This is a genomic window from Aeromonas sp. 603607 (assembly GCF_049171595.1).
Lineage (GTDB): Bacteria > Pseudomonadota > Gammaproteobacteria > Enterobacterales > Aeromonadaceae > Aeromonas > Aeromonas veronii.
Map to the genome: position 1 here is coordinate 57672 of NZ_JAAKOV010000019.1, position 56230 is coordinate 113901.

55 protein-coding genes (2 of these 55 only partly in view) are annotated in these 56230 nt (G+C 60.1%); 26 read left to right on the forward strand and 29 right to left on the reverse strand.

Translation table 11 applies throughout. The features are described 5' to 3' along the window. The 3 genes from lpxK to G5315_RS17135 form a co-directional block, all read right to left on the reverse strand. Positions 1-459, reverse strand: the 5' end (the start) of a protein-coding gene (gene lpxK / locus G5315_RS17125; RefSeq protein ID WP_421206435.1) for a tetraacyldisaccharide 4'-kinase. It extends 537 nt beyond the left edge of the window; 459 of the gene's 996 nt are visible here — the first part of the coding sequence; it begins with the start codon at positions 457-459; the stop codon falls past the left edge of the window. Further along, positions 459-2222 carry a lipid A ABC transporter ATP-binding protein/permease MsbA gene (gene msbA, locus G5315_RS17130; RefSeq protein ID WP_216978473.1) on the reverse strand — a complete coding sequence of 588 codons (1764 nt, stop codon included), beginning with the start codon at positions 2220-2222 and terminating at the stop codon, positions 459-461. The genes lpxK and msbA overlap by 1 nt, the downstream gene beginning before the upstream one ends. Positions 2223-2326: 104 nt before the next feature. Continuing rightward, entirely contained in the window at positions 2327-4528 is a 2202-nt protein-coding gene (locus G5315_RS17135) for a DNA internalization-related competence protein ComEC/Rec2 (RefSeq protein ID WP_421333525.1), read from the reverse strand. A 27-nt stretch (positions 4529-4555) separates the two neighbouring features. Here G5315_RS17135 and G5315_RS17140 point away from each other — a divergent pair, with 27 nt between their 5' ends. Next, the gene (locus tag G5315_RS17140) at positions 4556-5074 is read left to right on the forward strand and encodes a DUF2062 domain-containing protein (RefSeq protein ID WP_005350890.1); all 519 of its coding nucleotides are present in this window, start codon (positions 4556-4558) and stop codon (positions 5072-5074) included. Beyond that, complete coding sequence (locus G5315_RS17145; RefSeq protein WP_042081972.1) at positions 5068-5571, forward strand: DUF2062 domain-containing protein; 504 nt, start codon at positions 5068-5070, stop codon at positions 5569-5571. Before G5315_RS17140 ends, G5315_RS17145 begins: the two co-directional genes overlap by 7 nt. A gap of 116 nt (positions 5572-5687) precedes the next feature. Here the strand turns inward: G5315_RS17145 and G5315_RS17150 are convergent, their stop codons facing one another. The 9 genes from G5315_RS17150 to glpT form a co-directional block, all read right to left on the reverse strand. Beyond that, complete coding sequence (locus G5315_RS17150) at positions 5688-6878, reverse strand: amino acid aminotransferase (RefSeq protein WP_421333527.1); 1191 nt, start codon at positions 6876-6878, stop codon at positions 5688-5690. A gap of 145 nt (positions 6879-7023) precedes the next feature. After that, the gene (locus G5315_RS17155) at positions 7024-7965 is read right to left on the reverse strand and encodes a hypothetical protein (protein WP_204383550.1); all 942 of its coding nucleotides are present in this window, start codon (positions 7963-7965) and stop codon (positions 7024-7026) included. Between the two features lie 171 nt (positions 7966-8136). Continuing rightward, positions 8137-9009, reverse strand: a complete 873-nt coding sequence (gene hdfR, locus G5315_RS17160; protein WP_040067774.1) for an HTH-type transcriptional regulator HdfR — start codon at positions 9007-9009, stop codon at positions 8137-8139. Then, the gene (locus tag G5315_RS17165) at positions 9009-9380 is read right to left on the reverse strand and encodes a DUF413 domain-containing protein (RefSeq protein WP_005350885.1); all 372 of its coding nucleotides are present in this window, start codon (positions 9378-9380) and stop codon (positions 9009-9011) included. Before G5315_RS17165 ends, hdfR begins: the two co-directional genes overlap by 1 nt. Positions 9381-9678: 298 nt before the next feature. Further along, positions 9679-10161: a serine protease inhibitor ecotin gene (eco, locus tag G5315_RS17170; RefSeq protein WP_005337529.1), complete on the reverse strand. Its 483-nt coding sequence runs from the start codon at positions 10159-10161 to the stop codon at positions 9679-9681. 218 nt (positions 10162-10379) lie between these two features. Further along, on the reverse strand, positions 10380-11468 hold the full coding sequence (gene glpQ, locus G5315_RS17175; protein WP_005337531.1) for a glycerophosphodiester phosphodiesterase: 1089 nt from the start codon (positions 11466-11468) through the stop codon (positions 10380-10382). Positions 11469-11574: 106 nt separating this feature from the next. After that, positions 11575-13062 (reverse strand): glycerol-3-phosphate dehydrogenase, encoded by a 1488-nt coding sequence (gene glpD, locus G5315_RS17180; RefSeq protein ID WP_103251020.1) that lies wholly within the window; start codon positions 13060-13062, stop codon positions 11575-11577. A 311-nt stretch (positions 13063-13373) separates the two neighbouring features. Next, entirely contained in the window at positions 13374-14132 is a 759-nt protein-coding gene (locus G5315_RS17185; protein WP_005347045.1) for a DeoR/GlpR family transcriptional regulator, read from the reverse strand. Positions 14133-14234: 102 nt separating this feature from the next. Beyond that, the gene (gene glpT / locus G5315_RS17190) at positions 14235-15593 is read right to left on the reverse strand and encodes a glycerol-3-phosphate transporter (protein WP_421333528.1); all 1359 of its coding nucleotides are present in this window, start codon (positions 15591-15593) and stop codon (positions 14235-14237) included. A 489-nt stretch (positions 15594-16082) separates the two neighbouring features. Here glpT and G5315_RS17195 point away from each other — a divergent pair, with 489 nt between their 5' ends. The 4 genes from G5315_RS17195 to G5315_RS17210 all read left to right on the forward strand — a co-directional run bounded on the left by G5315_RS17195 (position 16083) and on the right by G5315_RS17210 (position 21118). After that, complete coding sequence (locus G5315_RS17195; RefSeq protein WP_005350866.1) at positions 16083-16931, forward strand: MIP/aquaporin family protein; 849 nt, start codon at positions 16083-16085, stop codon at positions 16929-16931. Between the two features lie 54 nt (positions 16932-16985). After that, entirely contained in the window at positions 16986-18488 is a 1503-nt protein-coding gene (gene glpK / locus G5315_RS17200; protein WP_005337546.1) for a glycerol kinase GlpK, read from the forward strand. Positions 18489-18714: 226 nt separating this feature from the next. Next, positions 18715-20691, forward strand: a complete 1977-nt coding sequence (locus G5315_RS17205; RefSeq protein WP_421333530.1) for a methyl-accepting chemotaxis protein — start codon at positions 18715-18717, stop codon at positions 20689-20691. A 193-nt stretch (positions 20692-20884) separates the two neighbouring features. Further along, positions 20885-21118: a hypothetical protein gene (locus G5315_RS17210; protein ID WP_421333532.1), complete on the forward strand. Its 234-nt coding sequence runs from the start codon at positions 20885-20887 to the stop codon at positions 21116-21118. Between the two features lie 171 nt (positions 21119-21289). Here G5315_RS17210 and G5315_RS17215 read toward each other — a convergent pair whose 3' ends face one another. Next, positions 21290-22192 carry a LysR substrate-binding domain-containing protein gene (locus tag G5315_RS17215; protein ID WP_421333533.1) on the reverse strand — a complete coding sequence of 301 codons (903 nt, stop codon included), beginning with the start codon at positions 22190-22192 and terminating at the stop codon, positions 21290-21292. A gap of 195 nt (positions 22193-22387) precedes the next feature. On the opposite strand from G5315_RS17215, the gene G5315_RS17220 reads away from it, so the two are divergent. From G5315_RS17220 to dkgB, 5 genes are all read left to right on the forward strand, one after another. Next, on the forward strand, positions 22388-22780 hold the full coding sequence (locus G5315_RS17220) for a DUF6404 family protein (protein WP_421333535.1): 393 nt from the start codon (positions 22388-22390) through the stop codon (positions 22778-22780). 365 nt (positions 22781-23145) lie between these two features. Next, positions 23146-23508, forward strand: coding sequence for a VOC family protein (locus tag G5315_RS17225; protein WP_421333537.1), 363 nt, complete (start codon positions 23146-23148; stop codon positions 23506-23508). Between the two features lie 266 nt (positions 23509-23774). Then, entirely contained in the window at positions 23775-24365 is a 591-nt protein-coding gene (locus tag G5315_RS17230) for a HEPN domain-containing protein (RefSeq protein WP_082044030.1), read from the forward strand. Between the two features lie 200 nt (positions 24366-24565). Next, positions 24566-24862 (forward strand): putative quinol monooxygenase, encoded by a 297-nt coding sequence (locus tag G5315_RS17235; protein ID WP_042056337.1) that lies wholly within the window; start codon positions 24566-24568, stop codon positions 24860-24862. Between the two features lie 65 nt (positions 24863-24927). Further along, positions 24928-25731, forward strand: coding sequence for a 2,5-didehydrogluconate reductase DkgB (gene dkgB, locus G5315_RS17240; RefSeq protein WP_421333539.1), 804 nt, complete (start codon positions 24928-24930; stop codon positions 25729-25731). 162 nt (positions 25732-25893) lie between these two features. Here dkgB and G5315_RS17245 read toward each other — a convergent pair whose 3' ends face one another. Then, positions 25894-26904 carry an HAD family hydrolase gene (locus tag G5315_RS17245; RefSeq protein WP_421333540.1) on the reverse strand — a complete coding sequence of 337 codons (1011 nt, stop codon included), beginning with the start codon at positions 26902-26904 and terminating at the stop codon, positions 25894-25896. Positions 26905-27255: 351 nt separating this feature from the next. Between G5315_RS17245 and G5315_RS17250 the strand changes: the two genes are divergently transcribed. Both G5315_RS17250 and G5315_RS17255 read left to right on the forward strand, forming a co-directional pair. Further along, positions 27256-28434 carry an MFS transporter gene (locus tag G5315_RS17250; RefSeq protein WP_421333541.1) on the forward strand — a complete coding sequence of 393 codons (1179 nt, stop codon included), beginning with the start codon at positions 27256-27258 and terminating at the stop codon, positions 28432-28434. A 143-nt stretch (positions 28435-28577) separates the two neighbouring features. Beyond that, on the forward strand, positions 28578-29249 hold the full coding sequence (locus G5315_RS17255; RefSeq protein WP_421333543.1) for an NAD(P)H-dependent oxidoreductase: 672 nt from the start codon (positions 28578-28580) through the stop codon (positions 29247-29249). 97 nt (positions 29250-29346) lie between these two features. On the opposite strand, the gene G5315_RS17260 is transcribed toward G5315_RS17255, so the two are convergent. From G5315_RS17260 to G5315_RS17295, 8 genes are all read right to left on the reverse strand, one after another. Next, a complete protein-coding gene (locus tag G5315_RS17260) occupies positions 29347-29955 on the reverse strand; it encodes a DoxX family protein (protein WP_005337566.1) in 609 nt (202 codons plus the stop codon). Further along, entirely contained in the window at positions 29952-30746 is a 795-nt protein-coding gene (locus G5315_RS17265; protein WP_421333544.1) for a putative DNA-binding domain-containing protein, read from the reverse strand. Before G5315_RS17265 ends, G5315_RS17260 begins: the two co-directional genes overlap by 4 nt. Then, complete coding sequence (locus tag G5315_RS17270; protein WP_421333545.1) at positions 30739-31596, reverse strand: DUF692 domain-containing protein; 858 nt, start codon at positions 31594-31596, stop codon at positions 30739-30741. Before G5315_RS17270 ends, G5315_RS17265 begins: the two co-directional genes overlap by 8 nt. Beyond that, the gene (locus G5315_RS17275) at positions 31584-31913 is read right to left on the reverse strand and encodes a hypothetical protein (protein WP_421333547.1); all 330 of its coding nucleotides are present in this window, start codon (positions 31911-31913) and stop codon (positions 31584-31586) included. Before G5315_RS17275 ends, G5315_RS17270 begins: the two co-directional genes overlap by 13 nt. Then, positions 31906-32865, reverse strand: a complete 960-nt coding sequence (locus tag G5315_RS17280; protein WP_042081514.1) for an MBL fold metallo-hydrolase — start codon at positions 32863-32865, stop codon at positions 31906-31908. Before G5315_RS17280 ends, G5315_RS17275 begins: the two co-directional genes overlap by 8 nt. Before the next feature lie 145 nt (positions 32866-33010). Further along, the gene (gene cydX, locus G5315_RS17285) at positions 33011-33121 is read right to left on the reverse strand and encodes a cytochrome bd-I oxidase subunit CydX (RefSeq protein WP_005337572.1); all 111 of its coding nucleotides are present in this window, start codon (positions 33119-33121) and stop codon (positions 33011-33013) included. A gap of 16 nt (positions 33122-33137) precedes the next feature. Continuing rightward, positions 33138-34277 (reverse strand): cytochrome d ubiquinol oxidase subunit II, encoded by a 1140-nt coding sequence (gene cydB, locus G5315_RS17290; protein WP_421333549.1) that lies wholly within the window; start codon positions 34275-34277, stop codon positions 33138-33140. Continuing rightward, entirely contained in the window at positions 34277-35848 is a 1572-nt protein-coding gene (locus G5315_RS17295) for a cytochrome ubiquinol oxidase subunit I (RefSeq protein ID WP_227342398.1), read from the reverse strand. Before G5315_RS17295 ends, cydB begins: the two co-directional genes overlap by 1 nt. A 122-nt stretch (positions 35849-35970) precedes the next feature. Between G5315_RS17295 and G5315_RS17300 the strand changes: the two genes are divergently transcribed. Continuing rightward, entirely contained in the window at positions 35971-37386 is a 1416-nt protein-coding gene (locus tag G5315_RS17300) for a PLP-dependent aminotransferase family protein (RefSeq protein WP_236366989.1), read from the forward strand. A gap of 93 nt (positions 37387-37479) precedes the next feature. Here the strand turns inward: G5315_RS17300 and G5315_RS17305 are convergent, their stop codons facing one another. Next, the gene (locus G5315_RS17305) at positions 37480-37941 is read right to left on the reverse strand and encodes a GNAT family N-acetyltransferase (protein WP_421333551.1); all 462 of its coding nucleotides are present in this window, start codon (positions 37939-37941) and stop codon (positions 37480-37482) included. 154 nt (positions 37942-38095) lie between these two features. Next, on the reverse strand, positions 38096-38734 hold the full coding sequence (locus G5315_RS17310) for a tellurite resistance TerB family protein (RefSeq protein ID WP_005347072.1): 639 nt from the start codon (positions 38732-38734) through the stop codon (positions 38096-38098). A gap of 141 nt (positions 38735-38875) precedes the next feature. On the opposite strand from G5315_RS17310, the gene G5315_RS17315 reads away from it, so the two are divergent. The 3 genes from G5315_RS17315 to rsmS all read left to right on the forward strand — a co-directional run bounded on the left by G5315_RS17315 (position 38876) and on the right by rsmS (position 39919). After that, entirely contained in the window at positions 38876-39178 is a 303-nt protein-coding gene (locus G5315_RS17315; RefSeq protein ID WP_227342393.1) for a hypothetical protein, read from the forward strand. Between the two features lie 20 nt (positions 39179-39198). Continuing rightward, positions 39199-39669 (forward strand): acyl-CoA thioesterase, encoded by a 471-nt coding sequence (locus G5315_RS17320; RefSeq protein ID WP_227342392.1) that lies wholly within the window; start codon positions 39199-39201, stop codon positions 39667-39669. A 94-nt stretch (positions 39670-39763) separates the two neighbouring features. Beyond that, on the forward strand, positions 39764-39919 hold the full coding sequence (gene rsmS / locus G5315_RS17325; RefSeq protein WP_076493688.1) for a pleiotropic regulatory protein RsmS: 156 nt from the start codon (positions 39764-39766) through the stop codon (positions 39917-39919). Between the two features lie 47 nt (positions 39920-39966). On the opposite strand, the gene G5315_RS17330 is transcribed toward rsmS, so the two are convergent. Continuing rightward, on the reverse strand, positions 39967-40809 hold the full coding sequence (locus G5315_RS17330) for a LysR family transcriptional regulator (protein ID WP_113738693.1): 843 nt from the start codon (positions 40807-40809) through the stop codon (positions 39967-39969). A 176-nt stretch (positions 40810-40985) separates the two neighbouring features. Between G5315_RS17330 and G5315_RS17335 the strand changes: the two genes are divergently transcribed. Then, on the forward strand, positions 40986-42248 hold the full coding sequence (locus G5315_RS17335; protein ID WP_227342390.1) for a cyanate transporter: 1263 nt from the start codon (positions 40986-40988) through the stop codon (positions 42246-42248). A 68-nt stretch (positions 42249-42316) separates the two neighbouring features. Here G5315_RS17335 and rluF read toward each other — a convergent pair whose 3' ends face one another. Beyond that, the gene (gene rluF / locus G5315_RS17340; RefSeq protein ID WP_115544538.1) at positions 42317-43333 is read right to left on the reverse strand and encodes a 23S rRNA pseudouridine(2604) synthase RluF; all 1017 of its coding nucleotides are present in this window, start codon (positions 43331-43333) and stop codon (positions 42317-42319) included. Then, positions 43323-43445 carry a hypothetical protein gene (locus tag G5315_RS17345; RefSeq protein ID WP_005337590.1) on the reverse strand — a complete coding sequence of 41 codons (123 nt, stop codon included), beginning with the start codon at positions 43443-43445 and terminating at the stop codon, positions 43323-43325. The genes rluF and G5315_RS17345 overlap by 11 nt, the downstream gene beginning before the upstream one ends. A gap of 344 nt (positions 43446-43789) precedes the next feature. Between G5315_RS17345 and G5315_RS17350 the strand changes: the two genes are divergently transcribed. Continuing rightward, positions 43790-45370 (forward strand): alpha/beta hydrolase, encoded by a 1581-nt coding sequence (locus G5315_RS17350; RefSeq protein ID WP_227342389.1) that lies wholly within the window; start codon positions 43790-43792, stop codon positions 45368-45370. Positions 45371-45494: 124 nt separating this feature from the next. On the opposite strand, the gene G5315_RS17355 is transcribed toward G5315_RS17350, so the two are convergent. Continuing rightward, positions 45495-45863 (reverse strand): VOC family protein, encoded by a 369-nt coding sequence (locus G5315_RS17355; protein WP_421272580.1) that lies wholly within the window; start codon positions 45861-45863, stop codon positions 45495-45497. Positions 45864-46026: 163 nt separating this feature from the next. Then, positions 46027-46494, reverse strand: coding sequence for a hypothetical protein (locus G5315_RS17360; RefSeq protein ID WP_107682341.1), 468 nt, complete (start codon positions 46492-46494; stop codon positions 46027-46029). Positions 46495-46648: 154 nt separating this feature from the next. Between G5315_RS17360 and G5315_RS17365 the strand changes: the two genes are divergently transcribed. The 7 genes from G5315_RS17365 to G5315_RS17395 form a co-directional block, all read left to right on the forward strand. Continuing rightward, positions 46649-49792 (forward strand): DUF3427 domain-containing protein, encoded by a 3144-nt coding sequence (locus G5315_RS17365; protein WP_227342388.1) that lies wholly within the window; start codon positions 46649-46651, stop codon positions 49790-49792. A gap of 181 nt (positions 49793-49973) precedes the next feature. Then, positions 49974-50555 carry an electron transport complex subunit RsxA gene (rsxA, locus tag G5315_RS17370; protein ID WP_005337600.1) on the forward strand — a complete coding sequence of 194 codons (582 nt, stop codon included), beginning with the start codon at positions 49974-49976 and terminating at the stop codon, positions 50553-50555. A gap of 2 nt (positions 50556-50557) precedes the next feature. Next, a complete protein-coding gene (gene rsxB / locus G5315_RS17375; RefSeq protein ID WP_227342386.1) occupies positions 50558-51136 on the forward strand; it encodes an electron transport complex subunit RsxB in 579 nt (192 codons plus the stop codon). A 14-nt stretch (positions 51137-51150) separates the two neighbouring features. Next, on the forward strand, positions 51151-53901 hold the full coding sequence (rsxC, locus tag G5315_RS17380; protein ID WP_227342384.1) for an electron transport complex subunit RsxC: 2751 nt from the start codon (positions 51151-51153) through the stop codon (positions 53899-53901). Positions 53902-53912: 11 nt separating this feature from the next. Beyond that, positions 53913-54965: an electron transport complex subunit RsxD gene (gene rsxD / locus G5315_RS17385; protein WP_042056553.1), complete on the forward strand. Its 1053-nt coding sequence runs from the start codon at positions 53913-53915 to the stop codon at positions 54963-54965. 153 nt (positions 54966-55118) lie between these two features. Continuing rightward, complete coding sequence (gene rsxG / locus G5315_RS17390) at positions 55119-55751, forward strand: electron transport complex subunit RsxG (protein ID WP_005359614.1); 633 nt, start codon at positions 55119-55121, stop codon at positions 55749-55751. 15 nt (positions 55752-55766) lie between these two features. Beyond that, positions 55767-56230 carry the 5' portion of an electron transport complex subunit E gene (locus tag G5315_RS17395; protein WP_374844912.1) on the forward strand. Its footprint extends 298 nt past the window's final position, so 464 of the gene's 762 nt are visible here — the first part of the coding sequence; the start codon lies at positions 55767-55769; its stop codon lies off the right edge, out of view.

The following is a 56230-nucleotide window of genomic DNA, read 5'->3' on the forward strand; positions in this document are numbered from 1 at the left end:
CGCATAGTGCTGCAGACCATCGTCGGTGATGATGATATCCACCTCACCGCTCTGCTCCAGCAGTCGTACCGCGTCGGCCCGTTTCGGGGCAACCACCACCGGACAGCCGCAGCGCCGGGCAATCAGCACAGGCTCATCACCTGCTTGCGCCGTGGTGCTGGTTTCATCCAACCGATAGGGGTAATGGGGCGCCTTGCCACCATAACCACGGCTCACCACCCCGGGGCGATAGCCGCGGGCTTGCAACTGCTCCACCAGCCAGACCACCACTGGCGTCTTGCCGTTGCCGCCCACCGAAATATTGCCCACCACAATGACCGGCAAGGAGGCGCGATACCCCCTGCGCCAGCCATGACGATAGGCGTAGCGGCGGCTGCCGCTGATAACGGCGAACAGCAGGGCAAAGGGGGCCAGCAACCAGCGCCAGCCACTTTTGCGATACCAGAGCCGTTCCAGCATCAGGCCTTGCTTCCCGCGTTGCCAAACTGAATGGCGCGCAGTTGGGCATAGGTGCCGCGCTGCTCCATCAGTGCTGCGTGGTTCCCGCGCTCGACGATATGGCCTTCGTCGATCACCAGGATCTCGTCCGCCTTCTCGATGGTGGAGAGACGGTGGGCGATCACCAGCGAGGTACGCGCCTTGCAAAGCTCGTCGATAGCCGCCTGAATGTGGCGCTCGGACTCGGTATCGAGGGCCGAGGTGGCCTCATCCAGCAGCAGAACCGGCGCATCGCGCAGCAGGGCGCGGGCGATGGCCACACGCTGGCGCTGACCACCGGAGAGGGATGCACCGTTCTCGCCAACCACAGTGTCATACCCGTTGCTCATCTTGCTGACGAACTCGTCGGCATGAGCGATACGGGCGGCCTGCACGATCTGGTCGCGGCTGTATTTGTCTTCCGCCGCGTAGGCGATGTTGTTGGCCACCGAGTCGTTGAACAGGTGGACATGCTGGGAGACCAACGCGTACTGCTTGCGCAGCTCGCTCAACTTGTATTCGCGGATGTTGATGCCGTCCAGCAGGATCTCGCCCTGATCGATGTCGTAGAAGCGGGTCAGCAGGCTGGCAATGGTACTTTTGCCAGAGCCGGAACGGCCCACCAGCGCCACCGATTTACCCGCCTCCACCTTGAAGCTGACGTTGTGCAGCGCCGGGGTGTCCTTGGTCGGGTAGGTGAAGGTGACGTTGCGAAACTCGATCTCGCCGCGGGCACGCTCCAGAGTGCGGGTGCCAGTATCCTGCTCCGGCTCGCTGTCGAGCAGGCCAAACAGGCTGTGGCAGGCAGTGATGGCGCGCTGGAACTGGTTGTTGACGTCGGTCAGGCTTTTCAGCGGCTTGAGCAGCATCATCATGGAGGTGATCATGACGGTAAACGTACCGGCAGTCAGCTCGCTGCGCACACTGTCGATGGTAGCTACATAGAGGAAGGCCGCCAGCGCGATGGAGGCAACCATCTGCACCACAGGGCTGCCGATGGCATCGGCAGCGACCATCTTCATGGTCTGCTGGCGCATGTTGTTGCTGACCTGGAAGAAGCGCTTCTCTTCCACCTTCTGGCCACCAAACATCAGCACCTCTTTGTGCCCTTTGAGCATCTGCTCGGTGGAGGTAGTGATATCCCCTACCGCCTGCTGGATGTGACGGCTGATCTGGCGGAAACGACGGCTGATAAGGCCGATGATGATGCCCACCAGCGGGCCAACCACCAAAAAGATCACTGACAGCTGCCAGGAGTGCCAGAACATCAGGCCGAGCAGGCCGACCACGGTCGCCCCTTCCCGCACCAGGGTCACTAGCGTGGTACTTGCCGCCGAGGAGACCTGACTCGCGTCATAGGTCACCTTGGAGAGCAGATGGCCGGTGTTCTGACGGTCGAAGAAGCTCATCGGCATCGCCACCATGTGATTGAACACCTGCTGTTGCAGACGCATCACCACGTGGTTGCCGACCCAGGCCATGCAGTAGTTGGAGAGAAAGTTGGCGACACCGCGCAGGGCCACGATGCCGAGGACGAAGAAGGGCATCCATTTCAGAACGGTGCTGTCGTTGCCATTGATGCCCTGATCGATCAGCGGCTTGATGGAGTAGACAAAGGTGGTATCCACGGCGGCGTAGCCCAGCATCCCGATGATGCCACCGACCAGGCCCAGCTTGCGATCACGGACATAACCGAGCAGGCGTTTGAATACTGGCCAGCTCTCTTGTGAGGTTTCTTGTTGCATGAATAGCCGTTAGTAATGGAAATGACGGGCTATTCTAGCCAAAGCGCAGGCTTACACCAAGCGCCGCCACCTATATCGCATTCCTACACGGCAGAAATGGCCGATTATTGCTCAAACCACACTCGCGGTCGCCACCAGTCGCCACTGCGCCGGTACCAGGGCCCCACATCTCGCTTGGCGGTGACGCTCAAGCCCTCTGCGGTGGGTTCGACCAGCATCGCCCCTTGCTGACCGGTGATCCACTGGCGGGCATCCCGATAGCGGGCCACTACATCGGGACGGGGAAAGCCCCACTGATTCATAAAACCGGCGCTGTGGATCACCTCCTGCGCCGCTACCGCCGCGACAAACGGGGGCGTGGAGGAGGTGCGACTGCCATGATGGGGGCTCACCAACAAGGTACTGGCCAACCCCTCCCCCTCCAGCGCCACTAGCCGCTGCTCGGCCTGCCGCTCGATATCGGCACTGAGCAGCACGCTGCGCTGCCCATCGCTGATGCGCACCACGCAGCCATCGTTATTACGCCCGCCACCGGGGCGTTCTGGCCAGAGCACTGCAAACGAGAGTCCCTGCCAGCGCCACTGTTGCCCACGCTGGCAGAGCGTTGTTCTCTCACTGAAGGGGTAAGAGGAGAGCTCGTGACGCACCGGCATGGCGCTGAGCAGTCGCTTGCGATTGCCGGCATGGTCCCGATCCTTGTGGCTGATGATGAGGCGATCGATGACCCGGATCCCCAGATGGCTTAGCTGGGGCAGGATCACCGCGTCCGCCATGTTGTAGCCTCCGGGATAGCGATCACCGGTGTCATAGAGGATGGCACGCTCCCCCTTGCTGATCAGCACTGCCAGCCCCTGCCCCACATCCAGCACCCGCAGTTGCCAGCGGACAGGCGTTGGCCAGAGCGCCAATAACAGCGCACACAGACCCGGTAGCAACAGCCAGCGTACCGGGCGCCACTGTGCGGCGAACCAGAGCAGCAACAGCAGGGTGCAAAGCGGCAGCCACCAGCCAGGCAGTGGCCACCACAGTTGCAGTTGATCGGAAAGCCAGCTCAGGATCGTCAGCACCCACCCGAGCCCCAGATCCGCCAGCCAGAACAGGCCATAGGCAAGCGAGGTGGAAAGCGGCGCAAGCAGCACACCGATCAGGGCCAGCGGAATGATAGCGATACAAAAGAGCGGCACAGCCAACAGGTTGATCACCATGGCAAGGGGCGCTATCCCCTCGAACAACGCCAGTTGCAGCGGCAGCAGACCGAGTAGCAGCCAGAGCTGGATCTGCCAGAGCCCCGGCTTGTCGTGGACATATCCCACCAGCAGCAAGATGGCCACCGCCAGAAACGAGAGCCAGAAGCTGGCCGAATAGAGGGCGAAGGGATCCCAGAGGGTCAATACCACAAAGGCCCACAGCCAGATGCGCCAGGCCGGCCACTCCCGCCGGCTCCAGCGCAATACACTCCACACCAGCACCATGATCAGAGCCCGTTCGGTGGCCACCGCAAATCCGGCCAACGCACTGTAGACGGCGGCAAACAGCAGGGAGGTGATGATGGCGCCGCGCAGACCAAACAGCCTGCCCAGCCACCACCCAAGCACCGCCACCAGCGCGATGTGTTGCCCTGAGATGGCGATGATATGGGTCAGGCCGCTGCCGCGAAACAGCTCCCACTGGGCATCCGTGATGCCGCTCTGCTCGCCAAAAGTGAGCGCCGCCAGCAAGGGGGCATGGTCAAGCGGACGCCAACTCTCGGTCGCGGCCCCCAACCAGCGTTCACGCCAACCCGCAGGTGCCTGTTGAATATCTATCACCCGACGCAGATTGCCAGTGGCGGTGATCCCCTTGCCCAGCAGCAGACGCCGCCCATCCAGCCCCGCCTCGTTGGCCAGACCGTGAGCCGGTTTCAACGAGGTCACCAGGGTGATCCGGCTGCCTACCGTCATGGCGGGTAATGCCTGATAGGCATTGACCCGGATCAGGGGCTCAGGTGTCACCGGTTGCTCGTCGAGGGTGCTCACCCGCAGCAGCAGCCGGACAAATTTATCCCCCTCGGGCTCTGCACTTTGCAGCTGTGCGGTTATCATGTGGCTCGTCTGATCGCCCAACCGCTCCAGCCAGGCCAGCCGATAGGCAAGATTGGCCTGCATCCAGAGGATGCCGAGCAGGAGAAACAGCCACCGCCAGGCACGGCAATATGCAAGGGGGATCAGCAGGGACAGCAACAGGCCCCCCCATGCGAGTGAAGGTAACCATGGCCAGAGCAGTGAGGAGCTTGCCCCCAGGGCAAACGACAACAGACGCAGATCCATGGAGCAAGTATTTAGCAAGGTTTCAATATGCCCAAACGACTCATTAAACGCTGGATGCCCGATCAGCAAACCCTGAAAGAACACAAGCACCTGCGGCTGTTCGGCAAACTGCTGCTCGATGCCAACCTCTGGCACCTCAACCGCCGCTCGGCTGCCGGGGCATTTGCGGTGGGCCTCTTCATGGCCTGGGTGCCGCTCCCCTGCCAGATGCTGCTGGCCGCCGGTGGCGCCATCCTGTGCCGGGTCAATCTGCCGCTCTCGGTGGCGCTGGTCTGGCTCTCCAACCCCTTTACCATGCCGCCCCTGCTCTATGGCGCCTATCTGGTGGGTTGCCAGCTGCTGGGACATTCGGCGCAGCAGATAGAGATTGAATTCACCTGGGAGTGGCTGGTCTCGGTACTGGGCACAGTGGCCCCCCCGCTGTTGCTGGGCTCGCTGATCCTGGCCCTGCTCAGTTCTCTTATCGGTTACACCCTCATCCGCACCTTCTGGCGGATCAGCACGGTGCGCCAGTGGCAAAAACGCAAGATGGCCCGCCCATGCTGAGTCGCTGGTTTGCCCGCTTCAAGCTAGATCCCGATACCCTGCGCCAGCAGAAGTGGTTTGCCCTGTTTGGTGAGCGACTGCTTGCCCCAGCCCTCTGGCAAGGGGGCACTCGCGCCCTGAGTGGCGCGGTGGCGGCCGGGATCTTCGCCTGCTGGTTCCCTATCCCGATGCACTCGCTCATCGCAGTCGGTCTGGCGCTGGCGTTCAGCCTCAACCTGCCGCTGGCACTGCTGGCGGTCTGGTTCAACAATCCGCTGACCCTGCCGTTCATGTACCTCTACGCCTATCGCACCGGTTGTCTGGTACTGCACCAGACGCCGGAGCCTTTCCACCTCAGCTGGACCCTGCACTGGCTGGAGCAGGAGGCAGCCACCCTGGTGCCCCCCTTCCTGCTCGGCAGCCTACTGCTGGCGGTACTCACCGCCCTGAGCGGCGGCGCCCTGACCGCGCTGCTGTTGCAACTGCGCAAGCTGTGGCAAGGTGCCCGCCACCACTGAGCCGCCCTTACCCTTGTTTGGCGATCAGCCGTTGGCGATCAAAAAAGCCCGTCACCAAGGTGACGGGCTTTTTCATGGCATAGTGCCGCATAGTGCCAGAGCACAAGGCGATGCGATTACAGCACCTTGGCGATCGCCTCGCACAGAGGATCGATATTGGCGCGGGTAATACCGGCTACGCTGATCCGGCCTGAGCCAACGATGTAGATGGCAAACTCGCTCTTGAGCTGCTCAACCTGATCCTTGGAGAGACCGGAGAAGGAGAACATGCCGTTCTGCTCGCGGATAAAGCTGAAATCCTGGCTCACGCCGAGGGCAACCAACTTCTCTACCAGCAGCTCGCGCATCTCGCGAATACGCACCCGCATGGCGGCCACTTCTTCGACCCACTCGGCATAGAGAGCCGGATCGCTCACCACGGCGGTGACCACAGCGGCGCCGTGTGACGGCGGGTTGGAGTAGTTGGCACGAATGACGGTCTTGACCTGGGTGAAGGCCACATCGGCGATCTCTTTGGTCGCGCTCACCAGCGTGAAGGCGCCGACCCGCTCGTTGTAGAGGCCGAAGTTCTTGGAGAAGGAGCTCGCCACCAGCAGCTCGTCATGGCACTCGGCGAAGATGCGCAGGCCTTCGGCATCCTCTTCAATACCACGGGCAAAACCCTGATAGGCGAAGTCAAACAGCGGCAACCAGCCGGCGGCAGCACTCTGCTTGGCCAGCGCGCGCCATTGATCGCTAGTGGGGTCGATACCGGTCGGGTTGTGGCAGCAGCCGTGCAGCAGCACCAGCTCACCCGGCTGCACTTCGGCCAGCGAGGCCTGCATGGCAGCAAAGTCGAGCCCCTTGGTGGCGGCGTCGTAGTACTTGTACCACTTGACGGTCAGGCCCGCGGCCTGGAACACGCTGACGTGGTTGGCCCAGGTGGGATCGGAGATCCAGATGGTCTTGGCCAGACCGTTGCGCACCACGAATTCGGCCGCGATACGCAGGGCACCGGTGCCGCCCGGTGCTTGCGCGGTCTTGGCGCGGCCGCTGGCAACCAGCGCAGAGTGCTGCCCGAACAGCAGTTGCTGCACGATACGGCCATATTCGATATTGCCTTCAATACCGAGGTAGTTCTTGGTCTTCTCGTCGGTCAGCAGCTTCTGCTCGGCTTTCTTGACGCAGTGAAGAATGGGGGTAGCACCGGACTCGTCCTTGTAGATCCCTACGCCCAGATTGATCTTGTGGCGGCGAGAGTCAGCGCGGAAGGCTTCGGTCAGGCCCAGGATCGGATCCGCTGGGGCGGCAACAACCTTTTCAAACATGGTATTCCCTGTATTCCGTTGAGTTCGTTGGGTGGCAAAGCGGCTTGATAAACAAAAGCGCTCATCTGGCGAGCGCTTCGTCAACTCTTTATATCACCGCGTTCAATGGGGGAAAACCGCTTTTTGGCTCGCTTTCAGGCCAATTTCAACCAACGGCATGCCACGCTGGTGCCAGCGCGCACACCTCGGCCGACAAGCCACCATTGGACTCAACCAAACCGCTACAAACTGCTAACAATGGCTTGGGGATCCGGCTCGGCTCCCAGGGCCGAGCCTCAGTCAAAGGCTGGGCATACGCGCTGAGGATGGGGGCCAGATCACGGGGCAACCACCAGCTGGCCGGACGACCCAGCCGCTGGGCCAGCGCCTGCAGCCGATCCACCCCGGCAGGGTTGAGGGCGGTGAGATGACTCCACAGCACATTGGGGGGCAAGGCGGCCACCACCTGCTGCAAGGCCAGAGGAGCCGATGGGGGAGCCCACACCAGCAAGGTGCCGGGTTCAAGAGGCAGCTCGGCAAAAGCGCCGACGCTGTCGGTGGTGATCACCCGCTCGATACTCCCCTCCCCCCACAGGATCTTGCCAAGACCCGCCAGGGTGCGCTCGGGCAGCGCCACCTCCCCCAGCGCCTGCAACCAGGGGGCTGCGTCGATCAGGGTGCCGCCGCTAAAAAAGAGGCTGAACGACTGGGCGGCGCGCAAACGCAACAGCTGATCGGCACAGAGCCGGATCCCCTTGTCCTCGAAATCGATCTGCTCGTTGGGGGTGAAGTTCACTTCGCTCTTGTGATAGAGCGCCGCCAGCACCCGTTCATTGACCTGCTCCCCCAATTGCCAGCCCTGAGCATGCAACCACTCCTCGGGCTCGGGGGGCGCGGTGGCGATCTCGGCCAGCATCAGCTCGCGGGTGAGATAGCGCCGTCCGGCCGGGGTGAGCTCATAGCTGTGGCTGCCATGGGCAAGCAGCAGCTGGTTATCCTTGAGCAGGCCCACCAGCGGTTGCCACTGGCGGCCACGGATCACCACAGGTGAGTGGCTCAGCAACTGCTGCGCCAGTGCCCGCCATTCGGGGTGACGAAAGTCGATCAATTACAATCCATCCCTGTCAGTGCTCAATCGGATAAACAGCCTGAAAAGGTACCGTTACAGACCGATGACGCCAAGCCTCCCGCGCCAATTACGTGACCTCGCTCCCTGCAATTTTCCCCAAACAGAAGAGCCCACCGTGGGGTGGGCTCTTCCTTGGATAACACTCGACGCTTATTCGACGTTGAGGCGCAGCTCGGCGTCGTGCCAACCTAGTGGCAGGGTCAGCAGCTGATCGATCAGCTCCCGGCGATCGGATTTCTCCAGATAGGCGAGATAGAGCGGACGGCTCAGCGGCTGCCCCCCCTCGACCAGATGGAGCGTCCCCTTCTCGAGGAAGGGGCTGACCATCCGCCGTGGCAGGTAGGCAGCACCACCGTTGGCCAGCACGAACTGCAACGCCATGCTGGCGGAACTGGAGTGCAGCACCGGGGTCTTTTGCAGGCTCTGCAAGCGGCTGGGTTGCGGCTCGAAGCTGGTGCCCCAGTCGAGGTGGATGTGCGGCATCTGCATCAGGTTGTCGGCATTGGCGGCCGGATCCCGGCTCACCAGCTCGAACACCAGCTCACCGATGGGATGCAGGGCAATCTCGTCGATCTTGGTGGGCTCGGAGAGCAGGGCCAGATCGAGGGAGCGCTCCAGCAACTGGCGGCAGAGGTGCTCGCGGGAGGCTGTTTCCAGCCGCACCGCCAAACCGGGCGCCAGCGCATAGATGTGATTGAGCCAGTCGTTGAAATCGAGCTCCCAGAACACAGCGGGCGCGCCGATAGCCAACTGCTGGCTGAATCCTGGCGAGAGCGCAACATCCTGCTTGGCGCGACCAAGGGTGTGCAAGATGGCGTCTGCGTAGGGCAGCAGACGCTCACCGGAGGCGGTCAGGCGGATGTTGTTGCGATGACGGGCAAACAGACTGACACCCAGTTGCTGCTCTAGCTGGCGGATCCGGAAACTCACCGCCGACTGGGTCAGGTAGAGATTTTCAGCAGCCCGGCCAAAATGCCGGGTCTTGCTCACCTCGATAAAGGTCCGAAGCAGCTCGGTATCCATTAATCGATGGACTCGTCACTGCCACCGCCGCTGCCACCACCGACATCAAAGCTGCCGCCACCGCTGCTCTCTTCGCTGGCGCCGCCAACGACGGTGCAGAGGCGATGAACGCGCTTGGGACCGATCACCTTGAGGTACTTGAACCACACCTTGGCATGGGGGTTGGCACCGGCTTCGCCGGATTTGACCTGCTCGACGAAGGCGGACTCGACATCGTCACGGGGTGCCAAGTTGCCCTGGTAGAGTGCCAGCATGGCGGTACCATACTTTTCCAGACTGTCCGCTTCGGCCACAGTGAATTCGCCACTGCGACGCAGGCCACGGGGAAAATGTTTGAAGTCGTTGAAACGCTTGTCTGATTCGAAGCTCATAGTGCTCTTTTTTCTGGTTAGTTTGACCTTTGCGGGCAAGTATCATCAGGCCATCGCCGAGTGCAAAATCAATTTTCTCACTATATTAATAAATATCTTTTATCGAAGTCACTTTGCCCCATAGCTGGCGCCGATTTTGTGGCATAACACACAAAAAACGTTGATAAATAATAAACTTATGTAAACGTGCAGCCAATTTGCACGTCACTTTTTGGACTGTGCAGGCAAAAATAAAGCGCCATACGGCGCTTTATTTATCACATCAGGTGAACCAGCTGAACCTTTGGTTCAAACATGCTTACTCAATCATGGCCGGTTGGGCCAGGTTGTCGGCACGCCACAGACGGTAGCGCACTTCATACTCCTGCGGCACGTAGATCACGAACGGCAGTTTTGAGTTGTAGTTCACGAAGAAGCCCTGACCGTAGATCTGGACGAAGGTCTCTTTCTGCTGGTTATCCGGGCACATCATCAGGGTGCTGATGGGGTCGGAAACCTTGCCCAGTTTCAGGTAGTTGTAGCCCCAGCCTTTGACGCTGTGCTGTTCCAGGTTGCCTGCAAAACGCGGTACGTTGCAATCAACCATCATCTTTTTGCCGACCTGCAGCTCGACCATCATGTCGGCTTCTTTCTCGACTTCAGGCAGGCGGATCACCACACGTTCCTGATTCACGTCAGCGGCTGGGAACATGCTGATATCAAATTTTTTCGGCTCGGCGGCGAAGGCATGGCCACCCAGCAACAAGGCGCCCAGCAGGCTAAAACGCAATACGGTTTTCATCTGTACCTCATGGGGTTGGTTCAACGCCGCTAGACTAACCGCTCTGCCGATTTCATGCCAGCGATCTGCTACGTAAAAACTGCGTAAAATGATGCAGATCCGGCACACCATGACGTGATCTGGCTATTTTCTGACAGGGCGCACACTCCCGTTGCGGGAACCTGAAACAAAAAGCGAGGCCAATTGGCCTCGCGTTGCATTCAAATGGCGCCAGAGTGCTATTTGGCCGCCTCTTGATGGGCCTTGATGACGGCCACCGCCTTGTCGGGGAAGTCGCTGAACACCCCGTCCACATCGGCCTGATAGAGGAAGATGTTAAGGAGATCGGTGAAGTCCTTGGCATAGGCCGGGATCTGCCCCTCATCCTGACGGAAGGTATAGGGGTGAACTTTCAGGCCCGCCGCGTGGGCTTCTTTTACCATACCGGTGAAGACCGGTTTGCCCAAAGTGCCCGGCTCGGTGACGATCATCGGCTTCCACGGGCCAATCCCTTCGGCATAGCTGGCGATGGTTTTCATCGCCCCCGGCTTGAACATCCAGTCATAGTTGTAGGGGGTCGCCTTGCCCTTGGCGTCGTAGACCATGGTCTCGTTCCAGTCGGTCTCGGCCATCAGCTGCACCAGTTTCAGATCCATACCCATGGCGGGCATCAGTTCGCTGTTGATGCGCTTGAGTTCATCGGCATCGAAGCACTGCAGATAGACCTTGTCGTCCTTCCCGGTGTAGCCGTACTCCTTGAGCACCTTCAGCACTGCTTTGGAGATATCCTTGCCTTCGTGACGGAACAGCCAGGGCGCCTTGATCTCCGGGTAGATCCCGATGTTCTTGCCGGTGCTCTTGTTGAGCCCCTGAATCATCTCGATCTCCTCCTGGAAGGTATGGATCTTGAAGTCTGACTTCCAGAGCGGGAAGCGGGCCGGATAGACCGGCACCTGCTTGCCATCCACCAGCTGGAACGGCTCGGTCATACGCAGGGAGCGCACCTCGTCCAGGGTGAAATCCACCACATAATAACGGCCGTCCGGACGGGCACGACCGGGGAAGCGCGCCGCCACATCGGTGATGCCATCGAGGAAGTGATCGTGCATCACCACCAGCTGGTCATCCTTGGTCATGACCAGATCCTGCTCCAGATAGTCAGCGCCCATGCCATAGGCCAGCGCCTTGGACTCCAGGGTATGCTCGGGCAGGTAGCCGGAAGCGCCACGGTGGGCGATCACAACCTTGCCTTCATCGGCAGCCAACACGGGTAATGAGAGGGATGCCCCAAGGCTCAAGGCGATGAGAGAAACGGCGAGTTTTTTCATATGTGATGCTCTTTATTATTGTGTGTAGGTAATTGTTCTATCAGAGGTTTGTTGCATATTTACGGTGGAAAGCGGTGGGCAGCAGCGCACTGCCCACCGTCACTCATCAGCTCGCCTTGCGCAGAGCCTGATGGTATTGGTCGAGCCAAATCTGCAGCATCTGCTGCTCTGAGTCGTTCAGGCGCAGCCCCAGCTTGCTGCGGCGCCAGAGGATATCGTCCAGTGAACAGGCCCACTCCCGCTCGATGAGATAACGCACTTCCGACTCGTAGAGGCCACCACCGAAGTGAATGCCGCGATCCTCTTTCAGCCAAAGACGGGCATGGGCACCATAGGCCTCGGCAATGCGCAGGGCACTGCGATCATCGAGCCAGTCAAACTCCAGCGCAAAGGCGCGGGCCAGCTCGCGCACCGAGCAGTCAAACTCGCCGCCGGGCAGACGGCTGGTCGCAGTCCAGTCATCCCCCATCTGGCTGAACCAGGGCTTGAGCTTGTTGCAGGCAGCCTGCGCCAGCTTACGATAGGTGGTGAGCTTGCCGCCAAACACCGACAAGAGCGGCGCACCGTCAGACTCGCCAGACAGTTCGAGGGTGTAGTCGCGGGTCACCGCCTGCGGCGAGTCTGACTCGTCATCACAGAGCGGGCGTACCCCAGCGTAAGTCCAGATCACATCTTTCGGCGCAATTTGGCGAGTGAAGTGGGCGTTGACCACCTTGCACAGGTAGGTAATTTCGGCCTCGCTGATCTTCGCTTCCCGCGGGCTGCCGTGGTGCTCCACATCCGTGGTGCCGATAAGGGAGTAGTCCTGCTGATAAGGGATGACGAAGACGATACGGTTATCTTCGTTTTGCAGGATATAGGCCTCTTCGCGCTCGTGGATGCGCGGCACTATCATGTGGCTGCCTTTAATAAGGCGAATGCCGCGGGGGGATTTCTCGTGCAGGCTCTCGTCGTAGAAGGTCTTGACCCAGGGGCCCGCGGCATTGACCAGACCACGGCAGGTGACGGTGAACTGCTCGCCCCCTTCCCGCTCCAAAGTGAGCGTCCAGTGTTTGGAACCGCGCACCGCCTTGATGCAACGGGTGCGGGTCTGCACGTCGGCCCCCTTGTCACGGGCCATCATGGCATTGAGCACCACCAGCCGGGCGTCGTCGACCCAGGCGTCCGAGTATTCAAATCCCTTGTTGATCCCCGCGGTCAAGCCATCTTGCGGCAGGAAGCGCACGCCGCAGCTCCCCTTGAGCTTGTCGCGCTTGGCCAGATTGTCATAGAGGAACAGACCAGCACGGATCATCCAGGCCGGACGCAGGTGTGGACGGTGCGGCAGGCGAAAACGCATGGGACGCGCGATGTGGGGCGCCATACCGAGCAGCACCTCCCGCTCCGCCAACGCCTCTTTCACCAGCCGGAATTCGTAATGCTCGAGATAGCGCAAACCGCCGTGGATCAGCTTGCTGGAGTTGGACGAGGTGGCAGAGGCGAGATCTTGCGCCTCAAACAGGGCAACCTTCAGACCCCGTCCTGCCGCATCGGCTGCGATGCCGACCCCGTTGATGCCGCCACCGACGACGACCAGATCATAATGTTCGCTCATGTTCACCTACTTTCATTTTTATGATTGCCATAACAGCAATGTTTGATTTCGCTCATTTTAGAACATGAAAATACAACAAACGAACATTTTATGATGAAAGTGTGATCGCCACAGCCCGCCAGAAGTGGCAAAAGTGGTACGGCAAGTAACCGAATGGCGCCGGGCCAACATCGGCGGGTTACTAGCCAAAAAAACCAGATTGAATAGTGGTTTTGGCAATACCCATAAAGGGGTGAGATGAGTGCGGGGCTGGGGGAGAGAAAGGAGGCCGCCCTGACGGGCGACCGGCACAGCCTTGGCGTGTTTCGCCGTCAGCAGATGTGGCAAGCGATCTGGTGTTGCGCCATCAATCGCGTCAGCTTTTCCGGTGGCTCCTGATCGGTAAAGAGGGCGTGGATCTGGCTGAGATTGCCCAGATTGACCATGGCATTGCGACCGAACTTGGTGTGGTCGGCGGCCAGGAACACCTGACGGGAGTGAGCGATGATGGCCTGGGCAATCTTCACCTCGTGATAGTCGAAATCGAGCAGGGAGCCGTCGTTGTCGATCCCCGAAATCCCGATGACACCATAGTCCATGCGAAACTGACCGATAAAGTCGCGGGTCGCCTCCCCCACGATGCCGCCATCGCGGTTGCGGATCTCGCCACCGGCGATGATGACGGTGAAGTCATCCTTGGCCGTCAGAATGCTGGCCACGTTGAGGTTGTTGGTGACGATGCGCAGCTCGCGGTGATCGAGCAGAGCGCGGGCAATGGCTTCGGTGGTGGTGCCTATGTCGATAAAGAGCGATGAGCCGTCGGGAATATTGGCCGCGACCTCGCGGGCGATGCGCTCTTTCTCCTTGAGTTGCATCACTTTACGGGCGCTGTAGGCGGTATTGACGGTACTCGAATGCAGGGAGGCACCGCCATGATGGCGCCGGATCTTGTTCTGTTCGGCGAGATCGTTCAGATCCCGGCGAATGGTCTGGGGGCTGACGTCAAAGTGGGTCACCAGATCGTCGGTCGAGACAAATCCCTGCCGCGTCAGGACGTCCAGGATCTCCAGATGTCGTTGGGTTTGCTTCACGCTTGCACTCCGATGATGAGACAAAAAAAGGCCCCGGCAGATGCGGGGCCTTTTGGCAGTTTACCTGATCCCCTTTGGGATCAATAAGCTGAGGATCACGTTTTATGCCTTATGGGCAGCCGCTTTCTTGGCCGCAACGGCAATGTTCTCATGCTTGAGGGTCATCGCCAGCAGGATGATGGAGAGCACGCAGGAGACAGTCAGCACCATGAAGCCGCCATCCCAACCGAAATGGTCAACGGTATAACCCAGCATGGCGTTGGCTGCCACGGCGCCGCCCAGATAACCGAACAGACCGGTGAAACCTGCCGCAGTACCAGCAGCTTTCTTCGGTGCCAGCTCAAGAGCATAGAGGCCGATCAGCATGACAGGGCCGTAGATCAGGAAGCCGATAGCCACCAGCGCCATCATGTCGATGGTCGGGTTGCCGGCCGGGTTGAACCAGTAAACCAGCACAGCCAGGGTCACCAGCACCATGAACAGGATACCGGCCGGTGCACGGCGGCCCTGGAACATCTTGTCAGAGATCCAGCCACACAGCAGGGTGCCAGGAATACCGGCCCACTCGTAGAGGAAGTAAGCCCAGGAGGAGTTGTCGACGGTGAAGTGCTTGGCCTCTTTCAGGTAGGTTGGCGCCCAGTCCAGCACACCGTAACGAATGAGGTAAACGAAAGCGTTGGCGATCGCGATGTACCACAGCAGTTTGTTGTGCAGCACGTACTTGACGAAGATCTCCTTGGCGGAGAACTCCTGCTCGTGGCTCTCGTTGTAATCCTTCGGATAGTCGTTCTTGTACTCCTCGATAGGAGGCAGACCGACCGATTGCGGGGTATCACGCATCACGAAGAAGGCGATCACCGCGATGGCGGCCGCCGCTGCCGCAGGCACATAGAAGGCACTGCGCCAGTCGTTGAACCAGCCCATCCCGAGGATAAACAGCGGGCCAATCATGCCGCCGCCCACGTTGTGCGCCACGTTCCAGACCGCAACCACTTCACCGCGCTCTTTCTGTGACCACCAGTGCACCATGGTGCGACCGCAGGGCGGCCAGCCCATGCCCTGTGCCCAACCGTTCAGGAACAACAGCACAAACATGATGGCAATGCTGGAGGTGGCCCAGTGCATGGTACCCATCATGAACATGATGGCAGCCGAGAGCAGCAGACCGGCGGAGAGGAAGTAACGGGCGTTGGAACGGTCAGAGACGTTCCCCATCAGGAACTTGGACAAACCGTAAGCGATGGAGACCCCGGAGAGCGCGAAACCGAGATCACCACGGGAGAAGCCCTGCTCGATCAGATAGGGCATCGCCAGACTGAAGTTTTTCCGTACCAGATAGTAGCCGGCGTAACCGAAGAAGATCCCGAAAAACACCTGCCAACGCTTGCGTTTGTAGAAGGGGTCGACCTTGTCAGCCGGGAGCCTGTCGATGTGCGCCGCAGGCCTGAAGAGACTAAGCATGTTCTGCTTCCTTATTGTTGTTATGGGCGGTTGAGGATGCCCTGACCATTCCGACGAATCATGTGAGTCCACTAATTCGTAAGCGAGCCTATTGTGCTCATATGCGCTCATTTAATCTGTGATGCATGCTCAAATATTGCAGTTTTATTACAAATAAAAGCTCCAAGTGAGAAACCACTCAACAAGCGCCAGCCCTTGTGTGGCAAGGGTTGCGAGCTACCCCCTAAGTGGTAACTGGCGGTTATCAAGATGCTTTACGTCACATTTTCTTAGCAATGAGTGGGATCTTGTCCACATTTCCTATGGAGGGGGGATGGTGAAATTATTGGGAAGGGTTATTTTCTGTCACGACCGATAACGAGCGCAAACGAGCATAACGTTTGCGCAAGACGCAAAAACAACAAGGAAACGTTTTCGGCAGCAACGGATAGACACAAAAAGATAAAACGGAACATCAAACCTCTACGGGTGGATATAAGGAACAAAAGTATGAGCATACAAAGACCCAATACCCTGCTTGGCGAGTGCATCGCCGAGTTTATCGGAACCGGCCTGCTGATATTTTTCGGCGTCGGATGTGTGGCGGCACTGGTGCTGGCAGGCGCCAACTTCGGGCAGTGGGAAATCTCCATTACCTGGGGTCTGGGTGTGGCCATCGCCATCTATGTGACCGGCGGCATTTCAGGTGCTCACCTGAACCCTGCTGTAACCCTGGCGCTGATGACCTTCTGCGGGTTCGACAAGCGCAAGGTGGTGCCCTACATCATCGCCCAGATGGCCGGTGCCTTCTGCTTCGCCGCCCTTGTCTATTTCCTTTATGGTAACCTTTTCACCCAGTGGGAAGTGACCCATAACGTGGTGCGCGGCAGCGTCGAGAGCCTCGGCACCGCCGGGATCTTCTCCACCTACCCCAATGCCCTGCTGACCAACATGCAAGCCTTCGCCGTCGAGCTGGTAATCACCGCCGTCCTGATGCTGGGCATCATGGCGCTGGGTGACAACAACAATGGCGCCCCCAAAGGTTTCGCAGCCGCTCTGCTGATCGGTATCCTGATCGCGGTGATTGGTGCCTCCCTTGGCCCGTTAACCGGTTTTGCCATGAACCCGGCCCGTGACTTTGGTCCGAAACTGTTCGCGTTCTTTGCTGGCTGGGGTGATGTTGCCCTGACCGGTGGTCGTGACAACCCCTACTTCTGGGTTCCGATCCTTGGCCCCATCGTTGGCGCCCAGATTGGTACCGCTCTGTATGTCAAAGTGCTGGCTCCCTGCGTCCCGGGCAACCGTGTCGTCACCACCGAGCAAGCGACCCAAACCGCCAAAGAAGAGGCTGCCGCATAAGAGCGGCCCCCTCCAACGTATAAAAACGTGGAAAATAGAAACGTGGAGAACATCATGTCTGCTGAAAAGAAATATGTCGTCGCTCTGGACCAGGGAACCACCTCTTCCCGCGCCATCGTGTTTGATCAGGATGCCAACATTGTCGGTACCTCCCAGCGCGAATTCACCCAGCACTACCCGAAAGCGGGCTGGGTAGAGCACGACCCGATGGAGATCTGGGCGACCCAATCCTCCGTCTTTACCGAAGTGCTGGCCAAGACCGGCCTGCGCAGCGAAGAGATCGCCGCCATCGGTATCACCAACCAGCGTGAAACCACCGTTGTCTGGGAAAAGGCCACCGGCAAGCCCATCTACAACGCCATCGTCTGGCAGTGCCGCCGCACCGCCGCCATCTGCGAAGAGCTCAAAGCTCGCGGTCTGGAAGAGTACGTTCGCGAGAACACAGGTCTGGTGCTGGATGCCTACTTCTCCGGTACCAAGGTGAAGTGGATCCTCGACAACGTGGAAGGTGCCCGCGAGAAGGCGATGAACGGCGAACTGCTGTTCGGCACCATCGACACCTGGCTGGTCTGGAAGATGACCAATGGCGAAGTGCACGTCACCGACCCGACCAACGCCTCCCGTACCATGCTCTACAACATCCGCGAGCTGAAGTGGGACGAGAAGATGCTGGACGAGCTGGGCATCCCCATGTCCATGCTGCCGGAAGTGAAACCCTCTTCCGAAGTGTACGGCTACACCACTCGGGGCGGCGGCTCCCGCATCCCCATCGCCGGTATTGCCGGTGACCAGCAGTCTGCCCTGTTCGGCCAGCTCTGCTTTGAAAAAGGGATGGCCAAAAACACCTACGGCACCGGCTGCTTCATGCTGATGAACACCGGTACCGAGCCGGTTCGCTCCAGCAACGGCCTGCTGACTACCGTTGCCATCGGCCCGAAAGGGGAAGTGAACTACGCGCTGGAAGGTGCAGTGTTCATGGGCGGCGCCACCATCCAGTGGCTGCGTGACGAGCTGAAGATCATTCACGATGCCCGCGATACCGACTACTTCGCCTCCAAGGTGGGCGATACCAACGGCGTCTATCTGGTACCGGCCTTCGTTGGTCTGGGCGCGCCCTACTGGGATCCGTATGCTCGCGGCACCATGGTCGGTCTGACCCGTGGTGCCAACCGCAACCACATCATCCGTGCTGCGCTGGAATCCATCGCCTATCAGAGCCGCGATGTGCTGGATGCGATGCAGCAGGACTCCGGCATCAAGCTGGCTGCGCTGAAAGTCGACGGCGGCGCCGTAGCCAACGACTTCCTGATGCAGTTCCAGGCTGACATGATGCACACCCCGGTGGTGCGTCCGACCCGCATCGAGACTACCGCCATGGGTGCCGCCTTCCTGGCCGGTCTGGCAGTCGGCTTCTGGAAGAGCTCAGACGAGCTGGAAGACAAGTTCAGCGTGGACCGCGAGTTCATCCCGCAGATGGACAGAGACGATCGCGCCAAACGTTACAGCGGCTGGCAAAAAGCGGTTGAGCGTTCACGCCGTTGGGCTGAAGAGGATTGATCGGACATCCGATATTCCGTTGAGATAAACACCAGAGAGGCCGACCGCAATGTCGGCCTCTCTTTTTATGCTTTCCCTTGCCGGTTTCTGCTCCCTTCCCCGCTCATTGCTCACTCCTGTTTTTCTGCCGCCCTCTGTTGTTACCATCCGCCACAACGCAATTGAGTTCTCTATCTATAATAATCATCTGGGTCGCATATGAGACCTTATTTATGAGGAGAGCGATATGGAGAGGGCGATACACCGTTTTACACTGCACTCACTCTGGTCAGGGCTCGGGATCCGCACCCGGATCCTCTCCGGCGTAGCGATACTGATGGTTATCGCCATCAGTTGCATCACCCTGATCCTCGAGCAGATATCCCACACGCAGGCACAGCAGCGGGTCGAACGCTATGAGCTGCCAAGCAGTGTGGACCGCATTGCCAACCAGCTGACCGCCCAGCTGACCCAGCACCTGACCGAGGCGCAAGCGCTCGCCAGCAACAGCTTCGTCATCGACTGGCTGACCGCTGGCATGCCAGAAGCTGAGTGGCCCGAGATGGAGCGCTACTTTCAGGCTCTGCAACGACGTCTCGGCGGTAACGTCTTTATTGTCCCTCGCCAGACCAACACCTTGCTCAACTTCAGTGACGGCCCCACCGCCCAGAAAGCGCTGAGCGAGTCAGACCCGAAAGATGAGTGGTTTTACGGTTTTCTCCAGCGCAATCAACCTTACGAACTGAACCTCGACATCTCCGATTTCAACCAGCGAGCCTCCCTCTATATCAACACCGCCGTCACCCACGAGGGCAATACCCTGGCGGTGGCCGGTACCTCCATCGACATGAGCACCCTGAGCAAGCTCATCAGCAGCTATCGGATCGGCAAGAGCGGTCAGGTCTATCTGGCGGACATGGAAGGCAATATCGAGATCCACCCCGCACTGGAGCAAAAAGATGCCGCTCACCATCAACAATCCTTTCTCGATACCGTCAAACGGCTTATCCCCAAGGCTGGGGAACAGGTGGCAGTTGAGGCACTGACGCTGGAGGGAGAAACCTACCTTCTTGCTGTACGCTACATCCCCACCCTCAACCGGCTGCTGATTGGCGAGATCAACAGCGCCGAGTTGGAAGAGGGATTACATGAGTCACGCCAGCTCATTATCATGGTGTCGCTCGCCATCGGCACTCTGGCGATGCTGGCCTCCGCCTGGTTGGCTCACTCCATCAGTCGCCCGATTCGTCAGGCTGCCGATGGCATGCACCACATCACCGCCGATCGGGATCTGGCGACCCGCCTCGACTTCTCCGACGAGTCGGAGCTGGGCCAGATGGCCCAGAGCTTCAACCGGCTGATCCAGAGTCTTAACCAGAGCTTCTCCCGCTTCCAACAATCGGGGAGTGCCCTCTCCGCCCAATCCTCGCAAACCCTTCATCAGGCGCAGGCACTGGCGGGAGAAGCGTGCCAGCAGGCAAGGAGCATCCAAGAACTGACCAATGTAGTCGCTGCTATCGGCAGCAATGCCGAGCAGATCGCCAGCCGTTCCGAGGGGGTCAGCGACGTGACCCGGCGCATCGCTGACCACATGCTCAGTGTCGAACAGGATGTGATCCAGAGTGCCGATCGTCTCGATACTTTGCGCAGCAGCATCGGCACCTCGTCCGCGCTGCTTGAAGAGGTGGTCAAGGACAGCAACAACATCACCCAGATCATGAACCTCATCCGCGATGTCTCGAACCAGACCAACCTGCTGGCCCTCAATGCCGCTATCGAGGCTGCCCGGGCAGGGGATATGGGGCGGGGCTTTGCGGTGGTGGCCGACGAGGTGCGCCAACTGGCGGTGCGCACCCAGACCGCCACCAAGGATGTGCAGGATCTTATCTTGCGTCTGCAGGAGGGTACCCGGCAGGCCAGCAGCTCGATGGCAGGCTCCCACACCCTGAGCGAAGAGGGCTATAGCCGGATGCATCAAGCCAGAGAGGTGCTGGTCGATGCCACCAGCCAAATTAACCAGACAGCAAGGGAACTCAACGAAATCAGCGCGCTGGCACAAGCTCAGGATCAACAGATGGGGCAAGCCAGAGCTGCGCTTGACGAGCTCGCCATGGTGGCCGAGCATCAGCGTGAACACGCAGAGGAGAGCAATGCCGCCAGCCGCGAACTGTTCGAACTGGCCAAAGCCATCGACGAGCAGATCCGCCAATACCGGATTGGCTAGACCCGGTGCTTCCCCCTCTCCCTCTCAATAACCAAGACGCCACCGCAGGGTGGCGTTTTCATTTTGCAAATCATTTTGCCTGCGCTCTCGAAACGGGAATGACGACAAGACTTGCAAGCAATTGATAATTAACATGAAAAAATGTGGAATGGCCATTGCTTAGTGATATCAGACTCAACAGAGGGATATCGCCATGAAACCGACCACCAATCAAGCGCCCGTAGCCCACGTCGCCACTCAAAAAGAGACCCTGACCCCCCGCGAAGGCACCTTCCTGATGATGGTGGCCCAACTGGTGGTGCTCACCTGCATCGTACTGGCCACCACCGTCGGCGGCCTCTCCTGGCAGTGGACCCTACTGCTGGCCATTCCACCGGTGATCGGCGGCGCCCTGCTCAGCCGGGTATGGGGCAAATTGCCCCGCTAACTGCGCTTCAGCTCACACACCTTCCCGAACCGGCGGCCGACCCTCAAGTCGGCCGTCTGTTTATCTGCCGCCTGGCTCATGCTGATTGGCCGCAACGAAGGCGCGGCTTGTTTTTCGTTAAGCAAACCGCAGCGACGAACCGTTCAAACAAACCGCACAAACCAACCTGAACTACAGGGTATGGCTGCCCAGCTGCTCTTTGAGAAAATCGAGCCAGACCCGCAGCCGGATATCCCGCTGGGCATCGGAGTAGAAGACCGCATTGATGGGGCGCGAGGCGCCACTGTTGCTGCGGGCCAGCACCTCCACCAGCGCGCCGCTCTCCCGATCCGGCCCGGTCATGAAATCTGACAGACAGACGATCCCCTGCCCCGCCAACGCCAGCTGACGCAAGGTTTCGCCGCTGCTGGCTCGCAGGCTGGGGGTAATGGCAAAGCGATCCCCCTGCTCGGCACTGAGCAGCGGCCAGTGGTTGAGGTGATCGGGATGCAAAAAGCCGAGCAGCTCGTGACCGCTCAGCAGATCCGCCGGTTGGCGCGGGGTGCCGCGCTCGCTCAAATAAGCGGGAGAGGCCAGCAGCCGCAGCCGCGAACGGCCCAGCGGCATCGCGCGCAGGGAGGAGTCGGTCAGCTCGCCGATGCGGATAGCCATGTCCACCCGCCGCTCCATCAGATTGATAAAGCCCTCCGAGCTGTGCAGCTGTAGCTCGATGGCGGGGTAGCGGTGGCGAAACTCGCCGATGATCGGCACCAGCCGGTGCAGAATAAAGGGGGTAGCGGCATCGACTCTCAACACCCCTTCGGGTTGTTCCCGGCGCATCAGCAGATGCCCCTCCGCATCGCTCATCTCGGTCAGGATCTTCACCGCCCGCTGATAGAACCAACTCCCCTCCTCGGTCAGACTGACCCGGCGGGTGGTGCGATTGAGCAGCACGGTGGAGAGCTTCTCCTCCAGCCGCTTGATGCCACGGCTCACCACCGAGTTGTCCATGCCGAGGTTCTCCGCCGCCTGGCGAAAACTACCCGCCTCCACCACCGCCACAAACAGGGTCAGTTCATCAGAATGGGTCTTCATTGCTGTTATCCGGACAAGAGTAATGGGCCTTTATAGGCGCAGCCGCTGTGGATTGGCAAGCATGCGGTGAGGCCAGTTCTTTTTTTCTACAGAGAAAGAACGTGACCGCGAGCCCACATCATACCCGCGATTTGTCAGTACAATGCAGCCAGAAAAGCACCGTATGGCGCCTTTAATTTCACAAGGATCAATACCATGACATTTGAAGAGCGGCTGGCCGCCGCCCATCAGGAGCTGGCTGACAAGGGCATCAAGGAGTTCGACTACAACCCGTGGTTGTTCAAATTGCTGCGTAAACTAGGCTGTGCCGTCAAGCCGCCTTATTACGCCGGTTGGTTTGTCAATTTCATCTGTGCAGGGCTCACGATTGCACCAATTTGGGGTCTGATTATGTGGATTTTCGTCTGGCGCCCAGAGGGGAAGGATCCAATATCAGTCCTGTTCAACACAGCCGTGTTCGCTGGCATGTTTGGCCTCTTCACCTTAATCAGGCTCTGGCTGAAACGCCGACAGCTTGGATTGACCTCGTGGGAGCAGTTCGGGCAGATACCTGAACAACTCTCACATGAGCAACCTGAGAGGGAATGAATTTCCATACGGGTCTAGACATGACGCATCCATACCTGTACAACCCACCTTTTACCTGAATGGGGTCTTCAATTGCTGGAATCTCTCGTCATTTTTACTCTGACTGTTTTCATCCATAGTCTACTGCTCGGCTACCGTATAATGCGCCACCACAACTGCAGTTGGCGCACTTACCAGCGCAGCAAGGATCCGGTTCCACTTATTTTTTTTATTCCCTTCAGCACATCCGCAGCCTTGTTGCTCAAGCCCCATATCGTAGCAGCGCTCTCGTGAGAAGCAGACCAGAAAAAACGTAAGAGGTGTCAGTAGGTTGGCGCAGCTATCTCTGCCATCATGCCCAATACATCAGCAGGGAGCATCACTTTATGAACGTCCATGAAAAACTGAACTATGTGGAGTTTGCGGCAAGGGATCTCGCCGCGACCAAGGCATTCTTTCAGGCTGTATTTGGCTGGCAGTTTGTTGATTACGGCCCCGACTACAGCGCCTTTGCCGATGAGGGGCTGGATGGCGGATTCTATCGGGCGGATCAGTGCAGCCAGACAGCTCAGGGCGGCGCCCTGCTGGTGTTCTACAGCGCCGATATTGAAACGACTCAAGCCAAGGTGAGCCAACACGGTGGCACCATCAGTCGCCCACTATTCGACTTCCTCGGTGGCCGCCGTTTCCACTTCGTTGAGCCCAGCGGCAATGAGTTTGCAGTCTGGGCTGAACCGGCCTGTGCGTGATGGGTTAGTGGGAGAACCATCCACACGATGCGCCCCAACAATATCCATAATCAGCCGTGATCTCTTACAAATATCTAAAAATACTAATGAATAACTTGTTTTGTGATCTTGCCGATGCAATTTTTTGGAAACAATGAAGTATCATCAGCATTCAATGCTAATGTCTGTTATTAGCATGATGCTGCTCTTGTATATATGTTTTTCATATCCATATATTGAATACCAACCATACAATACTTTAAATGCCGTTTTATCTGGAAGGGAATATGTCAAAAGCAATTCAAGGATTTGAATACGCAATAAAAGATGCTGAAGAGTTATTAGCCCATTTTGATAGTGTAAATGCAAACCCACCTCCACCAAACAGCGAAGTACTAAAACGAGCAGGACTGGTAATGGCACTCACTGCATGGGAAACCTATGTAGAAGATCGTGTTGTCGAAGAAATGCATAAAAAGCTTGCAATTGTTCAAGGTAGCTATCTTGGTGATTTTATATTAAAAAAACTTCATACAGATTTGAAAACATTCCACAACCCTAGCTCCGATAAAACAAAACGAATCTTTCAAGACTATTTAGGGTTTGATGTCACTGAAGGATGGCGGTGGTCAAATTACGAACCAGATAAAGCCAGATCAACATTGAATCAATGGATTAAGAAGCGTGGGGATGCTGCCCATCGCTCAAAACCTATAAACTCAGGAATTCCATCAGCTCATTTGATTAAACGTGACGAACTTGAAAAAGTAATCAGATTTATAAAAGACTTGGTGAAGGCCACCGACAACTATGTCAATGAAAAGATAGATCAGCACCATGCTTCTGTTTTTGAGAGACAGCATCAGATATCAAGCTAAACAACTGAAAAAATAGTACTGTATCTTGGCGATTCCATACTAACTACGCAAATCTAACTATCACTTGACACCGACTTTGTCGGTGTCATTTATTGGTTCCCATTGCTGCTCTCGCCCCAATACTGTTTTGCGACCAGCGCCCTGTTTCCAGCAAGTCACGGCAGGCATACTGACCCTTCGTTTTTGCCAAGGAGGTTCAGATGTCATCACCCGTGATTGTGATTGCCCAGCTTGAAGCCAAACCCGAATTCGCCGCCCAGTTTCGCGCCGCTCTTGAGCCGCTGATTGCAGCCACCTTGCAAGAGGCGGGCTGCCAGCGCTATCAGCTGCATCAGGACTTGGACAATCCACACAGCTGGATGCTCTACGAGGTATGGGAGAGCGAGGCGGCCCTCATCGCCCATCAGGGCCAACCCCACTTTACCGAATTTGTCGCCAAGGCCGAGCCCTGGTTTGCCAGCAGCACCATTCGCCGCTATCAGCCACTGGGCGCCTGACTGGCCCTAGAGCCTGTTTCTGTTCAGCCCATAAAGGGCCAACCACCACCCCATTGAGGAACAAGATGATCAATATGCCACCCATGGGTCTGGGCACCTTCCGCCTGAAGGGCGAGCCGCTGCTTGCCACCCTGACCAACGGTCTGGAGCTGGGCTATCGCCATATCGATACCGCCCAGATCTATGACAACGAAGCCGAGGTCGGCGCCGTGCTGACCCGCAGCGCTGTTGCCCGCCACGAGATCTACCTGACCACTAAGGTGTGGACCAGCAAGTTTGGCACGGGCAAGCTGATCCCGAGCCTTGAGGTGAGCCTGGAAAGGCTGGGCACCGACTATCTGGATCTGGCGCTGATCCACTGGCCCTCCCCCAAGGATGAGGTGCCGATGGCAGTCTATCTGGAACAGTTGGCCGAGGCCAAGGCACGTGGCCTGACCCGGGAGATCGGGGTCTCCAACTTCACCGTGGCCCAGCTCAAACAGGCTATCGAGATTTTGGGGCCGGGGGCCATCGCCCACCAGCAAATCGAGGTTCATCCCCTGCTGCAAAACCGCAAGGTAGTCGAGTTCTGCAAAGCCCAGGGTATCGCCGTCACCGCCTATATGCCGCTCGCCTATGGCAAGGTGCTGAGCGAGCCGCTGCTGATGGAGATTGGCCAGCGCCACGGGGTATCGGCGGCGCAGGTGTCGCTGGCCTGGCTGCTGGAGCAGGACATGACAGTGATCCCGAGCTCCACCAAACGGGAGAATCAGGCCGCCAATCTGGCCGCTCTCGATATCACCTTGAGCAACGAGGAGATGGCCGCCATCGCCACGCTGGATCGGGGCGAGCGCTGCGCTAATCCCGACTTTGCCCCCGCGTGGGACTGACGCGAAAGGCGTGAGACTAACGCGAAAGAAAGGCTGGCTCTGCCAGCAAGCCAGATAAAGCAGGGAGAGCATCATGCTCTCCCTGTCTCTTTTCTTGCCTCACGCTTTGCAGCGCTTGCTGAGCGTCCAGCCGCCATATTGATGCCAGATGCAGCCCCGCAATCAGGGCGCGTTCTGGCAAAGGGCGGGATCGAACACTTGCTTCCAGTCTGATTTCATATCGACCACCACCCAGCCCCGCGCTTTTGCCTGTGCCAGCCCGTCGATCAGCTTGCCGCTGGCTGGTGGGTGGCTGTCGTAGGCGTATTCGCGCTTGGCATCGGTGTGGTGCACCAGCAGGCCGAAGGTGTGGTAATCCGGGTTGGTCGAGGTGTATTGCAGCATGGGCACGTCGCCATCGCTGTTACCAAAGGCGCCGACCGGACGCTGCCCCATAAAGAGGTGAATGGCGGCCGGTTTCGCCTTGCTGTCATCGAAATAGGCGCCGTTCATGGTCTTGCGGATCTCGCTGCCCTCCCCGTTCAGGGCAAACTCGCCGAGGGTAAAGGAGCCAATCACCTGCTGGGGCGGGATGCCATACATCTTCTCGGACATCACCCGCATAAAATCGACGCCGCCGCCGGAGACAATCCAGGTCTGAAAGCCATTGTCCCGCAGATACCCCAACAGCTGTTTCATCGGCAGATACCCGAGCTGATCGTAGTGGCAGCCAAAACGGGGATCCTTGCTGCTGTTGATCCAGCGAGTGACCCGCTCGGCAAACTCGGTGGTAGTCATGCCGCTGTGGGTCAGTCCCACCAGCTTGGCGATCCCCTTCTCCCCCGATTTGGCCACGGCCTTGAGGTCGTTGTTCAGCACTGCCGCGACGATGGGGTCGGCCTTCCACTCCGGGTGTTCCGGTGCCAGGCGCTTGATCTCGTCCATCGCAAACTGCAGCTGATAGGTCATGGGCGCTTCAGGCCAGAGGGTGCCGTCATTGTCAAACACCACATGGCGCTTCTCTGGCGGAATAAAAGTGGCCTGCTGCTGATCGGTGGCATTGGTTACCCAGAGGGTGATCGCCTGCTTGGCTGCCGTGTCATTCCAGGCAGAGAGGGGATCGCTCTGGCCGGCCTGTACCGCAAAGGCGCCGCACAGCAGCAAAAGAGAGGAGAGTCGGTTCAATGTCATCATGTTACCTGTCAGCTGGATATTGCCTGTCTATTGCCTGTAGATGAAAGCGCACGGCCATCACAACACCGGCGCGCATGGGTTCAACACACACGGGTTTCACAGGGAAAATCCTATGGCGGCCAGCTTGTACTGGAGCTTAAGCAAGCTCAGAAAAGGAGCAGCGTTCATCCCGTTCTGCGAGGCAGATCACTGCGTTGCGCTCACGCCGCGGGCAACACAACCCCCTCCTCCCCATCGCCATTGCTGCTGATTTGGCAAAAGTAATTTGATGTCACCGTCATTTTTGCCAACAAACTGTCTCGGCATACTGGCGCCATTCTCCCGTCGGGAGTCCCTAACCAAGGAGTTGTTATGCCACTGGCGTTATTTGCCCTTACCTTAAGTGCCTTTGCGATCGGCACTACCGAATTTGTGATTGTGGGGCTTATCCCCACCATCGCCGAGCAGCTCAATGTCTCGCTCCCCTCGGCGGGCCTGCTGGTCAGCCTCTATGCCCTTGGCGTAGCCATCGGCGCCCCTTTGCTCACGGCGCTGACCGGCAAGGTGCCGCGCAAGTGGCTACTGGTAGGGCTGATGGCGCTCTTTACCGCCGGCAACCTGCTGGCCTGGCAAGCTCCCGGTTACGAGAGCCTGATCGTGGCCCGCATCCTGACCGGATTGGCGCACGGGGTCTTCTTCTCGGTGGGCAGCACCATTGCCACAGGCTTGGTGGCCAAAGAGAAGGCGGCGAGCGCCATCGCCATCATGTTCAGCGGCCTCACCGTGGCACTGGTAACCGGCGTACCGCTCGGCACCTGGATTGGTCAGGTCTTTGGCTGGCGTGAAACCTTTCTGGTAGTAAGCCTGCTCGGCCTCATCGCCATGGTGGGCAGCCTGCTGCTGATCCCGAGCAACCTGCCCAAGGGGGCAGCCTCGACCATCCGCGAACAGCTCTCGGTACTGACCAAAAAGCCGCTGCTGCTGGTCTACGCCAAGACCGCCCTCGGTTATGGCGGTGCCTTCACGGCTTTTACCTTCCTCGCCCCCATCCTGCAGCAGGTGAGCGGTTTTAGCGCCGGTGTGGTGAGCCTGATCCTGCTGGTCTACGGGGTATCGGTCGCCGTCGGCAATATCTGGGGTGGCAAGCTGGCCGACAAGATGGGTCCCCTGCCGGCGCTCAAGCTGCTGTTTGCCGGTCTGGCGCTGGTGCTGCTGGCCCTCACCTTCACCGCACCCCATCCGGTGCTGGCGGTGCTCACCGTACTGGTGTGGGGCGCCTTTGCCTTCGGCAACGTGCCGGGTCTGCAAGTACTGGTGGTGAAGCAGGCCGAGCTGCACACCCCCAAGGCGGTGGATGTGGCATCAGGCCTCAATATCGCCGCCTTCAACGTCGGCATTGCGCTGGGATCTGTGGTCGGTGGTTTTGTGGTAGAGCACCTCGGCCTGATGCACACCCCCTGGATCGGCGCCCTTATCGTGCTGCTGGCCTACGGGTTGACCCATGTCAGCGAGCGCCGCGAAGCCCTCCGACTCGCCGCCTGTCAGGCATAAGCTGCGCCAACAGGCGTCACGCAAGGGCGTGGCGCCTGCTGCAATCGGCGCGGCAGGCTTCTATGCTGTGACACAGCCTCAACCCCTCAACTGTTTCAGCAACCAAGCCGGTCACCCTCGCATCCTTTGCCACGGAGTCTGTTATGAAGGTGCTTATTGTCTATGCCCATCCCGAACCCAAAAGTTTCAACGGTGCCCTCTTCTGCCACGCCATCAGGGCGCTGGAGCAGGCGGGCCACACAGTGATGACCAGCGATCTCTATGCCATGGGCTTTGATCCCGTCTCGGATCGGCGCAACTTCACTGCCGCCAGCGATCCCGATTTTCTCAAGCTGCAGCTTGAAGAGCTGGCTGCCACCGAGCAGGGCAGCTTTGCCCCGCAACTGGAGCAGGAGATGCAAAAGCTGGAGGCGGCCGATCTGCTGATCTTCCAGTTCCCGCTCTGGTGGTTCGGCCTGCCCGCCATCCTCAAGGGGTGGGTGGATCGGGTCTTTGCCATGGGGCGGGTCTATGGTCAGGGCCATATCTACGAGAGCGGCAAGTTTCGCGGCAAGCGGGCGTTGCTGAGCCACACCACCGGCGGCCCTGCCGAGACCTATCTGCCCGACGGCTTCAACGGCGATATCGACGGGGTGCTGCGCCCCATCCAGCGCGGGATCCTGCAATTTGTCGGCTTCGATGTGCTGCGCCCCCATATCTGCTATGCCCCGGTGCGGGTCTCGCAAGAAGAGCGGGAAGCCTGGCTCGCTCAGTGGGCCGAGCGCCTTGGCCAGATTGAGCAGGAGTCCCCTATCGCGGTCGGCCGCTACCAGTAGCGGCTGCCCCAAAAAGCACAAAAACAGCGAACGGCAATCGGCCGCTCGCTGTTTTTCATGCTCTGTCGTTATGGTTTTTGTTATCCGTTGGCGGGTCTTATGCCGCCTGTTGCACGCCTGCTTTGCCGGTCACAGCACGTTTGAGCCAGTAGTCGAGGCTGACGTAGCGGCCCCCGCCGTAAACCAGTAGCACCAGCAGCATCACGAAGTAGGTAGCGGCAAACTCCATCCCGTTGTTGAGCATCACGGGATCCCCGAGCTCGGTGATGTAGTTGTAACGACCGGGGAAGTTGGCGGCCAGCCACTCGATAAAGCCATTGAGGCGCACAGTGGCCTCCATACTGCCGGTGGCGATGGCATCCCAGCCGTGCTTCCAGTGCACCATGGCACTCGCCACGCTCATCAGGAAGATGGTGGGAATGGCCATGATGCGGGTAAAGAGGCCAAGGGCGATGCAGATGCAGCCCAGCACCTCGGTGCCGGCCGCCAGAAAGGCGAGCAGGGTCGGGAACGGCAGGTTGAGCCCCCCTTCCGAAACCGGTGCGCCAAACCAGGCGACTGTGCCGGCAAAGCCCATCACCTTGGAGTGGGCCCCCACATAGATGACCGGAATGAGATAGAGGCGAATGGCCAGCAGGGCCAGAAAATCGAGCCGCTTGCACTGGGCCACCGCCCGCTCGTACCACTGGATCAGGGTGTTGTTCATGGGAATTCTCCTTGGTGTTTGCTAAATGAGGGCAAGGGAGTGCCAGGCTGGCGCTCACCGACGGGCAGGGTAAGCAGACCCAGCCGGTGAAAATGGCGCGCCCACTCGGTCAGATCAAAGTCGCTGCGAACCTGTTGCACCTGTTGCTGGAACGCGGCTTGGGTGATCCCAGGCTGCTGTTGCAGCAACTGGATCAGCGCCACGTCCCATTCGCGCAAGCGCTGGGTCACCACCTGATGATCCGGGCTGCGAAACAGGCCATAGAAGTGGCTGCCCTGCCGGGTCGGCACCACGCCGCTGCGACGAATGGCGAAGGGGAGCTCCAGCAGTTGCAAGGTGGGATTGAGCAGAAGTGGACTCTCCGCCGTCACCTCAACCCCCGATATAACTTGCGGCACAACCCCTTCATCAATCTCGACACAGAGGCAGGCCCACTCGTACTCCAGCAGCGCCAGCCGCTGCCTGGGCCAGTTGAGAGTGCCCTCACTGTGGCGATGCTGCACATAGCGGACAAACTCGGTGGCGATATGGTGAAACTCGGGGGCCTCGGCGCCGTGCTGGATAACAAAGCCCTCCACCAGCTGCCACCTGTCCACCGGCGCCCAGTGAGCGTGGGTGAGCGGAAAAGCGCTCTCCAGCACCGACTCCACATTGGCGCGCACGCTGCGGGCATAGTGGCTGGCGATGCCATCCTGCGGCAGCCGCACCCGGCTCGCCAGCCAGGCGGTCTGCTGCTGCATCCGCTGCGGCGCCGTTTTGGGCGCAGTGATCAGAGATAACCGTCTATCCATAACGCACCTCCCGCACCTGACGGTCGATCGCCTCACAACAGGCGCCATGCACCCGCGCCAGCTCGGCCTCCAGCTCGGCCAGCGGCGGCAGATGGTGATCCCGCTCCAGCAGCAGGGGACGCAGGCCATGGGTCTGCACCGTATAACGGGCCAGCGCCACCACCTCCTCGCACACCGGTTTGCCATGGGTATCCAATAAAGTGCCGTCCGCCTCTTCCAGATGACCGGCGATATGGAAGTAGCGGATCGCAGTGCCCGGCAGCCCGGCGATCATCCGCTTGGGGCAGTAACCGTGGTTGCGGCTGTTTACAAAGACGTTGTTGATATCGAGCAGCAGCTCGCAGCCGCTGCGCGCCACCAGCTCGGCGAGAAAATCCTCCTCCGGCATCTCGTGGTCATAGCCGTGGTAGTAGGAGATATTTTCCAGCACCAGCGGGCGGGCCAGCGCCTCCTGCACCTGCGCGATCCGTTCGGCCAGATAGGGGATGTTCTCCCACTGACGCGGCACCGGTAGCAGTTCGTAAAGATACCCCTGCTGGTCGCGGGAAAAGCTCAGGTGCTCGCTATAGATCTCAATGCCGAACTCGTCCAGAAAGGTGCGGATCTGGCTGAGCAGGGTGCGATTGAGGGGCTGGCAATCGCCGAGGGAGAGGCTGAGGCCGTGGGCCACCAGCGGGTAACGCTCGGCCAGCTGATGCAGCTGCGCCCGCTTGGCGCCGCCGATGGCCATCCAGTTTTCCGGCGCCAGCTCGAGAAAGTCGATGCCGGGGCGGACGGGGCCGGAGCAGAGCGCATCCAGATGCTCCTGGCGCAGCCCGATCCCCCGACTGCGGGAGCTTATTGGCCGCATACCCCCTCCGTCATCTTGCTGCCCTTGCTGGAGCTGTCGCCATCAATCCCCTCTCCCGCCACGCCACACTTGCCGTCGCGTGCACGCACCAGCCGCCCCTGTGGATCACTGTCGAGGGCCTGCTTTTCAAAGCGCTTCTCGGTGCCGCACTTGCCCGCCGCACACTTGCCACCGTGCTGTTCGCTGGGGGCGGCCTTGACTGGAGCATCGCTCGGGGTGGCCGCCAGCGCCAGCCCCGGGGTCAGGGCAATCAGGCTGGTCATGGCGATGGAGAGAGTCAGTTTGCCGGTGGTTTTGTTGCTGCTTGGGTTACTCATGGGCGGACTCCTTGACGGATGAAACGGGGTAACTGGAGAGATCGCGGGCGGCCACTATCTGGCCGTGGAACTGCTGTTTGACGATGGCCATCGCCTCTTTCTTGTGATTGAGGCCGACCCCCATCCAGTGGTTGAGCACCAGCAGCTTGGGATTCACCTCGGCGGCAATCTTGGCCACCACAGATGGTTTGGCGTGAAGCGAGGCGGAGACCGGGTCGGCCCCTTCGTGGATGGCGAGCGGCATCACCAGAATGTCGGCCCCCTTGGCAAACGGCACAAAGGCCGGGTTGCTGCCGTTCTGATCTGCCGAGATGACGATGGTCCCCTCGGCGCTCTCGATGCGATAGGCCAGACAGGGCACGTCACCGTGAGGGATGCCGAGCGCCGTGATAGTCAGCCCATCCTGCTGATAGACGGTGTGAGGCTGCGGGCTCTGGTAGGGCACATCATGGAGGGTGATGGGGAAGAGGCCATCGGTGCCATCCTTGAAGCCGCTCAGGTAGGCATAAGCGCCCTTGTCCTTGTTGAAGAGGGCATCAAAGTAGCCGCTCATGCTGGGGAAGGCCGAGCCGGCCTCTGGTCCCGCCAGATCCAGCGGATCGCTGCGCTCGAAGAAATAGGCCCCCTTGAGCAGGGCGGGCAGGTCGGTCACATGGTCGGTGTGAAAGTGGGTGATGCCGATAAAATCGACCTCTTCGAGCTTGGCCCCCGCCTGGCCGAAGCGCAGGTAGACGCCGCCACCGGCATCGATCAGGATGCGGGATTTCCCCTTCCACCAGATCACCTCGCTGGAGGAGGCGCGCAGGTCATCGGAGATGGGGCCACCACTGCCGAGCACCTGCAGGGTGAAGGTTTTATCCAGTGGCGTCAGTTGTACCGGTTCAGCACAGGCCGGGGCGACGGTGAGCGCGCACCCGATGGCCAGCGCCACCGCTTTCAATCTCTGTTTCATCACAATTACCTGTCGGTTGGTTGTCGGTTGAGTTGGTTGTCGGTTGAAAGTGTGTCGTGTGTGTCGTTTAAAGAGGGGGATAGAGGGGCCGATGGCGACGAGTGAACGCCAGCCACCGGCCGTGGCGGGGCGCGAGCCCCCGCCGTCAGTTACCGTCCCTTTCGTCCGCCTGCCAGCGCGCTTCCAGCCAGAGCAGGTTGCACAGGCCCAGCAGCAGGGCGAATCCGAGGCCCAAAATCCAGGTGAAGTACCACATAGCAGATCCCTTGAGGTCAGTAGAGTTGATGGCTGTCGCGCTTGATGCGGGCACGGTCGAGCTTGCCGCGCACCACCCGATAGACCCAGCCGGTGTAGCCCAGGTTGATCGGCATCAGCACCAGCACGAGGCCGAACATAATGGCCAGGGTCTTGTAGCTGGAGGTGCTGTCCCACAGGGTCAGGCTACTGACCGCATCGAGGGATGAGGGCAGCACGAAGGGGAACAGGGCGATGGCCACCGAGCAGAGCATGGCGGCGCAGGCGATGGCGCTGGCCAGCAGCGCAATTCGGCCCCGCTCCAGCCAGGAGGCGATGCCGCTCACCAGCGGCGCCAGCGTCCCGATGATCGGCACCAGCCACAGCAGCGGATAGTCAAAGTAGTTGCGCAGCCAGCCTCCGGCGTGGGTGATCACCCCCTTCATCAGCGGGCTGATGGCGGCATTCGGGTCAAAGGGTTGTGTGCCGACACCGGTCAGCTGAAACCCTTGCAGATCCACCAGATGCCAGCCGGCCAGCAGGTAGCAGAGGCTCACCAGCGGGGCCAGCAGGATGGCGATCCCCCGTGCGCGCAGCGCAGGAGTGCCGGTCACCTTGGCTTGCAGAAAACCGGCGCCGTGCAGCAGCAACAGGCTGATGGCAGTGGCCAGCACCGAGAGCAGCCAGCCCCAGTGGAAGTCGAACGCGCCGTAGTGCAGACGCAGCGCCGTGTCGAAGCGAAACGGCAGCCCCTCCATCACCAGACCGATAGCAGCACCGAGGATGAGCGCCGGTATCAGGCCACCGGCCACCAGCGCCCGATCCCACCAGCGGCGCCACACCGGATCGGCCAGCTTGCTGCGATAGTCAAAGCCGACCGGACGCAAAAATAGCCCGAGCAGCAGCACCACCATGGGGATGTAAAGCCCCGAGAAGGCGGCGGCATAAACCAGCGGCCAGGCGGCGAACAGGGCTCCGGCACCGGCAATCAGCCACACCTGATTGCCCTCCCACACCGGTCCCACGCTGTTGATCACCAGACGGCGGTCGTCGTCATCTTTCGACACCACCGGCAGCAGCATGGCGATGCCGAGATCGAAGCCATCCATCACGATAAAACCGACCATCATGAAGAGCACCAGCGCCCACCAGATGAGTTTCAGGGTTGCGTAATCCATCAGGCGATCCTCGCAAGTTCGGGTTGTTCACCGCTGTAGCGGCCGGTATGGAGAATGGCGGGCCCCTTGCGGATCACATGGCGCAACAGGAACAACTCCACCACCAGCAACAGGGTGTAGATGGAACAGATGGCGATCAGGCTGAACCAGAGTTGGCCCGGCTGGAGCAAAGAGACCGAGGCCGAGACCGGCAGCACATCGCTGATGGTCCAGGGTTGACGGCCGAGTTCGGCCACCAGCCAGCCCGCCTCGATGGCAATCCAGGGCAGCGGAATGCTCCAGAGCAGGGTCTTGAGCAGCCGTGGCGAGTCTTGCAGCCGGTTGCGGCAGAGCTGGACAAAGCTCACCACCATCAGCCCCAGCATGGTGATACCAAGCCCCACCATCACCCGAAAGCCCCAGAACAGCGGCGCCACTGGCGGGATGGAGTCATCGACCGCTTTGGCAATCTCCGCCTCACCGGCCTTGGCGATATTGCTGGCATAGGGGGTGAGCAGCATGCCGTAGCCGAGATCCTTGCCGTGCTGCTCGAAGCGGGCGCGGTTGGCAGGTGTATTAGCGCCCTGCCGGATCTGGTCGAGAGCCTCGACTGCCACCATGCCGCTGCGGATGCGCGCCTCGTTCTGCACCTTGATATCCTTGAGGCCGGTCACCGCCTCGTCGATGGAGCGGGTAGCGATGATCCCCATCAGATACGGGATCTTGATGGCTGCGTGGGTGGTCTCGGCAGTCTGATCCGGGAAGCCGAACAGGGTAAAGGAAGCTGGCGCTGGCTCGGTCTCCCACTCCGCCTCGATGGCGGCGAGCTTCACCTTCTGCACCTCGCCGGTGCGATAGCCCGACTCATCCCCGAGCACAATGACCGAGAGGATGGCCGCCAGCCCGAAGCCGGAGGCAATGGCGAAGGAGCGCAGGGCAAACTGCACCTCGGTTTTGCGCAGCAGATACCAGCTGCTCACCCCCATCACGAACATGGAGGCCGCCACATAGCCCGCCGCGACGGTGTGAACGAACTTCACCTGCGCCACCGGGTTGAACAGCACGGCGGCGATATCTACCAGCTCCATGCGCTGGGTCAGCAGGTTGAACTCGGCCCCCACCGGGTTTTGCATCCAGCCGTTGCCGATCAGGATCCAGAGCGCCGAGAGATTGGAGCCGAGCGCCACCAGCATGGTCACCAGCAGGTGCTTGCCGCGGGAGAGCTTGTCCCAACCGAAGAAGAAGAGCCCCACCAGGGTCGATTCGAGGAAGAAGGCCATCAGCCCCTCGATGGCCAGCGGAGTACCGAAGATGTCCCCCACATAGTGGGAGTAGTAAGCCCAGTTGGTGCCGAACTGAAACTCCATGGTGATCCCCGTGGTGACCCCCATGACGAAGTTGATGCCAAACAGTTTGCCCCAGAAGCGGGTGATGTCCTGATAGATCACCTTGCCGGTCATCACATAAGCCGACTCGGCGATCACCAGGATCCAGGACAGCCCCAGCGTGAGGGGCACAAACAGGAAGTGGAACAGGGCCGTGGCGCCAAATTGCAGGCGAGACAGGCTGACCACGTCATCCGGATTGATCATGCGTCACTCTCTTTTGTTGTATTTGCCTTGCACGTTTCGTGCGTGACAAGTACATCACGGAGCATGACACCTATAACAGATGCAGTTATATTGAATTACACCTATAACAGTTGATCCAGATCATGTCTCTTTACCAGCAGTTGGCCGACCGCCTGCAAAGCCAGATCGACGATGGTATCTGGCAACCGGGGGAGCGCATCCCCTCCATTCGCCAGAGCTGCAAGACCCACGGGCTCAGCCCCATGACGGTGCTGCAGGCCTATCAACTGCTGGAGAGTCAGGGGCGGATCCTCGCCCGCCCCCAGTCCGGTTACTACGTCAAAGCCGCCTCACCACAGGTCGTGCAGCACACGCCGAGCCAGACCCACTACAGCGGCTCGGTGGATATCAACGATCTGGTGTTCGAGGTGTTGCAGGCGAGCAAATCGCGGGATCTGGTGCCCCTTGGCATGTCGGTAGCAGACCCGACCCTGTTCCCCCATCCCCAGCTCGGGCGGGCGCTGGCCAGTTGCATGCGCAAGCTCGACCCCTTCAGCACGGTGGCCGACCTGCCCCCCGGCAACGAAGCGCTGCGCCGCGCCATCGCCCAGCGCTACGCCAGCGACGGAGTGGCGGTCAATCCGCAGGAGATCATCATCACCACCGGCGCCATGGAGGCGCTCTCCCTCAGCCTGCAGGTGCTGACCGAGCCCGGTGACTGGGTGGTGGTGGAGTCCCCCACCTTCTATGGCGCCCTGCAGGCCATCGAGCGGCTGAAACTCAAGGCGGTGGAGATCCCGGTGATCCCGGGGGTGGGTATCGATCTGGCACTGTTGGAAGACGCTCTCAACCAGATGCCAATCAAGGCGTGCTGGCTGATGGGCAATGTACAGCACCCGCTGGGCCACACCATGCCGGATAGTCACAAAGCGCAGCTGATGGAACTACTCAACAGCCACGGGGTGCCGCTGGTGGAGGATGACGTCTATGCCGAGGTCTACTTCGGCCGCGAGCGCCCCAAGCCGATCCGCCACTGGGATCAGCGTGGCGACAGCCTGCTCTGCAGCTCCTTTTCCAAGTGTCTGGCGCCGGGCTTTCGGGTCGGCTGGGTGGTGGCGGGGCCCCATGCCGAGCGGGTGCAACGGCTGCAACTGATGTCCACCCTCTCCACCAATGTACCGAGCCAGCTTGCTCTGGCCGAGATGCTGCGCCAGGGCGGGGTCGATGCCCACTTTCGCCGCCTGCGCCACACCCTGGCCCAGCGCCAGCAGCAGATGCGGGCGGCCCTGCAGCGCTTGCTTCCGGACGAGGTGCGGATCTCCTCCCCCGATGGCGGCTACTTCCTCTGGCTGGCGCTGCCTGCCCATTTCGACAGCCGAGCCCTGCACGCCAAGGCTCTGGGCAGCGGTTTTTCAGTGGCCCCCGGCGCGCTCTTCTCCAGTCAGGGACAACACAACCACTGCCTGCGCCTCAACAGCTCCCATCCCTGGAGCGAACAGCTGGAGCAGGCCCTCACCCGGCTGGCCGCACTGATTGCCGCACAACTCGGTGAAAAGTAACGTGGCAAAGAGCCGCTGACGAAACGAACAAAGGCCCGTAACGGGCCTGTGTAGTTGGGGAGTGACGCGCCTTGGCTCGCCATCAGAAACTGGTTATCTGGCCATGATCTGCGACTGCACCTTGAAGCCCAGCGCCTCGTAGAGCGCTTGGGCACGCTCGTTGAAGGCCATCACCTCCAGCCGGATTTGCTGAGCATCACGGGCCTTGGCCCACTCATCGCAATGGGCGATCAGCGCCTTGCCAATCCCGCGGGAACGGTGCTGCTCATCCACCACCACCACCGAGCCGATGCGGCAAATCGGCGCACGGGTGAGAAAAGGCACGCTCTCATTGATGTCGATCCGCGCCGTCAAAAAGCCCACCACCCTGCCATCCTGCTCGGCAACGCAGAACAGACGCCCTTCTGCATCGATGGCGCCGAGCAGAAATGCCCGCTCCTCTGGCGAAGGGGGGCTGAACACTTCGGGATAGTGCTGATGGTGGATCTCTCCTATCTGCCGGTTCAGCTCGACAATCGCGTCGATATCCAGTTCGCTTGCCTTGCGTATCTCCAACGGTTGCTCCTTGCAAAAAGGGTGATGGTCCTGCGCCATCTTAGGGGCTGTGCCCCACAATCCAAATAGGCTCATCCGTATCTTTTGGCGGGCAGCAGAAACAACAACGCCCCTTGAGCGGGGCGTTATCGGCAATCCATGGCGATGAGGGGTATCAGGCGGGGGCGTTAAGCTGGGCCACCTGCCGCTCGATGCTCCCTTTGAGGTTGTCATCGAGTTTGAGGGCCCGTGCCAGCTCGTCGAGATAGCCTCGCTCCATAAAGTGATCCACTTCGATGGCGAGCAGGGAGGCGAGATAGACCTCGGTGGCCAGCTCCATATCGGTCACTTCCCGCGCCAGCGCGTGGGGATCGAGGGGACGGGCCAGCTCGGCGTCAATCCAGCGGGCGACATCGCTCTGACCCTGTTCGGTCAGGTACTCCTGAATTTTCTGGCGCTCGGCGCCGTCGATATGGCCATCGGCCCGGGCCGCGGCCACCATGGCGCGCACCAAAAGCGCCGCGCGGGCATCCAGCGCATTGCCTTCCAGCCCGCTGATGGGATGGGTGGGCTGGGCGGGCGCCGACTGCTGGGCCTGCCAATCCTGATAGAGCTTGTAGGCCAGCCCGCCAAGGGCCGCAGCGCCGCCCACGGCAGCGGCCTTGCCACCATATTTGCGTACTTTTTTATTGCCCAGCAGCAGACCGAGCGCACCGCCGGCCAGCGCCCCCTGCATCTGCCCCTTGCGCTTGTCTCCGCCTTCGTTGAGCCAGCCTTTGCCAGCCCCCAGCAACTGTTCCAGCATCTGTTTCATCGTGGCACCTCGCTATTGTTCGGCCCATGCTGGCGCCAGACTGATGAACCAAGAGTGAATGGGCCCCATTATTGCGCCGTCCCCTGTGCATCCTGCCGCCATTCGCGGTATACCTGAAACAGGTCAACAAGGAGCATCAGGATGCGCATCATCACCCCTTTCGTGGTTCTGCTGTTGTGCGGCACTGCCAGTGCCGCCAGCGAGCTGGATCGCTCAGCCCAGCAGGCCAAGCTGGATGCCGCCTGCCAGCAAGCTCAGCAGCAACTGGTCGAGCAGGGCAAGCAACAGCGGATCGACGCCTGCATCAAGGAGGGCGGCAAGGCCGACAAGTGTCAGCAGGAGTTCACCAGCTTCGGCCAGCGCGAGGGCAACAAGCGGCCCGACCTCAACAACCTGCCCCCCTGCCAACAGGCTGACGCCTACCGCAAGAGCTACCGTCAATGACCCCGAACCAAGGAGAGAGCATGATCCCCCCCCGTGAACTGACCCTGCAATTTTTGGCCGAACCCTCTGACGTCAACTTCGGCGGCAAGGTGCATGGCGGCATGGTGATGAAGTGGATCGATCAGGCGGGCTATGCCTGCGCCGCTGGCTGGTGTGGCGGCTATGCGGTGACCGTCTATGTAGGGGGGATCCGCTTTTTGCGCCCCATCCAGATTGGCCAGCTGGTGGAGGTGCAAGCTCAGGTGATCCACACCGGCACCACCAGCATGCATCTGGCGGTGGATGTCTACAGCCGCCACCCCACCGACACCGAGCGCCACAAAACCACCCACTGCATCATCATCTTTGTGGCGATGGATGAGCAGGGCAAACCGACCCCGGTGCCCCAGTGGCAGCCGGTGAGCGAGAGCGATCTGCAGTTGCAGCAGTACGCCAAAAAGCTCATCGCCCTGCGCGAGGAGATCGACAAGGAGATGCGCCAGCACCTCTGACCTTGGTGCCTCACAACCCGACAGAGCGGGCGCTTTCGGCCAACGACGGCGCCCCTGTATAATCCCCCCTCTTCCCGCAACCGGAACCCTGCCCATGTCACTGGAAACTGCCCCGCCCGAGGTGAAACTCGCGGTGGATCTGATTGAACTGCTGGAAACCAATGAGCTGGCCCCCGAGCTGGTGCTGGCGGCGCTGACCATCGTAAAAAATGACTACGAGCGCAAGCTGGCGGAGGGGAAGGATCACTGATCCCCCCGTTTTATCTTTCCGACTTCAGTTTTTCACCACATAGCCACTCACTGCGGCCCCATCACCTCGTCACAGAGGGCGATTAGGGCCGCACTCAAGCGGGTGAGCGGCTCGCTCCCGCTTCCCCCGGCATGGAGCGCCAGCTCCACCGGCGCCACCTTGGGCCACTGGGTCAGGGCCAGCTGATCGGCGGGCATCAGCCGTTTGGGCAGCAAGCTCACCCCGATCCCCGCGCTCACCGCCCCCTGCAAACTGGCGAGGCTGGCGCTGACATAGGCGATACGCCAACGCCGCCCCAGACCATCGAGCGCCTCGGTCATCTGGCGCCGATAGAGCCCTTCGCTCGGGAACACCACCAGCGGCAGCGGATCCCGTTCCCGGGCGGGCCAGTCGCGGCTGTCGACCCACACCAGCGGCTCGCGCCAGCTGGCAAGGGGCGAACCCTGCCCCCGCGTCTGTTTGACCAGCGCCAGATCCAGCTCTCCCGCCTCGAAGCGCTGCCAGATCTCGTGGCTCAGGCCGCTCTCCACCTCCAGCCGCACCTCGGGGTAATCGCGGGCAAAGGCGGCCAGTACCGGGGTGATGGCACCGGCGGCGAAATCCTCCGGCACCCCGAGGCTGAGCGCCACGCTCCCTTCCGTCACTTGTTCTTCGGCCTGCGCCAGCAGCGCCAGAATGCGGCGGGCCAGCCCCAGCAATTTTTCCCCCTCCGCCGTCGCCACCACCTGACGGCCAGCACGATCGAGCAGCGGGCAGCCAAGCTGCTGCTCAAGGCGGCGGATCTGCTGGCTGATGGTGGATTGGGTCAGATGGACCCGTTCACCGGCGCGGGTAAAGCTGCCGGTGTCGATAATGGCGACAAAACTGCGCAGTAACAGGGGATCCAGCATGGGGCACTCCATTTACAAAACCACTTAAACCCATTCTATCATTTAATTTCCAAATGACTTTCGAGCCCGTTAGGCTGGCGCTTTTGCCTCCTTTGACGGTGATCTGCCATGTTCAGCCCCGATGACTCCGTGTCCCGAGTGCCCCCTGTCTCTCCCAGAACCGGAAACAGCACCCGATGAATCAACGAAATACGGATCAACCCGCAGGCCAGACCGCACTGCTGGTGCTGGTGATCCTGATTGGCCTTAACCTGCGCCCCTTTCTTACCGCCATCGGCCCGTTGAGCGGCGAGATTGGCCGCGCCCTGTCGCTGGGGATGGACACCGTCGCCTGGCTCACCCTGCTGCCGCTGTGGCTCATCGGGGTCGGCGTGCTGCTCACCCCCAGCCTGCGTAGACGCGCCAGTGCGTGCCAACTGCTGGGGGCGGCCCTGCTGCTGCTCGGCATTGGCAGCGCCATGCGCTTCGATGCCCAAAGCGGCAGCTTGCTGATCGCCAGTGCTGCGCTGTGTGGATTGGGCTCGGCACTGGTACAGGGGGTGCTGCCCGCACTGATCAAGCAGGCCTTCGCCCACAAGGTACCGCTGGTGATGGGGATCTTCTCCGCCTGCATGATGGGGGGCGGGGCATTGGGGGCCAGCCTTACCCCAAGGCTGGCAGCGAGCCTCGACTGGTCGCAGGCACTGGCGCTCTGGAGCCTGCCGCTGCTGCTGGCCCTCGTCTGGCTGGGGTGGAAAGTGCGTCTGCCAAGCACCGCGGCGGTCGCTATTCCCGACGGCGAGCAGCGATTGATCACCCTGCCCCGCAGCTGGTTGCTGATCGCCTGCTTTGGCATCATCAACAGCGGTTACGGCATCGTAGTGGCCTGGCTGGCCCCCGCCTATATGGCGCAAGGGTGGAGCGCCGCGCAAGCGGGCGAGCTGGTCGCCTGGCTGGCGCTGGCGCAGACCGCCAGCGGCCTCGGTCTGCCGCTGCTGGCGGCGCGCAAGATGGATCGGCGGCCGTGGATGGCGCTGGCAATTGCCATGCAGCTGGCGGGATTCGGCGGTCTCTGGCTGGCGCCAGCCAGTGCCCCCATTCTCTGGTGCATGCTGTGCGGCGCCGGTCTTGGCGGCAGTTTTTCGCTCATCATGGTGATTGCGCTCGATCACCTGCCCGACCCGCGCCGCGCCGGCACCCTGAGCGCCCTGATGCAGGGCTTCGGCTTTATGCTGGCAGCCACCGGCCCCTGGGTGGCGGCGCGGCTCTATCACTATGTGGGCGACTTCGCTGCCGCCTGGCAGTGGCAACTGGGGGGCTTGCTGCTGATGAGCCTGCTGGTGCTGCGCCTCGACCCGCGCCACTACCCCCGCGTTATGCGGTTACCGACCGCCAGCGAGCCAACTCTTTCGGCGCCCCGCCCAACCGACTCTGCGACCCAAAGCAACACACCGGCCTGAGGCCGGTGTGTTGGGGATAGCAGTGTTGAGGATCACAAGACGAGGCTGACGCCACTCAGGGGGGCAACTCAGCGCCCCTTCTTCTGCCGTCCGGTGTTAGCGGTGCGCGGCTTGCCAGCGGCCGGTTTGCCACCCTTGGGAGCCCCTTTGCCAGCGCCGCCCTTGTTGGCAGCACCTTTACCCGCGCCCCCCTTGCCCACCGGCAGCTTCTTCTCGAAGGCTTCCGGGCCCGGCACATTGGGACGCCCGCCAATCTCGTGATCATCATCGCGGCGCGGCTTCTTGCCCTGCCCCGGTTTGGCGGTTTGCGCCGCAGGGGCCTTGGCCGCCTTGGGCTTGTCGCCTTTGGCCGGTTTCACCTCGGAGGAGGAGTCCTCAATCAGCTTGAACAGATCGATCAGCTCGTCGTCGGTGAGATCGCGCCACTCGCCCACCGGCAGCCCCTTGAGGCTGACGTTCATGATGCGAATGCGCTCCAGCTTGGTCACTTCAAAACCGAAGTGCTCGCACATCCGGCGGATCTGGCGATTCAGCCCCTGCACTAGCGTGATACGAAAAACGAACGGCGCCTCTTTCTTCACCTTGCACTTCTTGGTCACAGTACCGAGGATCGGCACCCCGGCCGCCATCCCGCGCACAAACTCGTCGGTCACCGGCTTGTCGACGGTCACCAGATACTCTTTCTCGTGATCGTTGCCCGCCCGCAGGATCTTGTTGACCAGATCGCCGTGGTTGGTGAGAAAAATCAGCCCCTGCGAATCCTTGTCGAGCCGCCCAATGGGGAAGACCCGGGTGCTGTGGTTGACGAAATCGACGATGTTGTCCTTCTCGCCCGCCTCTGTGGTACTGACGATGCCCACCGGCTTGTTGAGAGCGATCAGCACCAGACTGTCCGCCTCGCGCGGCTCGATCACCTGACCGTTCACCTTGACCAGATCGCCGACCTGCACCTGATCACCGATCCCGGCCCGCTTGCCGTTGATAAAGACGTGGCCCTGCTCAATAAAGCGGTCGGCCTCGCGACGCGAGCAGATACCGCTCTCGCTGATGTATTTGTTCAGGCGCATGGATTCGTTAGCCAGCATGGGTCACCTGCCACAGGTTCTGGGCCGCGCCCGGTTGTGCCATCGCCTGTTCCGGCTGTGCCGGGGAGGCTGTTTGCTGCATCAGCCAATTCACTACGTCAAAGTTCTGCATACCATTCCATCTTCAAAAAAGGCCAATGCCAGCTTATCCATCAAAAAACGCCGCTACAGTAGCATAATTGCCCCCTTTCAGGGGCAGATAGTTGCAGGGCCGCAGCGCCCAAGCGGGCATCTGCGGACAAGTTCACGCCGCCAGATGGCCCGCGATGCAGCCTTCGAACGGCCAGCCTGATGTAAGCGGCGGGATCAGGCGCCCACAGCCAGCGCGGCCGAACGCCATCAACTATACATATCACCTTGTTTCCATTAGGCTTTAAGCCGATTGGCAGCGCCCAATGTGCTGCACCGAACTCGCCCGCCCAAAGGCGGCCCCCCCCTATCGCCAAGGATTGCACCATGCTGGCTCACACTCGCCGCCTTGTTCGCCGTGCTCTGCTAACTCTGTTGCTGCTGTTGCTGACCGCATGGGCGGTGATCGCCTACTTCGCCTGGCAGGCAGCGCCGCTACAACTGTGGCACACTGTGGTGCCCCCCGAACTCAGCGCCGATGAGCTCGATAGCAGCGACTGGCAAGCCTATCTGACCCGCGAAGCAGAGCTGTTCGAGCTGGTGGCCACCGAGGTGGTCGCCAAGACGCCGCCGGAGCAGCAACTGGCCAGCAATCGCTACTATCAGGACGCGCCCATCAATCCCGCCCGCTTTCAGCAGAACTGGAACCGCTCCTACCTGCTGCGCCCCGAGGGGGACGTCAAAGGGGTTGCTGTGCTGCTGCACGGCCTGACCGACTCCCCCTACAGCCTGCGCCATCTGGCCAGACGCTATCAGCAGCAGGGCTTTATCGCGCTGGGGCTGCGGATCCCCGGCCACGGCACTGTGCCCGCTGGCCTCGTGGATGTGGATTGGGAGACCTGGCTGGCCGCCACCCGACTGGCGGTGCGGGAGGCCAGATTGCTGGCACCGGGCAAGCGGCCGCTGCATCTGGTGGGCTTTTCCAACGGCGGCGCGCTGGCGGTGAAATATGCGCTCGATGCGCTGGCCGACCCGAGCGGCACGCTGGCAAAACCGGATCGGCTGGTACTGATCTCCCCGATGATCGGGGTGACCCGCTTTGCCCGCTTCGCCGGGCTCAAGGCGGTCCCTGCCCTGCTGCCCGCCTTTGCCAGCGCCGCCTGGCTCGACACCATGCCGGAGTTCAACCCGTTCAAATACAACTCGTTCCCGGTCAACGGGGCGCGCCAGTCCTATCGCCTGACCCACGCCATCCAGCAGCAGGTGCGCCAACTGGCCGCCAGTGGCGAGCTGGCGGCGTTTCCCCCCGCCCTCACCTTCCAGTCGGTGATGGACTACACCGTCAGCACCCGCTCCATCATTGCCGATCTCTACCACTACCTGCCTGCCAACGGCAGCGAACTGGTGCTGTTTGATATCAACCGCAGCACCCTGTTTGGCCCGCTGATGAGCTCGGCCTCCGAGCTGGCGCTGCACCGCTTGCTGCCAAACGCCCCCGGGCACTATCGCCTCACCGTGGTGGGCAATGTCGAGCCAACCGCCCCCGCAACGCAGGCCAGAACGCTGGCCTGCGCCGACCAGCCTGAGCAGGTTCGCCTGCTGGGTATCGACTATCCCAGAGAGATCTACTCCCTCTCCCATGTGGCGCTCCCCTTCCCTATGGACGACCCCCTCTATGGCATGGCAGCGCGCCCGCAGCAGCGGGAGCAATACGGCATCAATCTCGGCGGTCTGGCCCTGCGTGGCGAGCGCGGAGTGCTGATCGTCAACCCCGGTGCCCTCACCCGCACCTCCTCCAACCCCTTCTACCCCTATCTGCAGCAGCGGGTGATGGAGACCCTCACCGCCCCTCCCGTCGTCCGGCCTGCCGCCGTACCCCCTGCCAGCAGTGGTCAACCTGATGCGGCCTATCAGGCCGAGCTGGAGCAGTTTTTACAGGAGAGCGACGAGAGCAGCGCGCCTTTCTAGGGCGACTCTGCCACATCGGCCAAGCGGCCGACGGTGCTTGGCGTGATAGCGATACAAGAAAGGGGCCGTCAATTGACGGCCCCTTTCTATTGATGATGGCGATGGGAGTGATGACTTGGTGGGCTCAGGGATAGATGCTGACTTCTATCAGGTTCTGGTCAGGGTCGAGGAAGTAGACAGATTCTATCGGCCCGCAGGCACCGCTTTTGGTCACCGGCCCCTCGACAATCTCCACCCCGTGGCAGGCAAGCTGGGCCATCACCTGCTCCAGCGGCCAGCGGGTGATAAGGCAGACATCTCCCGACCCCACCTGCGCCCGATTGCGCGGCTCCTGCCCCGGCAGTTGCAGATTGATCTTCTGGTTGCCAAACCCTACCGCCCGGCGCCCCGCACCGAAGGTAATGGCCTCCATATTGAGCACCGAGCTGTAAAATTCCACGGCCCGTTCGATATCACTGACCGTCAATACCAGATGGTCGATATGGCTGATCATGGTTACCTCCTGGTGGTGATCTGGCTGATGTGACCGGCATATACCCGCAAACATCCGGCTGTTGCCGCCACGGCGGGCAACCCCATCATACCCGGCAAGGGGAAGCCCATGTGTGTCGTGACGCGCAAAGCGAGCGCAAATGATCTGGTCAGATAAATTCGCTTTACTGCACCGCTGCGCACGCTTTCTCCCGCTGGGCCAGCAGGGCTTCATCGTCACTGTCCATTGCCGCCAGAATCGCCTGATTGCAGGCGCGCTCCGCCAGCTTGGCAGGACTCTGCTTGGCATCCCCAATCTCTGCAATCATCGGCCGATAACTGATAGCCGCCGAGCAGTACATGGTGCGAAATTTGGGCAGTTGCCAACTGCTGTCATCCTGCCGGGTCAAGTCATCGCACAGCTTGTGAAACAGGGCGGACGCCTTGACCGTGCACTGGCTAAAACGCCGAACATCCTGCTGGTAGGGACGACAAACGCTCGGCTGCTGGATCTGCCACAGCTGAAAAGAGAACGGGACCGACTCCCCCTCATACTGCACCACCAGCGTCTTGGCCTCAGTGCCATAGATATCCGCAACCTGCTGCTGTACCAGATTGAGATAAGCCGAAAAAAGATAGGAAACCGGATCCATCACCACCTCCCTGTGGTTGTCACTGCCGGGCTTTATTACCGAAAACCGGGGCGATTTTCAAACGAGTAACAGGCGACAACAGCTTACTGATTTGGTTGGAAAAAATGATACTCTTCTCGCCACCCTCATGTACAACGTTCAAGGCTAAAGTGCGATGCAACAATGCGGTATTTATGAACAGCTCATTACTCAACTGCTGACATCTCGACTCGACCGCGAGCGCTTTTACGTGGGGGAACGCCAACTTGAGCCTGCCGAAGCGGCAGTTTGGTTATCCAGATTTCTGAGCCGGGTTTTGGAATATGCGGTGGGCTCGGTAACTGGAGAGGATCAGCTGCAACGGCAGATTGAGCTGGCTAACCAGTTATTGCTTTGGCTAAAGGATCGCACCCAAGACCCAGACTTTATTGGCGAGAACCTCATCGATAGTCAGGGAAAAATTCTGACAGCACTCTACCAGTTGGATAACCCCATCTCCGCCAATTTAAAGCAATATGCCGAGGATATTTTCCCTCTGACAGGTCTCACTCAGAGCGAACTGTTTTGTGGCAGCAATGCGGGTTTGTCGATGGAGTCGGAGATTAAACGGGAAATTTTATCGGCAGATAGCATCTGCTGGCTGGTCTCATTTATCAAATGGGCAGGTATCCGGATTTTCCGTCATGAGCTGGAAGAGTTCACTCACAGCGGCCGCCAATTAAAAGTAATTACTACCTCTTATATGGGGGCGACCGATGCCAAGGCAGTTGAATTTTTAGCCAACCTCCCAAATACCGAAGTCAAACTCAGCTATAACACCCAGCGCGAGCGGTTGCATGCCAAGAGCTATCTCTTTTGCCGAAATACCGGCTTTCATACCGGCTATATAGGTTCCTCCAATCTCTCTCACTCTGCCCTCACCAGCGGCTTGGAGTGGAACCTAAAAATCACCTCGCAAGAGATCCCTCATATTATCGAGAAATCCCTGAGTACCTTTGAAACCTATTGGGAATCCGATGATTTTGAGCTGTTTGATGGCAAGCTCGAAAGCCGTACAAAATTGCAGCATGCACTGCAAGAGGCCCGTGGGGATGGGGACAAAAATAGCCCTGCCTATTTCTTTGATATCACGCCGTTTCCCCATCAACTGGAGATCCTTGAACAATTGGCGATGGAGCGCGCTTTACACCAGCGCTTCCGTAACTTGGTGGTTGCGGCCACCGGTACAGGGAAAACCCTGATCTCCGCTTTTGATTTTGCGCGTTTTCTGAAAACCAAACCCGATGCCAAGTTCCTGTTTGTCGCCCACAAAGAGGAGATCTTGCGCCAAGCATTAGCCTCGTACCGCGGTGTGCTCAAGCAATCCAATTTTGGCGAACTCTTAGTCGGCGGCGCCGTGCCGACCCATTACCGTCAGCTATTTGCCTCGGTGCAATCCTTAAATAACCAGCTGGCTACGTTGCGCCTTAGCCCAGACTATTTCGATTACATCGTCATCGATGAGGTTCATCACATTGCTGCGGCCAGTTATCGTGGTTTGCTCGCCGCCTTTGAACCTCACATTCTGCTGGGATTGACCGCAACGCCAGAGCGCCATGATGGCGGTGATATTCTTGCCGACTTTTGTGGTGTCATCGCAGCAGAGATCCGCTTGCCAGAGGCCATTAATCGTCGCCATCTCTGTCCATTCCAATATTTTGGTATCGATGATGATACTGACTTGCGCCAAGTCGCTTGGAAAAATGGCCGTTATGACATTACTGCACTGACCAATATTTACACTAAAAATAACAGCCGGGTTCAGAAAATCGTCCAGAGTCTCGCTGAGATCGTCACCGATATTACCAAGATTAAAGCGCTGGCATTTTGTGTGAGCCGTGAACATGCCGATTTTATGCGCAAGGCCTTTTTACTGAAGGGCATCAAGGCTGACATTCTCACCAGCGATAACCGAGACGCGCGGCATAGTAAACAACAAGATTTGCGTACCGGCGTGACCAACATTCTTTGCGTGGTGGATATCTTTAACGAAGGGGTTGATATCCCAGAAGTCGATACCTTGCTGTTTTTACGACCAACGGAAAGCCTGACCATCTTTTTACAGCAATTAGGGCGGGGCCTGCGGCTGGCGAGCGATAAAGAGTGCTGCACCGTGTTGGACTTTGTTGGCAATGCCCATGCTGAGTATGACTTTGCCCAAAAATTCCGGGCTCTGGTGGGTAAAACCAATAAGGCGATCAGCCACGAAATCAAACAAGGCTTCCCTCACGCCCCCTTGGGCTGCCGCATCGAACTCTCAAAACAGACCCAAGAGTTCATTCTGAACAATATCAAGAGGGCGACTCTCAATACCTCGCGCCTCATGGGCCTGATCCGCCGTTTCACGCATGACTGTGATTTACCGCTGACGCTGGCAAACTTTTTGAAGTTTTACCCTCACATCAGCCTTGAGGAGATCTACAAGCGCGGTAACTGGAGTGCCTTGGTCAAACAGGCCCACAACCATAGCGTTTCTGAAATGAGCGATGAGAAACTATCCACCCTCTACACCCGGGCCATCAAAACCCGGCTATTGGGCTGCGATGCGCTCCATTACTTGAAATTCTTACAAACCTTGGTGGCAGACGCCTTTACTTTAACGGCCGAACACGATGAACGGATGGCCTTGATGTGCCATTACGACTTCTGGCAACAGAGCGGCCCTAACGCAGGCTTTAACTCCTTGGCGCACAGCCTGAAACAACTCAATCAACCTGAATTAAGGGCCGAGCTGGCAGATCTGTTGCCCATGCTGATCAACCGGGTGAAGCACGAACAAAGCACCATGCCCGACCTTCCTGACAATCCACTGCAACTGCATGCCCGTTATGCCAGAGAGCAGGTGCTGGTTGGCTTTGGCGCAACCACCTTCGCGCAACAACCCACGGCTCGCGAAGGGGTCTATCTCATCGCAGAGCAAAATATCGAGTTGCTGTTTGTGACCTTGAACAAAACGGAGCAGCACTTCTCCCCCACTACCCGTTATCACGACTACGCCATCAACGAGTCGCTGTTTCATTGGCAGAGCCAAAACAGCGCTCGCCCAGAACGGGGTAAGGGGCTGAGTTACATCAACCACAGAGCAGAAGGTAAGCGCTTGTTTTTGTTCGTCCGCGAGCAGAGCAAAGATGAATTTGGCCGTACCCTTGGCTTTGTGAACTTTGGTGAGGTGGAGTACGTATCCCACACTGGCAGCCAACCAATGAACATTAAATGGCGTCTCACTACTCCGATGCCGCCATTTATGTGGAAAGAAGCCGCCAAACTGGCTGTTGGTTAGTAAGGCTTCTCACCCGGTGGGGATATGGCGCAAAACCCACCGGATTCTCGCCCAAAACCCCGGCAAAATTATCCAGTTGCATAATAACCATGCGGCCTTGCGGTTGTTTAACTGGCCCTAACGTCAGATAATACCGCCCGCCTTCAAACCCCGATAATCCGACTTTCAGTGACGGTAATTGATGACTGAGTACCTGCTTTTATTGATCGGCACCGTGCTGGTTAACAACTTCGTGCTGGTGAAATTCCTCGGCCTCTGCCCCTTTATGGGGGTCTCCGGCAAGCTGGAAACCGCCATCGGCATGGGGCTGGCGACCACCTTCGTGATGACCCTCGCCAGTGCCAGCTCCTATCTGGTGGAGCACTATATCCTGCTGCCGCTGGATATCGCCTATCTGCGCACCCTCGCCTTTATTCTGGTGATCGCCGTGGTGGTGCAGTTTACCGAGATGGTGGTGCGCAAAAGCAGCCCGACCCTCTATCGCCTGCTGGGGATCTTCCTGCCGCTCATAACCACCAACTGTGCGGTGCTCGGGGTGGCGCTGCTCAGCATCAATGAGCGACACGACTTTATCCAGAGCGTGATCTACGGCTTTGGCGCCGCCACCGGCTTCTCGCTGGTGTTGATCCTGTTTGCCGCCATGCGCGAGCGTCTGGTCGCCGCCGATGTGCCCGCGCCGTTTCGCGGGGTGTCGATTGCCATGATCACCGCCGGTCTGATGTCGCTGGCCTTTATGGGCTTTACCGGCCTTATCAAGATATAACCATGATCCATATTCTCTTTGCCATTCTGGTGCTCACCCTGCTGGCGCTGGCGTTCGGGATTATCCTGGGCTTTGCCGCCGTCAAGTTTCATGTGGAAGCAGACCCCATCGTCGATCAGCTCGATGCCCTGCTGCCCCAGACCCAGTGTGGCCAGTGCGGCTATCCCGGCTGCAAACCCTACGCCGAGGCGCTCGCCAACGGCGATCAGATCAACAAGTGCGTACCCGGTGGCGAGGCCACCATGCGCAAGATTGCCGATCTGATGGGGGTCGAGCCCCAGCCACTGGGGGGCAGTGACGAGGCCGCCGTGCCGGTCAAAAAGGTCGCCTTTATCCACGAAGATCAGTGCATCGGCTGCACCAAGTGCATTCAGGCCTGCCCGGTGGATGCCATCGTCGGTGCAACCAAGGCGATGCATACCGTGATTGCCAACCAGTGCACCGGTTGCGATCTCTGTGTCGATCCCTGTCCGACCGACTGCATCGAGATGATCCCGGTGCCCACCACGGTCGATAACTGGAAGTGGGATCTCAATAACGTGCATGTTCCGGGCAAGATTCCGGTCAAGATAGTGGAATAAACAGCGGAGCAACCATGCATTCCTTACTCGAACGTATCAAAGCCGGCACGCTCTGGGACTTTCACGGTGGCATTCACCCCGCCGACAACAAGCTGCAATCAAGCCAGAGCCCGGTGGTAGACGCCGGTCTGCCACCGCGCCTCATCATTCCGCTGCGCCAGCACGCAGGCCCCGCCGGCGATCTGCTGGTGCAGGTGGGCGACAAGGTCAAAAAAGGGCAGCCGCTGACCCGTTATGCCAAGGGGCGGGTCGTCCCTGTCCATGCCTCCACCTCCGGCACCATCACCGAGATTGGCAACCACACGGTTGCCCACCCCTCCGGACTCGGCGATCTCTGCGTCATTCTCACCCCCGATGGTGAGGATAAGTGGGGCGAGCGCAATGGCAAAGCCGATTACTGGAATCTGGAGCGGGGCGAGCTGCTCGAACGCATCCAGCAGGCAGGGGTAGCGGGCCTTGGCGGCGCCGTGTTCCCGACCCACAGCAAGCTCGACGGCCGCGGCCAGCTCACCGAGATCCTGATCGTCAACGGGCTGGAGTGCGAACCCTATATCACCACCGACGATCGGCTGATGCAGCAGTACGCCGACGAAATCATGGATGGCATCCGGGTGCTCAAGCACCTGCTCAAACCGAAACTCACCCTGATCGGAGTGGAAGACAACAAGCCCGAGGCGATCGAGCAGCTGACCCGCCACGCCACCGATGAAGATGTGCTGGTCAAGACGGTGCCGACCAAGTACCCCTCGGGCGGTGCCAAGCAGACCATCGAACTGCTCACCGGCCGTCAGGTGCCCAAGGGGGGCCGCGCGGTCGATATCGGCATCATGGTGCTCAACGTCGCCACCGTGTTTGCCATCAAGCGCGCCATTATCGACGGCGAGCCGCTGATCGAGCGGATCGTCACCCTCACCGGGGACAGCTTCAAGAAACCCGGCAACGCCTGGGTACGCCTGGGTACGCCGGTGCGCTGGCTGTTGCAGCGTTTCGAGCTGCAACCGGAAGCGGAGCAGCGGGTGATCATGGGTGGCCCCATGATGGGCTTTACCCTGCCCCACGCCATGGTGCCTGTGGTCAAGGCCACCAACTGCCTGCTGGCGCCGACGCAGGCCGAACTGCCCGCCCCCGGCCCGGAGCAGCCCTGCATCCGTTGCAGCGCCTGTGCCGATGCCTGCCCGGCCACTCTGCTGCCGCAAGAGCTCTACTGGTACAGCCGGGCCAAGGAGTATGACAAGGCCGAGAAGCTCAACCTGATGGACTGCATTGAGTGCGGCGCCTGCGCCTGGGTCTGCCCGAGCGAGATCCCGCTTGTGCAGTACTACAAGATTGCCAAAGACGACATTCGCGAAGCCCGTGCCGAGGCCGAAAAAGCCGAGCGTGCCAAGCAGCGTTTCGAGGCCAAGCAGGCCCGTTTCGAGCGGGAGAAAGCGGCCCGTGAAGCGCGCCACGCCGAAGCCGCCGCCCAGCGCCGTCAGACCATGACGGCCGCAGGCGGGGAAGATCCGGTGGCAGCGGCACTGGCCCGCATCAAGGCCAAGCAGGATGCGCCCATCACTGCCATTACCGCCACCGCCGAGGGCTTGCCTGACAACAGCGCGGTGATTGCCGCCCGCGAAGCCCGCAAACGGGAAGCGGAGGCGCGCCGCGCCGCCAAGCTGGCGGAGAGCGCAAACAGCGAAACAGCCGCTGCGGCGCAACCCGCCGAGGCGGTTGACCCCGCCAGCGATCCCAAGAAAGCGGCCATCGCCGCCGCACTGGCCCGCGCCAAGGCCAAAAAGGCCGCTCAGGCTGGCGATATCGCCGAGCCTGTGACTGCCGAAGCCGTTGCTGCGCCTGAGGTAGATGCTGATCAGCAAAAGGCAGAGGTTGATCCGAAAAAAGCGGCGATTGCCGCCGCCATTGCCCGTGCCAAAGCCAAAAAGGCCGAGGCCAGTGGCGAGCCGGTAAGCGCAGCCAACAGCGCGGTAGCCGACGCAGGCTCGCAAGGCGATGCGCCATCTGCTGCCAGCGAAGCAGTTGATCCCAAGAAAGCCGCTATTGCTGCTGCCATCGCCCGGGCCAAAGCCAAAAAGGCGGCCCAGCAGGGTGACAGCGCTGAGGGCGATCTGACTGCAAACACAGGCACCAGCGAATCCGCTGCAACCCAAAGCGATGCGCCATCTGCGGCCAGCGAAGCGGTTGATCCCAAGAAAGCCGCTATCGCCGCTGCCATTGCCCGCGCCAAGGCCAAAAAGCTGGCCCAGCAGGGTGAAAGTGCCGGTGCTGAGGATGCGAAGAGTGAGCCAGCTGCCAGCGCACAGACCCGCGACATGACGGTAGCCAAGAGCGAAGTAACCACCAGCCAAAGCGATACGGCTGCAAGTGAAGCGGTCGATCCCAAGAAGGCCGCTATCGCCGCAGCCATCGCCCGGGCCAAGGCCAAAAAGCTGGCCCAGCAGAGCGCAAGTACCAGTGCTGAGGTAGAAAATGCCGGTGCTGGGGTAGAAAGTGCCGGTACTCAGGTAGAGAGTGCCGGAACTGAGGGTGAGCGCGCACCGGCTGAGCCGATGCAAAGCGATGCTGCCAGCAGTGAGCAACCACTTGCCGTCACAGAGGCTCCTGAAGCGAGCGCCCCTGTGGCTGACGCCCCGGTTGATCCGAAAAAAGCGGCCATTGCAGCCGCAGTGGCCCGCGCCAAGGCGAAGAAGCTGGCGGCCGAGGCAGCCAGAGCCGCAGAGACAGCCGCTGAAGATGCCCCGTCAGCCGACCGAACAACCACAAGGTAATCGACAGACTCATGTTCAATATTGCGACTGCGCCGTTTGCCCATAACCGCAAACAGACCCGAACCCTGATGCTGCTGGTGATCCTGGCCTGCGTGCCGGGCTTGCTGGCCCAGACTTGGTTCTTCGGCTGGGGCTCCTTTATCCAGATCCTGCTGGCGTTGGTGACCGCGCTGCTGTGCGAGGCGCTGGTGCTCAAGCTCCGTGGCCGCGCCATCAAGCCAGCCCTGATGGATGGCAGTGCGGCGCTCACCGCCGTGCTGATCGGTCTCTCCCTGCCGCCGCTGCTGCCGTGGTGGATGCTGGTGGTGGGCACGGCCTTTGCCATCATTGTCGCCAAACACCTTTACGGCGGACTGGGCCAGAACCTGTTCAACCCGGCCATGGTCGCCTATGTGCTGCTGCTGGTCTCCTTCCCTGTACAGATGACCAGCTGGCTGCCGCCGGAGAGCGTGCGCGCCTACAGTCTCGGCTTTGGCGATGCGGCGTCGGTGATCTTCACCGGCTTTAGCCTCGACGGCTACAGCATGGCCCAGCTCAAGCAGGGGGTGGATGGTCTCACCATGGCGACTCCCCTCGATACCCTGAAAACCGGCCTGACTCAGGGGCTCACCACCGGCGAGATCCTGAGCGGCCCGCTGTTTGAGGGTTGGGGCGGCATCGGCTGGAGCTGGGTCAACCTCGGCTATCTGCTGGGCGGCCTGTTCCTGCTGCAACAGAAGGTGATCAACTGGCGCATTCCCACCGCCATTCTCGGTGCCCTGCTGGCGGCCTCCACCATCGGTTATCTGGTGAGCCCGGATGCGACCGCCACGCCCATGTTCCATCTCTTTAGCGGCGCCACCATGCTGGGGGCCTTCTTTATCGCCACCGATCCGGTCAGTGCCTGTACCACGCCGCGCGGTCGACTGGTCTATGGCGTGCTGATCGGAATGCTGGTCTACATCATTCGCCGCTTTGGCGGCTATCCGGATGCCTTCGCCTTCGCCGTGCTGCTGGCCAACCTTTGTGTGCCGTTTATCGACAGCCTGACTCGTCCGAAGGTATACGGAGCACGTCGCCAATGACCAAGACGATAACGCCGAAACGTATCGAGTGCTGCTGGCCAACCTCTGCGTTGCCCATTTTTATCGACACGCTGACTCGCCCGAAAGTGTATGGAGCTCGTCGCCAATGATGTTTCTGCCCTTTTCCCCCATCACAGCTGACGGAGCCCGGACATGTTAAAGAGCATGCGCAAGAACGGCCTTATTCTGGCGATGTTCGCGCTCGGCTGTACCGCGCTGGTGGTACTGACCAACGAGCTGACCAAGGATAAAATCGCCCACCAGCAGCAGCTGGAGAAGCAGCAGACCCTCTCGGTATTGCTGCCGGAGGGGAGCTATGACAACGATCTGGTGGCCAGCTGCAAGCAGGTGACCAGCAGGAAGTATCTGGGCAGCGATCAGCCGCAAGCCCTCTATACCGCCAGCAAAAATGGCGTGGTAACCGGCTATGCATTGGAGGCGATCGCGCCGGATGGTTACAGCGGGGCGATCCGCATCGTGGCGGGCTTTGATGCCAAGGGCACCATCACCGCAGTGCGCGTGCTCGCTCACAACGAGACCCCGGGCCTCGGTGACAAGATCGAGCTGAAGAAATCGGACTGGATCAACAGCTTTGCCGGAAAATTCCTGACCCATGACAACGAGCCCCAGTGGGCGGTGAAGAAGGATGGCGGCGAGTTCGATGCCTTTACCGGCGCCACCATCACCCCGCGAGCCGTGGTCAAGGCGGTGAAGAACCTGCTGAAACTGCAGCAGGAGCAACCCGAACTGCTCAGCAACGCCCCGGCTTGTCCGGCGGCGAACTAACGGAGTCGAGCCATCATGAACCAGATGGAACAGATTGAAACGGGCGCTGCCCCGATTGCCGAGCTGGAAAGCCGCAAGGGCGAGCTCAAGGAGCTGATGAGTCAGGGGCTGTGGAAGAACAACCCCTCGCTGGTGCAGGTGCTGGGGCTCTGCCCGACCCTAGCCGTCTCCTCCACCTTTACCAATGCGCTGGGGCTGGGCCTTGCCACCATGGCGGTGCTGGTCTGCTCCAACCTTGCCGTCTCGCTGGTGCGCAACTGGGTGCCGAAAGATATTCGCATCCCTGTCTATGTGATGATCATCGCCTCGCTGGTGACCAGCGTGCAGCTGCTGATGAACGCCTACACCTATGGCCTCTATCAGGCACTCGGCATCTTTATCGCCCTCATCGTCACCAACTGCGTCATCATCGGCCGCGCCGAGGCCTATGCCTCCAAGAATCCGCCGCTGCTGGCGGCCCTCGACGGCCTGATGATGGG

What these genes read in the sequence shown, in the direction of transcription:
- G5315_RS17145 (WP_042081972.1), top strand. Translation starts at nt 5,068, where the DNA reads ATGCTGAGTCGCTGGTTTGCCCGCTTCAAGCTAGATCCCGATACCCTG.
- cydB (WP_421333549.1), bottom strand. Translation starts at nt 34,277, where the DNA reads ATGGATTACGCAACCCTGAAACTCATCTGGTGGGCGCTGGTGCTCTTC.
- G5315_RS17300 (WP_236366989.1), top strand. Translation starts at nt 35,971, where the DNA reads ATGTCTCTTTACCAGCAGTTGGCCGACCGCCTGCAAAGCCAGATCGAC.
- G5315_RS17310 (WP_005347072.1), bottom strand. Translation starts at nt 38,734, where the DNA reads ATGAAACAGATGCTGGAACAGTTGCTGGGGGCTGGCAAAGGCTGGCTC.
- G5315_RS17270 (WP_421333545.1), bottom strand. Translation starts at nt 31,596, where the DNA reads ATGCGGCCAATAAGCTCCCGCAGTCGGGGGATCGGGCTGCGCCAGGAG.
- G5315_RS17280 (WP_042081514.1), bottom strand. Translation starts at nt 32,865, where the DNA reads ATGAAACAGAGATTGAAAGCGGTGGCGCTGGCCATCGGGTGCGCGCTC.
- G5315_RS17135 (WP_421333525.1), bottom strand. Translation starts at nt 4,528, where the DNA reads ATGGATCTGCGTCTGTTGTCGTTTGCCCTGGGGGCAAGCTCCTCACTG.
- hdfR (WP_040067774.1), bottom strand. Translation starts at nt 9,009, where the DNA reads ATGGATACCGAGCTGCTTCGGACCTTTATCGAGGTGAGCAAGACCCGG.
- G5315_RS17150 (WP_421333527.1), bottom strand. Translation starts at nt 6,878, where the DNA reads ATGTTTGAAAAGGTTGTTGCCGCCCCAGCGGATCCGATCCTGGGCCTG.
- eco (WP_005337529.1), bottom strand. Translation starts at nt 10,161, where the DNA reads ATGAAAACCGTATTGCGTTTTAGCCTGCTGGGCGCCTTGTTGCTGGGT.
- G5315_RS17260 (WP_005337566.1), bottom strand. Translation starts at nt 29,955, where the DNA reads ATGAACAACACCCTGATCCAGTGGTACGAGCGGGCGGTGGCCCAGTGC.
- glpT (WP_421333528.1), bottom strand. Translation starts at nt 15,593, where the DNA reads ATGCTTAGTCTCTTCAGGCCTGCGGCGCACATCGACAGGCTCCCGGCT.
- glpD (WP_103251020.1), bottom strand. Translation starts at nt 13,062, where the DNA reads ATGAGCGAACATTATGATCTGGTCGTCGTCGGTGGCGGCATCAACGGG.
- G5315_RS17210 (WP_421333532.1), top strand. Translation starts at nt 20,885, where the DNA reads ATGAAACCGACCACCAATCAAGCGCCCGTAGCCCACGTCGCCACTCAA.
- G5315_RS17250 (WP_421333541.1), top strand. Translation starts at nt 27,256, where the DNA reads ATGCCACTGGCGTTATTTGCCCTTACCTTAAGTGCCTTTGCGATCGGC.
- rsxA (WP_005337600.1), top strand. Translation starts at nt 49,974, where the DNA reads ATGACTGAGTACCTGCTTTTATTGATCGGCACCGTGCTGGTTAACAAC.
- G5315_RS17195 (WP_005350866.1), top strand. Translation starts at nt 16,083, where the DNA reads ATGAGCATACAAAGACCCAATACCCTGCTTGGCGAGTGCATCGCCGAG.
- rsxC (WP_227342384.1), top strand. Translation starts at nt 51,151, where the DNA reads ATGCATTCCTTACTCGAACGTATCAAAGCCGGCACGCTCTGGGACTTT.
- dkgB (WP_421333539.1), top strand. Translation starts at nt 24,928, where the DNA reads ATGATCAATATGCCACCCATGGGTCTGGGCACCTTCCGCCTGAAGGGC.
- glpQ (WP_005337531.1), bottom strand. Translation starts at nt 11,468, where the DNA reads ATGAAAAAACTCGCCGTTTCTCTCATCGCCTTGAGCCTTGGGGCATCC.
- G5315_RS17315 (WP_227342393.1), top strand. Translation starts at nt 38,876, where the DNA reads ATGCGCATCATCACCCCTTTCGTGGTTCTGCTGTTGTGCGGCACTGCC.
- rsmS (WP_076493688.1), top strand. Translation starts at nt 39,764, where the DNA reads ATGTCACTGGAAACTGCCCCGCCCGAGGTGAAACTCGCGGTGGATCTG.
- G5315_RS17220 (WP_421333535.1), top strand. Translation starts at nt 22,388, where the DNA reads ATGACATTTGAAGAGCGGCTGGCCGCCGCCCATCAGGAGCTGGCTGAC.
- G5315_RS17345 (WP_005337590.1), bottom strand. Translation starts at nt 43,445, where the DNA reads ATGCAGAACTTTGACGTAGTGAATTGGCTGATGCAGCAAACAGCCTCC.
- glpK (WP_005337546.1), top strand. Translation starts at nt 16,986, where the DNA reads ATGTCTGCTGAAAAGAAATATGTCGTCGCTCTGGACCAGGGAACCACC.
- G5315_RS17365 (WP_227342388.1), top strand. Translation starts at nt 46,649, where the DNA reads ATGCAACAATGCGGTATTTATGAACAGCTCATTACTCAACTGCTGACA.
- G5315_RS17255 (WP_421333543.1), top strand. Translation starts at nt 28,578, where the DNA reads ATGAAGGTGCTTATTGTCTATGCCCATCCCGAACCCAAAAGTTTCAAC.
- G5315_RS17215 (WP_421333533.1), bottom strand. Translation starts at nt 22,192, where the DNA reads ATGAAGACCCATTCTGATGAACTGACCCTGTTTGTGGCGGTGGTGGAG.
- G5315_RS17230 (WP_082044030.1), top strand. Translation starts at nt 23,775, where the DNA reads ATGTCAAAAGCAATTCAAGGATTTGAATACGCAATAAAAGATGCTGAA.
- cydX (WP_005337572.1), bottom strand. Translation starts at nt 33,121, where the DNA reads ATGTGGTACTTCACCTGGATTTTGGGCCTCGGATTCGCCCTGCTGCTG.
- G5315_RS17335 (WP_227342390.1), top strand. Translation starts at nt 40,986, where the DNA reads ATGAATCAACGAAATACGGATCAACCCGCAGGCCAGACCGCACTGCTG.
- rluF (WP_115544538.1), bottom strand. Translation starts at nt 43,333, where the DNA reads ATGCTGGCTAACGAATCCATGCGCCTGAACAAATACATCAGCGAGAGC.
- G5315_RS17265 (WP_421333544.1), bottom strand. Translation starts at nt 30,746, where the DNA reads ATGGATAGACGGTTATCTCTGATCACTGCGCCCAAAACGGCGCCGCAG.
- G5315_RS17360 (WP_107682341.1), bottom strand. Translation starts at nt 46,494, where the DNA reads ATGGATCCGGTTTCCTATCTTTTTTCGGCTTATCTCAATCTGGTACAG.
- G5315_RS17140 (WP_005350890.1), top strand. Translation starts at nt 4,556, where the DNA reads ATGCCCAAACGACTCATTAAACGCTGGATGCCCGATCAGCAAACCCTG.
- rsxD (WP_042056553.1), top strand. Translation starts at nt 53,913, where the DNA reads ATGTTCAATATTGCGACTGCGCCGTTTGCCCATAACCGCAAACAGACC.
- rsxG (WP_005359614.1), top strand. Translation starts at nt 55,119, where the DNA reads ATGTTAAAGAGCATGCGCAAGAACGGCCTTATTCTGGCGATGTTCGCG.
- rsxB (WP_227342386.1), top strand. Translation starts at nt 50,558, where the DNA reads ATGATCCATATTCTCTTTGCCATTCTGGTGCTCACCCTGCTGGCGCTG.
- G5315_RS17355 (WP_421272580.1), bottom strand. Translation starts at nt 45,863, where the DNA reads ATGATCAGCCATATCGACCATCTGGTATTGACGGTCAGTGATATCGAA.
- msbA (WP_216978473.1), bottom strand. Translation starts at nt 2,222, where the DNA reads ATGCAACAAGAAACCTCACAAGAGAGCTGGCCAGTATTCAAACGCCTG.
- G5315_RS17225 (WP_421333537.1), top strand. Translation starts at nt 23,146, where the DNA reads ATGAACGTCCATGAAAAACTGAACTATGTGGAGTTTGCGGCAAGGGAT.
- G5315_RS17275 (WP_421333547.1), bottom strand. Translation starts at nt 31,913, where the DNA reads ATGAGTAACCCAAGCAGCAACAAAACCACCGGCAAACTGACTCTCTCC.
- G5315_RS17330 (WP_113738693.1), bottom strand. Translation starts at nt 40,809, where the DNA reads ATGCTGGATCCCCTGTTACTGCGCAGTTTTGTCGCCATTATCGACACC.
- G5315_RS17165 (WP_005350885.1), bottom strand. Translation starts at nt 9,380, where the DNA reads ATGAGCTTCGAATCAGACAAGCGTTTCAACGACTTCAAACATTTTCCC.
- G5315_RS17205 (WP_421333530.1), top strand. Translation starts at nt 18,715, where the DNA reads ATGGAGAGGGCGATACACCGTTTTACACTGCACTCACTCTGGTCAGGG.
- G5315_RS17295 (WP_227342398.1), bottom strand. Translation starts at nt 35,848, where the DNA reads ATGATCAATCCGGATGACGTGGTCAGCCTGTCTCGCCTGCAATTTGGC.
- G5315_RS17235 (WP_042056337.1), top strand. Translation starts at nt 24,566, where the DNA reads ATGTCATCACCCGTGATTGTGATTGCCCAGCTTGAAGCCAAACCCGAA.
- G5315_RS17350 (WP_227342389.1), top strand. Translation starts at nt 43,790, where the DNA reads ATGCTGGCTCACACTCGCCGCCTTGTTCGCCGTGCTCTGCTAACTCTG.
- G5315_RS17245 (WP_421333540.1), bottom strand. Translation starts at nt 26,904, where the DNA reads ATGATGACATTGAACCGACTCTCCTCTCTTTTGCTGCTGTGCGGCGCC.
- G5315_RS17320 (WP_227342392.1), top strand. Translation starts at nt 39,199, where the DNA reads ATGATCCCCCCCCGTGAACTGACCCTGCAATTTTTGGCCGAACCCTCT.